The organism is Streptomyces adelaidensis, from assembly GCF_016598475.1.
Classification (GTDB): Bacteria; Actinomycetota; Actinomycetes; order Streptomycetales; family Streptomycetaceae; genus Streptomyces; species Streptomyces adelaidensis.
In genome coordinates this window covers 171,287-215,184 of the sequence record NZ_JAEMUX010000001.1, presented here as the reverse complement: position 1 = coordinate 215,184, position 43,898 = coordinate 171,287, and the positions used below count along the sequence as shown (strand labels likewise).

The 43,898-nt window shown below is 71.9% G+C and carries 30 protein-coding genes and 3 pseudogenes (1 of these 33 cut by a window edge); 17 read left to right on the top strand and 16 right to left on the bottom strand.

All coding sequences use genetic code 11. The annotated features are described in order from the left end of the window. Positions 1 to 300 precede the first annotated feature (300 nt). Positions 301 to 750 (top strand): PTS sugar transporter subunit IIA, encoded by a 450-nt coding sequence (locus tag I8N67_RS00960; RefSeq protein WP_200300605.1) that lies wholly within the window; start codon positions 301 to 303, stop codon positions 748 to 750. A 77-nt stretch (positions 751 to 827) separates the two neighbouring features. Continuing rightward, a complete protein-coding gene (gene ptsP / locus I8N67_RS00955; protein ID WP_200300619.1) occupies positions 828 to 2,498 on the top strand; it encodes a phosphoenolpyruvate--protein phosphotransferase in 1,671 nt (556 codons plus the stop codon). A gap of 64 nt (positions 2,499 to 2,562) precedes the next feature. Here the strand turns inward: ptsP and I8N67_RS00950 are convergent, their stop codons facing one another. Further along, complete coding sequence (locus tag I8N67_RS00950) at positions 2,563 to 3,471, bottom strand: DUF8829 domain-containing protein (protein WP_200300604.1); 909 nt, start codon at positions 3,469 to 3,471, stop codon at positions 2,563 to 2,565. Between the two features lie 80 nt (positions 3,472 to 3,551). Then, positions 3,552 to 5,519: an acetoacetate--CoA ligase gene (locus I8N67_RS00945; protein ID WP_200300603.1), complete on the bottom strand. Its 1,968-nt coding sequence runs from the start codon at positions 5,517 to 5,519 to the stop codon at positions 3,552 to 3,554. Positions 5,520 to 5,731: 212 nt separating this feature from the next. Here I8N67_RS00945 and I8N67_RS00940 point away from each other — a divergent pair, with 212 nt between their 5' ends. Further along, a complete protein-coding gene (locus I8N67_RS00940) occupies positions 5,732 to 8,098 on the top strand; it encodes a glycoside hydrolase family 31 protein (RefSeq protein WP_200300602.1) in 2,367 nt (788 codons plus the stop codon). 13 nt (positions 8,099 to 8,111) lie between these two features. On the opposite strand, the gene I8N67_RS00935 is transcribed toward I8N67_RS00940, so the two are convergent. Continuing rightward, positions 8,112 to 8,648 (bottom strand): NUDIX domain-containing protein, encoded by a 537-nt coding sequence (locus I8N67_RS00935; RefSeq protein WP_200300601.1) that lies wholly within the window; start codon positions 8,646 to 8,648, stop codon positions 8,112 to 8,114. A 258-nt stretch (positions 8,649 to 8,906) separates the two neighbouring features. Between I8N67_RS00935 and I8N67_RS00930 the strand changes: the two genes are divergently transcribed. The 5 genes and pseudogenes from I8N67_RS00930 (at position 8,907) to glpK (ending at position 15,036) form a co-directional block, all read left to right on the top strand. Beyond that, entirely contained in the window at positions 8,907 to 9,332 is a 426-nt protein-coding gene (locus I8N67_RS00930; protein ID WP_200300618.1) for a Zn-ribbon domain-containing OB-fold protein, read from the top strand. Then, on the top strand, positions 9,329 to 10,519 hold the full coding sequence (locus I8N67_RS00925; protein WP_200300600.1) for a lipid-transfer protein: 1,191 nt from the start codon (positions 9,329 to 9,331) through the stop codon (positions 10,517 to 10,519). Before I8N67_RS00930 ends, I8N67_RS00925 begins: the two co-directional genes overlap by 4 nt. A gap of 46 nt (positions 10,520 to 10,565) precedes the next feature. Further along, positions 10,566 to 12,083 (top strand): annotated as a pseudogene (locus I8N67_RS00920) (EAL domain-containing protein); the annotation flags it as partial. A gap of 616 nt (positions 12,084 to 12,699) precedes the next feature. Next, a complete protein-coding gene (locus I8N67_RS00915) occupies positions 12,700 to 13,485 on the top strand; it encodes an MIP/aquaporin family protein (RefSeq protein ID WP_200300599.1) in 786 nt (261 codons plus the stop codon). Between the two features lie 30 nt (positions 13,486 to 13,515). Next, positions 13,516 to 15,036 carry a glycerol kinase GlpK gene (gene glpK, locus I8N67_RS00910; RefSeq protein WP_200300598.1) on the top strand — a complete coding sequence of 507 codons (1,521 nt, stop codon included), beginning with the start codon at positions 13,516 to 13,518 and terminating at the stop codon, positions 15,034 to 15,036. A gap of 123 nt (positions 15,037 to 15,159) precedes the next feature. Here the strand turns inward: glpK and I8N67_RS00905 are convergent, their stop codons facing one another. The 5 genes and pseudogenes from I8N67_RS00905 to I8N67_RS00885 form a co-directional block, all read right to left on the bottom strand. Further along, positions 15,160 to 15,765, bottom strand: coding sequence for a GTP-binding protein (locus tag I8N67_RS00905; RefSeq protein ID WP_200300597.1), 606 nt, complete (start codon positions 15,763 to 15,765; stop codon positions 15,160 to 15,162). Beyond that, positions 15,746 to 16,180 (bottom strand): annotated as a pseudogene (locus I8N67_RS00900) (hydantoinase B/oxoprolinase family protein); the annotation flags it as partial. The gene I8N67_RS00905 and the pseudogene I8N67_RS00900, both read right to left, overlap by 20 nt. A 173-nt stretch (positions 16,181 to 16,353) precedes the next feature. Beyond that, positions 16,354 to 16,749 carry a DUF742 domain-containing protein gene (locus tag I8N67_RS00895; RefSeq protein WP_200300596.1) on the bottom strand — a complete coding sequence of 132 codons (396 nt, stop codon included), beginning with the start codon at positions 16,747 to 16,749 and terminating at the stop codon, positions 16,354 to 16,356. A gap of 9 nt (positions 16,750 to 16,758) precedes the next feature. Further along, complete coding sequence (locus I8N67_RS00890; protein WP_200300595.1) at positions 16,759 to 17,196, bottom strand: roadblock/LC7 domain-containing protein; 438 nt, start codon at positions 17,194 to 17,196, stop codon at positions 16,759 to 16,761. Beyond that, complete coding sequence (locus tag I8N67_RS00885; protein ID WP_200300594.1) at positions 17,193 to 20,066, bottom strand: nitrate- and nitrite sensing domain-containing protein; 2,874 nt, start codon at positions 20,064 to 20,066, stop codon at positions 17,193 to 17,195. Before I8N67_RS00885 ends, I8N67_RS00890 begins: the two co-directional genes overlap by 4 nt. Positions 20,067 to 20,486: 420 nt before the next feature. Between I8N67_RS00885 and I8N67_RS00880 the strand changes: the two genes are divergently transcribed. The 4 genes from I8N67_RS00880 to I8N67_RS00865 all read left to right on the top strand — a co-directional run bounded on the left by I8N67_RS00880 (position 20,487) and on the right by I8N67_RS00865 (position 26,960). Continuing rightward, positions 20,487 to 21,038, top strand: coding sequence for a hypothetical protein (locus tag I8N67_RS00880; protein WP_200300593.1), 552 nt, complete (start codon positions 20,487 to 20,489; stop codon positions 21,036 to 21,038). 1,060 nt (positions 21,039 to 22,098) lie between these two features. After that, a complete protein-coding gene (locus I8N67_RS00875) occupies positions 22,099 to 23,583 on the top strand; it encodes an aldehyde dehydrogenase family protein (RefSeq protein ID WP_200300592.1) in 1,485 nt (494 codons plus the stop codon). A gap of 116 nt (positions 23,584 to 23,699) precedes the next feature. Further along, complete coding sequence (locus I8N67_RS00870) at positions 23,700 to 25,298, top strand: APC family permease (RefSeq protein ID WP_200300617.1); 1,599 nt, start codon at positions 23,700 to 23,702, stop codon at positions 25,296 to 25,298. Positions 25,299 to 25,409: 111 nt separating this feature from the next. Next, positions 25,410 to 26,960, top strand: a complete 1,551-nt coding sequence (locus I8N67_RS00865) for a GMC family oxidoreductase (protein ID WP_200300591.1) — start codon at positions 25,410 to 25,412, stop codon at positions 26,958 to 26,960. An 87-nt stretch (positions 26,961 to 27,047) separates the two neighbouring features. On the opposite strand, the gene I8N67_RS00860 is transcribed toward I8N67_RS00865, so the two are convergent. The 4 genes from I8N67_RS00860 to I8N67_RS00845 all read right to left on the bottom strand — a co-directional run bounded on the left by I8N67_RS00860 (position 27,048) and on the right by I8N67_RS00845 (position 35,176). Then, the gene (locus I8N67_RS00860; RefSeq protein ID WP_200300590.1) at positions 27,048 to 31,721 is read right to left on the bottom strand and encodes a hypothetical protein; all 4,674 of its coding nucleotides are present in this window, start codon (positions 31,719 to 31,721) and stop codon (positions 27,048 to 27,050) included. Between the two features lie 134 nt (positions 31,722 to 31,855). Beyond that, positions 31,856 to 32,734 (bottom strand): hypothetical protein, encoded by an 879-nt coding sequence (locus tag I8N67_RS00855; RefSeq protein WP_200300589.1) that lies wholly within the window; start codon positions 32,732 to 32,734, stop codon positions 31,856 to 31,858. A gap of 121 nt (positions 32,735 to 32,855) precedes the next feature. Beyond that, a complete protein-coding gene (locus I8N67_RS00850; RefSeq protein WP_200300588.1) occupies positions 32,856 to 34,379 on the bottom strand; it encodes a hypothetical protein in 1,524 nt (507 codons plus the stop codon). Positions 34,380 to 34,477: 98 nt separating this feature from the next. Next, positions 34,478 to 35,176: a GntR family transcriptional regulator gene (locus I8N67_RS00845; protein WP_200300587.1), complete on the bottom strand. Its 699-nt coding sequence runs from the start codon at positions 35,174 to 35,176 to the stop codon at positions 34,478 to 34,480. A 216-nt stretch (positions 35,177 to 35,392) separates the two neighbouring features. On the opposite strand from I8N67_RS00845, the gene I8N67_RS00840 reads away from it, so the two are divergent. From I8N67_RS00840 to I8N67_RS00820, 5 genes are all read left to right on the top strand, one after another. After that, on the top strand, positions 35,393 to 36,712 hold the full coding sequence (locus I8N67_RS00840) for an MFS transporter (protein WP_200300586.1): 1,320 nt from the start codon (positions 35,393 to 35,395) through the stop codon (positions 36,710 to 36,712). Beyond that, positions 36,709 to 37,536, top strand: a complete 828-nt coding sequence (locus I8N67_RS00835; protein ID WP_200300585.1) for a putative hydro-lyase — start codon at positions 36,709 to 36,711, stop codon at positions 37,534 to 37,536. Before I8N67_RS00840 ends, I8N67_RS00835 begins: the two co-directional genes overlap by 4 nt. Positions 37,537 to 37,623: 87 nt before the next feature. After that, positions 37,624 to 38,382, top strand: a complete 759-nt coding sequence (locus I8N67_RS00830; protein WP_200300584.1) for a LamB/YcsF family protein — start codon at positions 37,624 to 37,626, stop codon at positions 38,380 to 38,382. After that, positions 38,379 to 38,990 (top strand): 5-oxoprolinase subunit B family protein, encoded by a 612-nt coding sequence (locus tag I8N67_RS00825; RefSeq protein ID WP_200300583.1) that lies wholly within the window; start codon positions 38,379 to 38,381, stop codon positions 38,988 to 38,990. Before I8N67_RS00830 ends, I8N67_RS00825 begins: the two co-directional genes overlap by 4 nt. Next, on the top strand, positions 38,987 to 39,859 hold the full coding sequence (locus I8N67_RS00820) for a 5-oxoprolinase subunit C family protein (protein ID WP_200300582.1): 873 nt from the start codon (positions 38,987 to 38,989) through the stop codon (positions 39,857 to 39,859). Before I8N67_RS00825 ends, I8N67_RS00820 begins: the two co-directional genes overlap by 4 nt. Before the next feature lie 344 nt (positions 39,860 to 40,203). On the opposite strand, the gene I8N67_RS44470 is transcribed toward I8N67_RS00820, so the two are convergent. The 4 genes and pseudogenes from I8N67_RS44470 to I8N67_RS00800 all read right to left on the bottom strand — a co-directional run. Then, complete coding sequence (locus tag I8N67_RS44470; RefSeq protein ID WP_372443600.1) at positions 40,204 to 40,599, bottom strand: SGNH/GDSL hydrolase family protein; 396 nt, start codon at positions 40,597 to 40,599, stop codon at positions 40,204 to 40,206. Positions 40,600 to 40,727: 128 nt separating this feature from the next. Next, positions 40,728 to 41,887 (bottom strand): annotated as a pseudogene (locus I8N67_RS00810) (glycosyltransferase). Continuing rightward, on the bottom strand, positions 41,884 to 43,014 hold the full coding sequence (locus tag I8N67_RS00805; protein WP_200300580.1) for a glycosyltransferase family 4 protein: 1,131 nt from the start codon (positions 43,012 to 43,014) through the stop codon (positions 41,884 to 41,886). Before I8N67_RS00805 ends, I8N67_RS00810 begins: the two are co-directional and overlap by 4 nt. 139 nt (positions 43,015 to 43,153) lie before the next feature. Next, positions 43,154 to 43,898, bottom strand: the 3' portion of a protein-coding gene (locus I8N67_RS00800; protein WP_200300579.1) for a HEAT repeat domain-containing protein. Its footprint extends 674 nt past the window's final position; only the last 745 of its 1,419 coding nucleotides appear in the window; its start codon lies off the right edge, out of view; the stop codon is at positions 43,154 to 43,156.

Genomic DNA, 43,898 nt, shown 5'->3' with positions numbered 1-43,898 from the left:
TGTTTCTCCGACTCTCTGACCACGCTTTCGTAGACATACGGAAGCGGACCCCGAGATAGGATCTGACAAGTTGGGTGCTGCTGGGGCAGGACGCTCAGTTGCGCCGCTCGGCCTCGAGCAGGGTTACGACTCTACAGCGGGCTCCGGAGCGCGTGCAAATCCATTACGTGCTGCTCGACGGCAGCCAACCCGTACGTCTCATGCGGAACCGGCAGTTCATATGACATACGCTGCTGCACAGTGCGCCGCCAGGTACAGACAGTGGCGGCCATATGAATCTCCACCCCCTGGAGGGTTCCCATGACCACCGTGACGTCCCCTCTTGCAGGACGCGCCATCGGACTGGCCTCCGTGCCGGACCCCGTCTTCTCGGGAGCGATGGTCGGCCCCGGCACGGCGATCGACCCCGTGCGCGAGGCAGGGGAGGCGGTGGCCCCGCTGGACGGAGTCATCGTCTCGCTGCACCCGCACGCATTCGTCGTTGTCGATAGTGAGGGACACGGTGTGCTGACCCACCTCGGCATCGACACCGTGCAGCTGAACGGTGAGGGCTTCGAGTTGCTCGTCAACAAGGGCGACACCGTGCAGCGCGGCCAGGCCGTGGTTCGTTGGAACCCCGCCGGCGTCGAGGCGGCGGGCAAGTCCCCGGTCTGCCCCGTCGTGGCTCTTGAGGCCACGGCCGACTCCCTCTCCGATCTCCGAGAGGACGGCGAAGTGAAGGCCGGTGACACGCTCTTCGACTGGAAGTGACACCAGAGCCGTACCGGACCGCAAGTTCCACAACCACCGCGGCGGCGGGGCCCGCCGCACTATCGGAGACAGGTGAGATGGAGACAACGCTGCGAGGCGTCGGTGTGAGCCACGGTGTGGCGATCGGCGAGGTTCGGCACATGGGAACGGCGGTGCTTGAGCCGCCTGCCAAGCAGATTGCGGCAGAGGACGCGGAGCGTGAACAGGGGCGCGCCCGCAAGGCCGTTGACGCTGTGGCCGCCGATCTGATGGCGCGCGGCAATCTGGCCGGGGGCGAGGCCCAGGCAGTGCTGGAGGCCCAGGCCCTGATGGCCCAGGACCCCGAGCTGATGGCGGACGTGGAGCGACGGATCGCCGTGGGGAGCACGGCGGAGCGTGCGGTCTATGACGCGTTCGCCGCGTACCGCGCTCTGCTGGCGGGAGCCGGCGAGTACCTCGCGGGTCGCGTGGCCGACCTCGACGACGTGCGGAATCGTATCGTCGCCCGGCTGCTCGGGGTTCCGATGCCGGGTGTGCCGGACAGCGACGAACCTTACGTCCTCATCGCTCGCGATCTGGCGCCTGCGGACACGGCGCTGCTCGACCCGACGCTCGTCCTCGGTTTCGTCACCGAGGAAGGCGGGCCGACCAGTCACAGCGCGATTCTTGCGCGGGCGCTCGGGGTGCCGGCAGTGGTCGCGCTGCCGGGGGCGGGGGAGCTTGCAGAGGGCACGATGATCGCCGTGGACGGCAGCACCGGTGAGATCTTCGTGAACCCGAGTGCCGAGAAGAAGGCCGAGCTGGAGGCCGCCGCCGCGGCGCGGAAGGCCACGCTGGCCGCATCGAGCGGGCCGGGGGCGACCTCGGACGGCCACAAGGTTCCGCTGCTGGCCAATGTGGGCGGACCCGCTGACGTGCCGGCGGCGGTGGAGGCCGGGGCCGAGGGTGTCGGTCTGTTCCGTACCGAGTTCCTCTTCCTCGACGACAGTAAGACGGCGCCCTCCGAGGACAAGCAGGTCGAGGCGTACCGGCAGGTGCTGGAGGCGTTCCCCGAGGGGCGTGTGGTCGTGCGGGTGCTCGACGCCGGCGCCGACAAGCCGCTGGACTTTCTGACGCCGGCCGACGAGCCGAACCCCGCGCTCGGTGTGCGAGGGCTGCGGACGCTGCTCGACCACCCCGACGTGCTGCGGACGCAACTGACGGCGCTCGCGAAGGCTGCTGAGGGCCTGCCCGTCTACCTTGAGGTCATGGCGCCGATGGTCGCGGACCGCACGGACGCGAAGGCGTTCGCCGACGCGTGTCGTGAGGCGGGGCTGCGAGCCAAGTTCGGAGCCATGGTGGAGATCCCGTCGGCGGCGCTGCGGGCGCGGTCGATCCTGCAGGAGGTCGAGTTCCTGTCGCTGGGGACGAACGACCTCGCGCAGTACACCTTCGCGGCCGACCGGCAGGTGGGCGCGGTGTCCCGGCTGCAGGATCCGTGGCAGCCCGCGCTGCTCGACCTGGTCGCGCTGTCCGCCGAGGCGGCGAAGGCCGAGGGCAAGAGCTGTGGTGTGTGTGGTGAGGCGGCTTCGGATCCGCTGCTCGCGTGTGTGTTGACGGGTCTCGGGGTCACCTCCCTCTCCATGGGTGCGGCATCGATTCCGTATGTGCGCGGCACGCTGGCGAAGTACACGCTGGCGCAGTGCGAGCGTGCCGCGGCTGCCGCGCGTGCGGCTGACACGGCCGAGGATGCGCGCAGCGCGGCGCAGGCGGTGCTGTCGGGCGAGTAGCGTCGCGACGGTCGGTCGGGATTCGAGGGGCGCACCACCTGCGGGTGGGGCGCCCCTCGCCCGTTCAGTGGGTGTGTCCGTCCGTGGCGGTGCTCCCCTGGCCCAGGTCGTCTCCGAGGTCGGGCGGGGTGCGGTAGTCGACGTCTGATTCCGGTGAGACTAGGTCTCCGGACTCGATGTCGGTGCAGTAGGCGTCGAAGACCTCTCCCGCGGTGAGGGGTTCGAGGCCTTCGCCGCGTAGGTGCCAGCCGTAGACCTGGTCTGTGGTGTCCGGGGCGGTGGTGCGCATGACGAGTCCGCCGGGGCTTCGGGTGGCGATCCCGAGGGCCAGGACGGTGGCGAATTCCAGGGCTTCGGACTCGTCCAGCTGTGTGGCTCCTTCGGCGTCCTGGTCGGCGTGGAGGACGGCGACGAGTGCTTGGGGTTTCGCGGTGACGCTGCAGACGAGGTGGCGCTCGCCGGGGCCCGCGGTGTCGAGGATGCGGGTGAGCAGTTGCATGGCGCGGGCGAAGGCCGCGCGACCGATGTCCTCGCCGCAGGAGGCGCAGTCTCCGATCTGGGCGAGGAGTGTGGTGGCGTATTCCCAGGTGGCCAGGCGGACGGCTTCGTCGATCAGTTCGGGGACGAGTTCGGCGAGTGGCTGTCCGTCGTACGGGAGGCTGGCGCCCGTGGCCGCGAGTTCGGCCGTGAAGCGGGTTCGACTGGACGGGGTGTCCGGTTCCAGGCCGGTGTCGGCGCAGAACTCCGCGTACTCCTCCGGGTCGAAGAGGGCGACGGTCGTGTGGTTGCCCTGCGCGGCGAGGGTCCTGAGCAGGGATTCCACTTGTTGGAGGTAGGTCGGGTGGTCGTCGAAGGCGAAGCTGCGGTAGCGCCGCATCGCGGCGAAGTCGTGTGCGTCGGCCAACAGGCCGATGGTGCCCGCGATTTCGCGGCGCAGGACGCGTCGCATGCTCTGGTGGCTGGTGTGTGCCATGTTTCCCCCTGTGCGAGCAGTCGATCAATGCTCACTCACAGTAACGGCCGGCACTGACAGTGCCGGCCGGCCAGGGGTGATCAGCCTCGTTTGCGGGCCAGGTCCTCGTAGAAGCGCAGGAGATCGAGGTTGTCGATGGAGCCGGGGTTGACCGCCTTTTCCAGGGGGGTGCCCTGGAAAAGGCGCTTGACGGGGACCTCGATGCGTTTGCCGGTGAGGGTGTGCGGGACTCCGGGGACTTCGATGATCTCGTCGGGGATGTGGCGTGGGGAGAGCTGTTCTCGGATGGTCCGCTTGATGCGGTCGACGAGGGCCTCGTCGAGGGCCGCTCCGGGGGCGACTTGGACGAAGAGGGGCATCCAGTAGCCGCCGTCGGGCTGTTCGATGCCGACGACGAGGGACTCCTTGATCTCGGGGAGGCGTTCGACGGCTTCGTAGATATCGGCCGAACCCATGCGGACGCCCTGGCGGTTGAGCGTGGAGTCGGAGCGGCCGTGGATCACGACGGAGCCTCGGGAGGTGAGGGTGATCCAGTCGCCGTGGCGCCAGACGCCGGGGTAGGTGTCGAAGTAGCTGTCGTGGTAGCGGGTGCCGTCGGGGTCGTTCCAGAAGTGGATCGGCATGGACGGCATGGGGTTGGTGACGACGAGCTCCCCGACCTCGTCGATGAGGGGTTTGCCGCTGGGGTCCCAGGACTGGAGGTCGGTGCCGAGGCTTGGGGCCTGCAGTTCGCCGATGTGGACCGGGAGCGTGGGTACTGCTCCCGCGAAGCAGGAGCACACGTCGGTGCCTCCGCTGACGGAGGCGATCCAGAGGTCCTCACGGACCTCGTCGTGGAGCCAGCGGAAGCCGTCGGGCGGGAGTGGGGAGCCGGTGGTGCCGACGCACTGGACACGGGAGAGGTCGTAGTCGCGGCCCGGGTGGATGCCGGCCTTGCGGCAGGCCATGACGTACGCGGCGGAGGTGCCGAAGAGGGTCGCGCCGGTGCGGTCGGCGACGTGCCACTGGGCGCCGATGTCGGGGTGTCCGGGGCTGCCGTCGTACAGGACGATCGTGGTGCCGGTCAGGAGGCCGGAGACGAGGAAGTTCCACATCATCCAGCCGGTGGACGTGTACCAGAAGAAACGGTCCTCTGGGCCGAGGTCGCAGTGCAGGCCGAGTTGTTTGAGGTGCTCGACCAGGATGCCGCCCTGGGACTGGACGATCGCCTTGGGGAGGCCGGTCGTGCCGGAGGAGTAGAGCACCCAGAGGGGGTGGTCGAACGGGACCTGGTCGAAGGTCGGTGCCACCTCCGCGGAGGTCAGGGCTGACCATTCCAGGGCGCCCTGTGGAGCCTCGGTGCCGAGGAGGGGGATGTGGACGACGGCCCGCAGGGTGGGCAGTTCGCGGCGGAGTTCGGCGACGGTGTCGCGGCGGTCGTGTTCCTTGCCGCCGTAGCGGTAGCCGTCGACGGTGAACAGGACCACCGGTTCGACCTGTTGGAAGCGGTCGAGGACGCTGCGGGCGCCGAAGTCCGGGGCGCAGGAGGTCCAGACGCCGCCCACGGCAGCCGTGGCGAGGAGGGCGACGACGGCCTCGGGGACGTTCGGAAGGTAGCCGCTGACGCGGTCTCCGGGGCGTACGCCGAGGGCGCGCAGTTCGGCGGCGAGGGAGCCGACCTGGCGGCGTAGCTCGGACCAGGTCACCGGGCGCGGTTCGTGGGTCTCGTCGACGTGGAGCAGGGCCGGTTCGTCGGCGCGGGTGTCGGCCGCGCGGAGGGCGTGTTCGGCGTAGTTGAGGGTCGCTCCGGGGAACCACTCGGCGCCGGGCATGGTGCGATCGCCGAGCACGCGCGCGTAGGGGGTGGAGAACCGTACGTGGAACCAGTCGGTGACCGCCCTCCAGAACGTCTCCAGTTCGTCGACGGACCAGCGGTGCAGGGCCGGGTATCCGCCCTCGGCGGGCGCTCCGTGGTGCTCGGCGGCCCAGGACTGGAACTCGGTGATCCTGGCTCGGGCGATGCGGGCTGTGTCGGGCTGCCAGAGTGGGGAGGGGTTCGCTGAGGTCATGGGGCGGCTCCCGGACGGTCGCGTCGTCTGCGGCTGGCGTGCACGGGCAGGGGTGTGCGCGTGACGCGGCTGACACGGACGATGCCATGTGATCGACTTCTGCACCAGGGTTCGCCGCAGATGGTCGGCGACGTGAAGATGTGGCGCTACCGCGGGTGAACGGAAGTTGAACGGCTCACACGAATCGGCCGGTCAATGGCAGGGTGAGCTGCATGGACGGTCGTGACCTGGTGCGTTCGGTGAAGGCGATCGGTTCGGCGGGGGCGGCTCAGGGGCTGCGCACCGTGCGGGCCGCATGGCGGAGGAGGCGTGCCGACGCCGTCGGGTTGCCTGCGCGGGGTGCCGAGCGGGCCCGGGTGCCCGGGCCGGTGCTGGAGGTGGAGCCGGGGCCCGGCGGCGGGATCGTCCGGTTCAGCCGGTCCGAGCTGAGGGTCACCGTCGATGCGAACGGGGCCGTCTTCTGGGGCTGGGACGGGGCGGGGCCTGAGCCGTCGTACGCGCTCGCGGGCCGGTGCCCGGAGCCGGATCCGCGGGCGGTGCTGGAGCCGGACAAGGACGGCGGCTGGCGGGTGGTGGCCGAGCGGGTGACGGTCATGGTGTCACGGCACGGTGGCGTCGAGGTGCGTACGCCCGGCGGAGTGACGCTGCGGCGTGATCTGCCGCCCCGCTGGTGGGAGCCGGTCGGTGGCGGTGAGGCGCGGTGGACGCAGCGCTCGGAGGTGGCCGCCGACGCGCGGTTCTTCGGTCTGGGAGGGCGTGCGGGCGGGCCCCGGCTGCGCGGCGGAACGTATCGGCTCTGGAACACGGATCCCGGTCATGCGTTCGCGCCGGGCGACGATCCGTTGTACATCACCATGCCGGTGCAGATGGTGGTGGCCGACGCGGCCACGCACCTGGTGTTCCACGACACGACGTGGGACGGCACGGTGACGCTGCGGGAGGGCGAGGAGGGCGCGGGGTCGGGGCACGACCGGGCCGGGACGTCCGAGCTGCGGATGGACGGCGGCCCGCTGCGCTGTTGGGTGATGGTGGGCACCCCCGCGCGCGTGCTGCACGCCTGGGCGGCGCTCACCGGGGCTCCTGCCCTGCCGCCGGCGTGGGCGCTCGGGCATCATCACGCGCGGTGGGGCTTCGGGAGCGAGCAGGAGGTGCGGCGGATCGTCGCCGGCTACGGGGAGCACGGTCTGCCGCTCGACGCGGTCCACCTGGACATCGACCACTATGACGCCCATCAGGTGTTCACGGTCGATCCGGAGAACTTCCCGAAGTTGCCGGACCTCGCCGACGAGCTGCGCCGCGACGGGATCCGGCTGGTGTCGATCGTCGACGCGGCGGTCAAGGCGCTGCCGGGCAACGCGGTGTACGACAGTGGGACGGCCGAGGACGCGTTCGTACGAGACTCCGCCGGGCGGTTCGTGGAGGGTCTGGTGTGGCCCGGGGAGTCGGTCTTTCCGGACTTCACGCGTGCGCGTACACGCGCGTGGTGGGGCGGTCTCTACGAGGAGCGGCTGGCGCAGGGCTTCGCCGGGTTCTGGCACGACATGAACGAGCCGACTTCGTTCACGGCGTTCGGGGAGAACACGCTGCCCCGGTCGGTCCGGCACGATCTGGAGGGCCGGGGCGGTGATCATCGCGAGGCGCACAACGTGTTCGCGCTGTGTATGGCCCGGGCCGGGTACGAGGGCCTGCGCGAACTGGCGCCTCAGGAGCGGCCCTTCGTCTTCTCGCGCTCCGGGTGGGCCGGGATGCAGCGCTACGGCGGAACGTGGTCCGGGGACGTGGCGACGGGCTGGCCCGGGCTGCGGGCGTCGCTGTCGCTGGTGCTGGGGCTCGGGTTGTGCGGGGTGCCGTACTCGGGTCCGGACGTGGGCGGTTTCGACGGGAGTCCGTCGGCTGAACTGTATGTGCGGTGGTTCCAGCTCGGTGCCTATATGCCGTTGTTCCGTACCCATGCGAGTCTGCGGGCGGGGCGCAGGGAGCCGTGGGAGTTCGGGGACGAGGTCGTCGGGCACGCGCGCGTGGCGCTCGTCGAGCGGCGGCGGTTGCTGCCGTACTTCGTGACGCTGGCGCATCTGGCGGGTCGTACGGGAGCGCCATATGTGCGTCCGCTGTGGTGGGGTGCGCCCGAGGACCGGACGCTGCGCGACTGTGAGGACGCCTTTTTGCTGGGTGACTGTCTGTTGGTGGCGCCGGTGCTCGATCCGGGCGTGGACCGGCGTGCGGTGCAGCTGCCTCGGGGGCGCTGGTACGACACGGTGACGGGACAGGCGTACGAGGGGCCGGGGCAGGTGTTGCTGGAGGCTCCCTTGTCGCGCGTCCCGGTGCTCGCGCGCGCGGGTGCCGTGTTGCCGGTCCGGGGCACCGACGGCGGCCTGGAGCTGGAGGTGTGGGCGCCCGCGCGCGGGCGGACGGGGGGCGGGCTAGTGGTGCCGGACGCGGGGGACGGCTGGGACGAGCCGGAGGTCGAGCGGTACACGACGCGCTGGGAGGGGCGGCGTGTGGTCGTGGAGCTGGAGGGGGACGAGGGTCCGGTCGAGCCTCCGTATCCCGTGCGGGTACGGGGACTCGACCAGGAGTGAGGCCGGGTTCGGCTCAGATGTAGCGGCCGTCGAAGAAGCCCTGTACGGCCAGGGTGTGCAGGGGGAAGGCGAGTTCGGTGGGTCTGCGCAGCAGGTGCCAGCCCTCCGTCTCGTCCGTGGCGGCGGGCGGCGGCAGATGGGCGGCCGGGCGCTCCGGGAGCAGCCCGAACAGGAGCAGGTGACCCGCGGGTGAGCTCATGGCGTCGGCGAGGCGTACGTCGCGGTCGGCCGCGCAGATGCCCGTCTCCTCCTTGAGCTCACGGACGACGGCGTGCCGCCAGTCCTCCCGGTGGTCGATGAACCCGCCCGGAAGGGCGGTACCCCCGCGCGCGGGAGCGATGGTCCGTGTGATGACGACGAGGGCGGTGCCCTTGGCGTCGTACACGGGCTGGAGGGCCACCGCCACGGGGAGCGGATTGCGATAGGCCACGATGTGGCAGGCCTCGCAGGTGCGGGGCCAGCCGGAAACGCCCTCTCCGTAGGGCGCTCCGCAACTCGAACAATGCGAATCGGGTGCGAAGTTGGCGGCTGGGTGTTGATTTGCGGACACGCGGCGGACTGTATCCGATCATCTGCTGGTCGTCCTGTCGGGGCGGCTCTGTGCGCCGATCCACCGCTCGCCCGGCATGGGTGAGGACCGGCCGGAACCACCCCCGTGGGCCCCGGCCGGTCCTCCCGATACTCCGACGCCGGGCGGGGCCTGTTGGTTCTCCCGGGATCTGCCCAATTCCAGTCGCGCGTGCCAGAATTCTGACGGTTCATCAGATCATTACACCGGGGAGGGGCTTTGACGCGAAGTCGTACACCTGTGGTCGCCGGCTGGTTCACCGGGGAGGGCGACGGGTTCCGGCTCCTCGGCACGCGCTGTTCGGCGTGTGCCTCGGTGTTCTTCCCGCGTGAGGACGCCTTCTGCCGCAACCCGGGCTGTCCGGGCGGTGAGCTGTGTGAGGTACCGCTGTCGCGGCGGGGCCGGGTGTGGTCGTACACCGACGGCCGGTACCGGCCTCCGTCACCCTATGTGACCGATCCGGAACTTCCGTGGGTGCCGTACGCGTTGATCGCTGTAGAACTGGCCGCGGAGCGCCTTGTGGTGCTGGGTCAGGCGGTTCCCGGGGTCAGCGTCGCCGATCTGGCGGTGGGGATGGAGGTGGAGGTCGTCCCCGGTGTGCTGAACGAGGACGCGGAGACGACCTGGACGACGTGGCACTGGCGGCCGACGGGGGTGGGGGCATGACGGGCGAGGTGGCGGTGCTGGGTGCGGGCATGCACCCGTGGGGCAAGTGGGGAAGGAGTTTCGTCGAGTACGGGGCGGTGGCCGCGCGCGCGGCGCTGGCCGACGCGGGGGTCGACTGGCGGGACATCGACTCGATCGTCGGCGCGGACACGGTGCGTGGCGGCTATCCGGGGTACGTGGCGGGGGCGACCTTCGCGAAGGCGCTGGGCTGGCAGGGGGCCCGGGTCACGAGTGTGTACGCGGCCTGCGCGTCCGGTGCACAGGCGGTGGGCGCCGCGCGGGCCCAGATCCTCGCCGGCCTCGCGGACGTCGTGCTCGTCGTGGGCGCGGACTCGGCCCCGAAGGGCTTCTTCCGCCCCGCGGGTGGTGATCGGGCTGACGATCCGGACTGGCTGCGGTTCCGGATCCTCGGGGCGACCAATCCGACGTACTTCGGGTTGTACGCGCGGCGGCGGATGGCGGTGCACGGGGACACGCCGGAGGATTTCGCGCGGGTCAAGGTGAAGAACTCCGCGCTGGGCGCGCTCAACCCGTACGCGCGCTACCGCAAGCGGGTCTCCGCCGAGGAGGTCGCGGCCTCGGCCGTGGTCGCCGATCCGCTGCGGCTGCTGGACATCTGTGCGACCTCGGACGGGGGTGCGGCGCTCGTGCTGGCCAGCATCGAGTTCGCGCGGCGGCACGGCGTGGCCGAGCCCGTGCGGATCCGGGCGGTGTCCACGGTGACGCCCCGCTATCCCGCCACGGTGCTGGATCTGCCGGACATCGCGACGGACTCGGCGGTCGCGGTGGCGCCGCCGGACGAGACGTTCCGGGCGTCGATCGCGCGGGCGGCGTACGAGGAGGCGGGCGTCGGACCCGAGGATCTCTCGCTGGCCGAGGTCTACGACCTGTCCACGGCCCTGGAGTTGCAGTGGTACGAGGATCTGGGGCTCTGCGGCGAGGGCGAGGCCGCGAAGCTGCTGCGGGACGGCGTGACGGCGCTGGGCGGGCGAATACCGGTGAATGTCAGCGGAGGGCTGGCCTCCTTCGGGGAGGCGGTCCCGGCGCAGGCGATCGCCCAGGTGTGCGAGTTGGTGCGGCAGTTGCGGGGTGAGGCGACCGACCGGCAGGTCGAGGGGGCGCGAGTGGGGATCAGCGCGAATCAGGGGCTCTTCGGTCACGGGTCCGCGGTGATCGCGGTCCGGTGATCTTCGGAGGCCTGTGCGCAGGCCGTGCGACGGCCCGGGAATGCTGGTCTCGGCGTTGGAGACACTCGCGCGTCCGGAGGCCGGTGACGCCCTGGCGGAGGCCCGCCGGGGCCCGCAACTCGACGGTCGGCCGGCCGCGTCGGCGATCCGGGGGCCGCTCGCAGGGAGACCTTGCTGCCGCTGCATGTGAACGTCTTCGCGGGGACGCCGGCCGACCTGGCGGGCTGGCCGCGCTGCGGGACGCCGTACGGGAGGTGGGGCGGCTGCCGTGGGAGATGACCGTCGACATCGTGCCGCCGTACACGCATGTGCCGCAGTGGCGCTCCTGGGTGCGGTCGCCGCGTTGCGGGGTGAGGGTTTTCGGATCTGCGCGGACGGGGTCGGTGACGGCGATGTGCCTTTGTGGTTGCTGGTGGACCTCGGGCCCGACCTGGTGAAGTTGGACGCTTCGCTGCTGAGGCGGCCGGCGGCGGTGCGGTCGATGCGGACGCTGTGCGATCAGGTGGGCTCGCTGTTGTCCGTCGAGGGTGTGAGGGTGTGGAGACGGAGGCGCAGTGTGCGGCCGCGGTGGTGGCGGCGCGCAGTTGGTGCAGGGCGAGCTGTTCGCGCCGCCCGCTCGGCTGCCCGCAGCGGAGGTGCACGTTCCGCCTCTCTCCCCCGCGGTCTCGGCGCCCGTCTCGGGGCCGTCCGTGCGGCAGTTCGTGCGGCCGGCCGCGCTGCTGCCCGTGACGGCTTCCGCGGGCGAGCCGCGGGCGCTGCTCACCGGGGCGCCCTCGATCTCCGGCGTGCTGCTCGTGGACGGCACCGGGAGGCCGGTGCGGTCGGTGCACCGGTCACGGTTCCTGCTGTCGTTGTCGGGGCGATACGGGCATGCGCTGTACGCCGACCGGCCGGCCGCCAGGCTCGGGGATCCGCCGCGTACGGTCGGGGTCGACGCCATGGCGTGGGAGGTGCTCGACGTGGTGTCGGCCGGGGACCCGGGACTGCGCCTCCGACGACGTCGCGGTGGTCGACCGGTTCGGGCGGTGCGTGGGCGTCGTACGGCTGACGGACCTTCTGCGGACCCTCGCGGAGAGCCGGGTCGAGGACCGCGGGGCTCAAGCCACTGACGCGGCTGCCCGGTTCGGAGGCGATCACCGGTGAGGTGGACCGGTGGATCACGGACGGCCGGGCGTTCGCGCTGAGTTGGCTGGATGTCGACCACTTCAAGCAGTCAACGACGGGGCGGGGTTCGCCGCCGGGGACGAGCTGATCCGGGCGGTGGGGCGGGCGTTGCGGCGCGCCGCGTCCGGTGCGACCCGGGTGGGACACATCGGCGGTGCCGACTTCCTGTTCCTCGCCGAACCGGACGGCCTCGATCCGCCGGCCGCGGCGATGCTCGACGCGCCGTGGGCCGTGCTCCTGTCGCCGGCCACGGTCGCGCGCCCGGCAGCGTCACGGATCATCGGCAGGCCGCCGCGTTCCTGTCGCCACTGAAGCAGGCGGCCAAGCGCTGGGCGGGGCCGGTTGGGTGCTCGGGCGGGCAGGGGCGCCGGGGAATGAGGTCCGACGGGGGCCGAGGCGTGGTGGCGGGGTACGGGCAGGGAGGCGCGAGCCGGGCCGGATGTGGACGCCGTCAGCGGGCCCTCCGACGCCGCTGTCGGCAGCGGGCTCTCCGGACGGCGGACCCGCCGCGCGCCGGGCGGCGCCCGACGACCCAGCCGGCAGCAAGCCCTCCCGCGCGCGGCGGCACCGGGTTCTGCCTCGCTCAAGGTCACCGGCCTATCCCCTCACCCGGCCGAAACCGGCTTGTCGGACCGTCGGCGCCCGGCGCGCACCGACCGCTCCACCCCGCCGCGGCGGCCCCACCGGCCCCTGTCCGGCGTCGCGCGGTCGGGTGCGCCCCGTAGCCACCCCCAACCGTTGCCGTCCTTGTTCTTGACGCCCCCAGGGTGCCGGTGAACACTTCCCGTGTCAGTCGGCATCGCCGCATTCGGGTGTCTTTGTACATTGCGCCGCTCGGGCTCCCCGCCTGCGTACCGGGCCATCCCCCACGGGCGATTCGGCTGCGACGGCACGCTCGTCACGGACGCCGGGCGGGGCGCGGGACCTTGCCTGCCTTCGGCTGAAGTAGCCATGGGAACGCACCCTGCACGGAAGGTCCGGGGTCGATCGCCCCGGGCCGGGGCCTAGGAGCCGCCATGAGCAACGGAGACATATTCGTCGGTGAAGTCATCGGTACGGCGATCCTGATTCTCTTCGGCGCCGGTGTGTGCGCCGCCGTCACCCTCAGATTCTCGAAAGCGAGGGCATCGGGCTGGATCGTCATCGCGTTCGGCTGGGGCTTCGCCGTACTGGCGGGTGCCTACACGGCCGCTCCCCTGTCGGGCGGGCACCTCAACCCGGCGGTGACCCTCGGGATCGCGGTCGACACGGAGACGTGGGACAAGGTCTGGGTGTATCTGCTGGGCCAGATGGTGGGCGCGATGCTCGGCGCGCTCCTCGCCTACCTCGTCTATCTCGCGCAGTTCCAGGCGAACGTCCGCGAGGAGGGCACCACGGAGGGTACGGCGGCCGAGCCGACGCCGACCCTCGGGATCTTCTCCACGATCCCCGAGATCCGGAACCCGGTCGCCAACCTGATCACGGAGATCGTCGCGACCATCGCCCTGGTACTGCCGATCCTCGCCTTCGGGCGGAACACGGGCATCGGCATCGGTCAGATCCCCGGTGAGGAGGCCGGGATCTACGGCTCCGGCATCTCGGTCCTGTTGGTGGCGTTCCTGGTCGTCGGCATCGGTCTCTCCCTCGGCGGGCCCACCGGCTACGCGATCAACCCGGCCCGGGACCTCGGCCCGCGCATCGTCCACACCTTCCTGCCCATCCCGAACAAGGGGACCTCCGACTGGGGTTACGCCTGGATCCCGGTCGTCGGCCCGCTCATCGGCGGAGTCCTCGCGGGCCTCATCTACCACGCAGCCTTCTGACGCAATCGACGTAAGACGTAAGGGGATGTCATGCCGGACAACGCCCAGAAGTACGTCGCCGCCATCGACCAGGGCACCACTTCGAGCCGCTGCATCATCTTCGACCGGAACGGCGCGATCGTCGCCGTGGACCAGCGTGAGCACCGCCAGATCTTCCCCAAGCCCGGCTGGGTCGAGCACGACGCGACCGAGATCTGGTCGAAGGTGCAGGCCGTGGTCGCCGGGGCGATCGCCAAGGCGGGCCTGCGCGCGGACCAGATCAGCGCGCTCGGCATCACCAACCAGCGCGAGACGACGGTCCTGTGGGACCGCGCCACGGGCAAGCCCGTACACAACGCGATCGTCTGGCAGGACACACGTACTTCGGCGCTCTGCAACGAGCTCGGCGGCACGGACGGGCAGGATCGTTTCCGTGAGCAGACCGGGCTACCGCTGGCCAGCTATTTCTCCGGTCCGAAGGCCGCCTGGCTGCTGGACAACGTGCCGGGGCTCAGGGCCCGTGCCGAGCGCGGCGAGATCGCCTTCGGCACGATCGACTCCTGGCTGATCTGGAACCTCACCGGCGGCACGGGCGGCGGACGGCACGTCACCGATGTCACCAACGCCGGGCGCACCATGCTGATGAACCTGGAGACTCTCCAGTGGGATGCCTCGATCCTCGCCGCGATGAACGTCCCGGAAGCGGTCCTTCCGGAGATCCGGTCCTCCGCCGAGGTGTACGGCACCGCCGTGGGCCAACTCGCGGGCGTCCCCGTCGCGTCGGCGCTCGGCGACCAGCAGGCGGCGGTGTTCGGGCAGGCCTGCTACGACGTGGGCACCGCGAAGAACACGTACGGCACCGGCAGTTTCCTGCTGCTCAACACCGGGAACCGGCCCGTCCCGTCGAAGAACGGACTGCTCACGACCATGGGGTACAAGATCGGCGGTGAGGCGCCGGTGTACTGCCTGGAGGGGTCGATCGCGATCACCGGCGCTCTCGTGCAGTGGTTCCGCGACCAGCTCGGCATCATCCGTACCGCCGACGAGATCGAGTCGCTGGCGGGGAGCGTCGACGACAACGGCGGAGCGTACATCGTGCCCGCGTTCTCGGGTCTGTTCGCCCCGTACTGGCGCTCCGACGCACGTGGCGTCATCACCGGGCTGACGCGGTACGTCACGAAGGCACATCTCGCGCGCGCGGTGCTGGAGGCGACGAGCTGGCAGACACGCGAGGTCGTGGACGCCATGTTCCAGGACTCGGGGGTGCACATCACGACCCTGAAGGTCGACGGCGGCATGACCAAGAACAATCTGCTGATGCAGCACCAGGCGGACGTCCTGGACGTGCCGGTGATCCGGCCGAAGGTCTCGGAGACGACCTGCCTGGGCGCCGCGTACGCGGCAGGGCTCGCGACCGGGGTGTGGGACGACCTCGACGAGCTGAAGTCGCACTGGCGGAAGGATGTCGAGTGGACGCCGGCCATGGAGGCCTCCGTCCGTGACCGCGAGTACCACAACTGGCGCAAGGCGGTGGAGAAGAGCTTCGGCTGGCACGACGACGACATGAACTGACCGACGCGGGACGAGACACAGGCCCACGCGCGCGTGCGGGTCGTTTCCCGTGGAACGGGTCCACGCGCGCGTGCCCATGAAGCCACGGCCCGTACCCCTGTCGGCGGGGGTACGGGCCGTGCCTCAGGTGGTGACGCTCCGGCGGTGCTCCGTCGCGTGGGTCATGGCGTGCCGGACGACGGAGACCAGGACGTCCTTGACCGAATCCCGCCGGCGCGCGTCGCACAGCACTACCGGCACGTCGGGGTCGAGGTCGAGGGCCTGGCGGACGGTCTCGGCCGGGTACTGTGCGGCCTCGTCGAAGCAGTTGACGCCGATCACGAACGGTATGGAGCGCCGCTCGAAGTAGTCGATGGCGGCGAAGCAGTCCTCCAGCCGACGCGTGTCGGCGAGGACCACGGCACCCAGGGCTCCGGAGGCGAGCTCGTCCCAGAGGAACCAGAAGCGGTCCTGCCCGGGGGTGCCGAACAGGTACAGCACAAGATCCTCGCGCAGGGTGATGCGCCCGAAGTCCATGGCGACAGTGGTGGTCGTCTTGTGCTCCACACCGCTGGTGTCGTCGACCGGGCGGCCCGCCTCGGTGAGCACCTCCTCGGTGCGCAGCGGCTTGATCTCGCTGACCGCGCCGACACAGGTCGTCTTGCCCACGCCGAAGCCACCGGCCACGAGGATCTTGAGTGTGACGGGCTCGACCGGGGGTTTGCCGCGCTCAGAGCGCCCGAGGATCATCGGTCTCTTCTCCTGCTGGATGGTTGTCGTGCGGTGGTGGGCCGTAGCCCCCGCCGCCCGGGGTTTCGATGACAAGTACGTCGCCGGGACCGGCATCCGCCGAATCACTTCCGCCGAGTTCCACGACTCCGCCGTCCGCGCGCTCCAGCCGGTTGGAGCCCAGGGCACCGGGGGCGACGGCGGCCATCCCGTAGGGCGGGATCCTACGGTGTCGCGAGGGGGTGGACACGGTCATCGGCTCGTGGAGGCTGATCGGGCGTACGGCCCCGGCACCACCGCCCCACCGTCCCGCGCCGCCGCCCGGCCGAACGGCGGACTCGTCGAGGTGAACGGGCAGCCGCCGCTCCGGGGCGCTGTGCACGCCGACGACGGCCACGGCGCGGATCCCGTCGCCGTACGCCTCGTGATCGGAGACGTCGAGGAGTTCCCGGACGTCAGCGACGTCCGCGTACCGCGCGGGGTTGTCGGAGAGGAGCTTGTGGATGAGCGGGCGGCCGCCCGGGGGCCGCGCGACGATGTCGGTGATGGGGCCGCCTCGGTCGACCCGGAACTGTCGGCCTGTCACTATCCACTCCGCTTCCGCGCTGCTCAGAGCGCCCGGAGGCCGTTGATCACATCGCGCAGAATGCTCTCGTCCACCAGCTCGGCAGGCGGTACGGGACGTGTGACGTGGACCAGTTCCTCGTCCACGAGGTCTCCCACGAGGACGCGGACCACTCCGACCGGCAGGTCCAGGTCGGCGGCCAGTTCGGCCACCGACTGGGGGTCTTCACGGCAGAGTTCGACGATGCGGACGTGTTCAGGGGAGAGGGAGTGGTCCTCCTCCGGGTCGTCGACGTGCGGTTCCGTGACGACCACGGCGATCAGGTCGAGGCGGTGCTGGATCGCGTGGTTCGTCCGGCCGCGTGTCATCGCGTACGGACGAACCACCGGTCCGGCCTCGTCGTCGAACCAGTGGCTTCTTCCCTGACCGTCTCGGCTCATGCCATCCCACTACCCGCCCTGGGGCACGTCGGTGCGCGGGGCGGAGCCCAGATGTACGCCGACCCGCTTCACCAGGAGGGTCATCTCGTACGCGACCTGGCCGATGTCGGCGTCGGCGTCGGCGAGGACGGCGAGGCAGCTGCCGTCACCGGCGGCCGTGACGAAGAGGAACGCCTCGTCGAGTTCGACGACGGTCTGCCGGACGCTGCCCGCCTCGAAGTGCCGGCCGACGCCCTTGGCGAGGCTGTGGAATCCGGAGGAGACGGCGGCCAGGTGCTCGCTGTCCTCTCTGGTGAGCTCCGCGGAGACACCCGTGGGCAGTCCGTCGCTGGAGAGCACGAGCGCCTTGCGGATGCTGGCGAGACGCTCCACCAGGTCGTCCAGGAGCCAGTTCAGCTCCCCGGACACGCCCGTAGCGTTGGGTCCTTGGGCCTTCGGTGCGGTCATCGACCGTCCCCCTCATTCGTTCCTCGTGGTGCTGAGACGTCCTGGGCGTCCTCGCCCTCGACGTTCTCCTCGCGGCCACGCTGCCAACCCCGTTGGAGCGAGGCCATACGGCTGCGTACCTCGTCGGCGTCGCGGTCGGCGGGGTCCTGGTGCCGCTCGGGGCGGGACCGCTCGCGTTCGGCACGCCGGTCGGGGCCGTCCTTCAACTGCGGTGCCAGGCTGGCCTGTCGGACGCGGCGGGGCAGCGGGCTCGGAGCCGATTCTGCCTGGTCGGTCGACGTGTCCGTGCGCGGGGTGGGTTCACCCACCGGGTACTGCGAGGTGGTCGGGGCCGTACCGCCGGACGGGCTCGTGCGTCGGCGCTGGGGCAGCACGGGAGCGTCGTTCCCGCCGGGGGGAAGGGCTCCGGCGCGGTGCGCGCCGGGGAGGAGAGCGGGTCCGGTGCGGTCGGCACCGGGGTGGGCCGACGGTTCGGCGCGTTCGCCGCGCAGGGCGGTGAACGGCCGTGTGTCCGCGGGCCCGTCCGCCCCCGTTTCGCGGCCCTGCGGACGCTCGTCGTCAGGGTGCCACGGCCCGGACCCCTTCACGGGGCGGCCGTGCGAGCTGACGAGATGCGGGGTCCGGCGCGGCGGCAGCGGTACGGGGCCGACCGTCGGATCGGGGTCGGTGAGAGGGACTTGCTGCCCTTCGCCGTCGTGCACCGGCTGTTGCTCGTCGGAGACTCCGGTGAGGGAGCGGCGCGGCCGGAACAGCTCGCCCCGTTCGCCGTCCTCGTCGTCGAGGGCGCCCGGAAAACCGGCGAGGGGGTCCCGGTCGACCGGCGCCTCCAGCTCCACCGGGCCGTCCAGGACGGCGGCGGAGAACCCCGGAAGCCGTACGGGGACCTGGGAGAGCGCCGCGTTGCGTTCCTCCTCCAACTCGGCCTCCCGGGTGGGGTGGGCGCGGTCGAGGCGGAAGCCGATGCCGTTGGTGTCGGGGATGTCGTCGGTGAGCAGGGCGTCGGGGATGAAGACCACGGCCGTGGTCCCGCCGTACGGCGACGGCTGGAGGGAGACCCGGACCTTCTGGCGCTGAGCGAGCCGGCTGACCACGAAGAGGCCGAGCCGGTCGGTGTCGGAGAGTTCGAAGTCGGGGGTCTCGGCGAGCTTGAGGTTGGCGTCGAGAAGCGCCTCGGCCGACATACCGAGGCCCCGGTCGTGGATCTCCAGGGTGAAGCCGTTGGCGACGCGCTCGCCCAGCACCTGCACGGCGGTGTGCGGGGGCGAGAACACCGTGGCGTTCTCCAGGAGTTCGGCCACGAGGTGGGTGAGGTCGGCGACCGCGGGGCCCGTCACGGCGACCCGGGGCAGCCGGCGGACCTCGATGCGCTCGTAGTCCTCGACCTCGGCGACGGCCGCGCGGACGACGTCCATGAGCTGGATGGGCTTGCGCCACTGCCGGGACGGGGCGGCGCCGGAGAGGATGACAAGGCCCTCGGCGTGCCGGCGCATGCGGGTGGTCAGGTGGTCCAGGCGGAACAGGTCGGCGAGTTCGTCGGTGTCCTCGGTCCGGCGTTCCATCGTGTCGAGGAGGGTGAGCTGCTTGTGGAGCAGCACCTGGCTGCGGCGGGCGAGGTTGACGAAGACCTCGGAGATGCCGCTGCGGAGTTCGGACTGCTTGACGGCGGCCTCGACGGCGGCCCGCTGGAGGGTGTTGAGAGCTTGGCTCACCTCCCCGATCTCGTTCTTGTCGTACTCCAGCCGGGGCACTTCGGTCTCCACGTCGACCTGTTCGCCCGCGGCGAGCCGGCGCATCACGCTGGGCAGCCGCACCCCGGCGGTCTCGTGGGCCTCCTGGCGGAGCCGGCGCAGGTCACGGATGAGGACCCGGCCGACGCGGACGGACATGAAGAGGGAGACGAGCAGGGCGAAGAGGCCGAGGACGCTGGCGACGGCGGCCTTGACGATGACGTTGGTGACCAGGGGGCGGACGCGGTCCTGATAGCGGTCGCCCGCCTCGACGCTGAGGTCGCGGAGGTCGGCGAGCACGGGCTCGACGGCGGCGTCCCAGCTCTTGGCGGTGACACCGCTGGGCTTGCCTGGGTCGGCGCCGATGACGGCCTGTTCGACCGAGCGCAGGGGCGCGGTGCTCGCGTTCTTCCAGTAGCGGTTGAAGCGGTCGCGCTCTGAGGCGGGCAGCAGCGGCAGGCTGATCTCGTACATCAGGGTGCGCTGGGCCACGAGATCGGAGAAGTCGCGGATCTCGTCCTGGGTGATGCGGTCCGCGACGAGCACGGAGCTGAGCAGGGCGTCCTCGCGGGAGAGGAGTTCACGAGAGCGGGCGACATTGAGCAGGGCGCGGCCCTGCTTGTCCATCTCCACGTTGTCGAGCGCGGGGAGGTTGGACAGGAGCGTGAAGCAGGGGTCGACGAGGCTGTTGTAGAGCTTGAGCGTCTCCGGCACGGTGACGGTACCGCTCTCCACGGTCGTGCGCAGGGCCGGCAGGGTGTCGAGGGCGTCCAGGATCGCCGTGAGCCGCAGGGAGGTGGCCTCGCCCATCTCGGCGCGCAGATCGGAGTCCCGGGCGTGCTCACGGAACTCGTCGACGGCCTCGTCGGTGGCGGACCGGCTGCGGTCGAGGGCGGTGAGCGCCTCGGAAGCCCGTGGGTCGGCCAGGTAGACGAGGGTCTGGCGGCGTTCCTGCTGGAGCACACGGATGGTGTCCTCGGTGGGGAAGCCGACCTCTTCGACGATGTCCGCCACCCTGAAGAGATCGCGCGCCTCACGGCCCGTCAGGACCGTGGCGAACGTCCACACACCGGTCAGAGCCACGAGGGGCACGAGCAGCAGCGCCACGATCTTCCGGCGGATCGATTTCCCGCGAAAGCGCATGGCCTCCCCCAGCTCGACCCCCGCCCGGCTCGGGGGTACGCATGTACGTCAACAAACGGCGTGAGCCTACTACCGACACACACGTATCTCGAAGGCCCGTCCGGACGCACACGCCACCCACAGCGAACCAGACATGGGGAGTTGTCCGTTCATTACGGGAGATTGCCTCCCGCTGTCGGGTACTTGAACCCATCGCATCCCGTCGGGGAAGTTGGCCGGTTGGCCGGATTTCTTCGTTCTGTGGGAATCTTCGGCGCACGTCGATCGTCTTTCTGTACGGGAAATGGCGGGCGGAATGGGCCACAGGCCCCGCATGCCGCTGCCAGGCGGCGTAAATCGGAGGAAGTCGGGCACCCGTGGGGGGCCGGGTCTGCGGATCCGGATGCCATTGGTCCACCGGCGGTGGGGAGTGACAAGTTGATGGGCACGGCGGAGCGGCGCAAAGCACCCGGGAGCGGTGCGGCGAGGGCCGAGGCGGCGCCGCGGGGCGCTCAGGCACCGGATCACGGCCTCCTGGCGGGTGGGGCTGTCGCGGTGGAAGAACGGAAGTTGTCCGCCGGTGGCGACGAAGAGCGGCTGCGTTACCGGCCGTTGTGGATCGAGGAGCCGGCGCGCAAGCGACGACTGCCCGATCCGGTGCGGACGGCGGCGGTGCGCGCGGTCATCATCACCGCGGTGACGCTGATCCAGGCGATGGTGGCGTTCCTGTGCACGCTCGCCGGTTCCTGGCTGGCGTTCCCCATGGTGCTGAGCAGCGTGGCGAGCACGGTCGCGGCCACCTGGGGCGTGCTGGACGTCTGGGTGACCCGCCAGGTGTGGAACCAGCGCAACGGCGTGGTGTCGGCCCCCAGCAGCTCGGCGCGGTCCCTGCGGCGCGAGCGGCGCCGGGTCCGCCGCGAGGCACGGACGGCGGAGCGTGCGCAGGAGCGGATACGTCGGCAGGGCGGGGCCGGGCAGCTGTCGCACCCGTAGGACGGCCGGGGCGGGCCATTACGGCGCCTGGCCTGCCCCCTTCCGGACGGCTCGTCAGCTCGTTGCCGGTCCATCCTGCTTGCCGCGCGGGGTGGTTCGCGTCCGGTCCGTGTGAAGGGGTGGCGAGGACGGCGCTCGTGCAGCCCCTCCGTTCGTGGACGGCGAGGGTGCCGCCCTCTGCTGGGGCGGCCTCGGTAATCGCAGCCTCGGCGACAGGGGCGGTGTCTCCGTCGTCGCGGTGCGTCCCGGCGAAGCGAATGTGGGCGCCGTACCGGTCGGACCGGGCGGAGGGCGCCGATCACGGGGTTTCGGCCATGCGTCCGGCGAGCGGGTTCCGTACGGCGACGCGTGGTTGCTCGGCGGCGAAGGCCAGCTGAGTGAGCGTGGGTGGCGCCGGGGTGGGCGACCTCTCCGAGACCGCCCACCTGCGGCAGGCAGGCGGTCCCCCAGCCGTCGTCCCAGGGCACGTCGTCATGTCGGGCGAGATGAGGCGCATGAGCCAGACGGCAGTCGGCGGGGGGAAGGACACGGCCGTCATGCCATTCGAGGCCGCTGTTGACATGGGCGTCGCCCGGGTCGGTGGCCGGCTCATCTCAGTCTGGCGACATCGGTGCCGGTGACGAGGCCGAGACCGACGCCGACGCCGCCCCGACGGCGCGACTCGGCGACCGCAGGAGTCACTTCGGCGACCGCAGGAGTCACTGCCTGGGGCCCCGAGATCGTCGCCGATCCGCTCCGACGGCCACCACCGCGCACCCGGTCAGCCTGTTCGCCAAGGGCCGTGCCGCCCCGGCATCACATGGGCCAGTGCACGTGGTCCGGCAAGGGTCGCGCGCGCGTGAAGGATGGTGTGCTGGTGCCCACCGGGCAGCACATCGGGATTCTCCAGGAGTGGCTGCTCCAGAGGCGAAAGGGCGGCACTCTCGGAGGTGCAGGCTTCTGACCAGGCGTGTTGACCGTCACATTTGGCCTCCTGTTTGGCATAGAACGCGGTCGTCCGGTTAGGTGCCCAGCCGCGAGGGCGCCTTCCGTACGGCGCTGACCAGGAGGAACGAGAGACATGCCTGAACTCTTCATCGGCGGAGCGTGGCGATCCGCGCTCGACGGGCGGACGCGTGAGATCCGCTGTCCCGCCGACGGCAGCCTGGTAGCGGTCGTCGACGAGGGCGGCGGCAAGGACACCGCGGAGGCGATCTCGGCCGCGCGGCGCGCCTTCGACGAGGGCCCCTGGCCCACCACCCCGCCCGCCGACCGCGGTGACCTGCTGCTCCGGGTCGCGGACCTCCTCCTACGCGACAAGGACGCGCTGGCCCGCGCCGAGTCCCTCGACACCGGCAAGCGGCTGGTGGAGAGCGAGTACGACATCGACGACATCGCGAACTGCTTCCGCTACTTCGGTCGGGCGGCCACCGCCGAGACAGGCCGGGTCGTCGACACCGGACAGGCGGGCGTGGACAGCCGGGTCGTGTACGAGCCGGTCGGCGTGTGCGCGCTGATCACCCCCTGGAACTACCCGCTCCTCCAGACGGCCTGGAAGGTCGCCCCGGCGCTCGCGGCCGGCAACACCTTCGTACTGAAGCCGAGCGAGCTGACCCCGCACACCGCGATCCATCTGATGCGCCTGCTGGAAGAGGCCGGGCTGCCGTCGGGCGTGGCCAACCTGGTCCTGGGCGCCGGCCCCGAGGCCGGTGCCCCGCTCGCCGACCACCCGGACGTGGATCTGGTCTCCTTCACCGGCGGTCTGCAGACCGGGCGCCGGCTGATGGCCACGGCCGCCGGGACGGTGAAGAAGGTCGCTCTGGAGCTGGGTGGCAAGAACCCGAACATCGTCTTCGCCGACGCCGACTTCGACACGGCCGTCGACATGGCGCTCACCGCGGTGTTCCTGCACTCGGGGCAGGTGTGTTCGGCGGGTGCCCGCCTGCTGGTGGAGGACTCGCTGCACGACCGGTTCGTCGACGAGGTCGTCCGCCGGGCGAAGGAGATCCGGCTCGGCGGCCCGTTCGACGAGCGGGCGCAGACCGGACCGCTGATCTCGGCGGCGCACCGGTCGAAGGTCGAGGAGTACGTCGCCCGGGGCATCGCGGAGGGCGCGGTGCTGCGCTGCGGGGGCGAGCGGCCGAGCGGCGACGCCGGCAACGCCGACAGCACCTATGACAAGGGCTTCTACTATCTGCCGACCGTCCTGGACGAGTGCACGAGCACGATGTCCGTGGTCCAGGACGAGTCGTTCGGGCCGGTGCTGACGGTGGAACGCTTCAGCAGCGAGGACGAGGCCGTGCGGCTGGCCAACGACACCGTCTACGGTCTGGCCGGCGCCGTATGGACGACGGACGAGGCCAGGGCCCGGCGGGTCGCGGCCCGGCTGCGGATCGGCACAGTGTGGATCAACGACTACCACCCGTATGTGCCGCAGGCCGAGTGGGGTGGCTTCAAGCAGTCCGGCTTCGGCCGCGAACTCGGGCCCTCGGGGCTCGCCGAGTACCGCGAGGCGAAGCACATCTGGCGCAACACCGACCCCTCACCCCAGGGCTGGTTCGCCTGACGCTCCCGGCCGCTTCGCCCCCTCCCTCTTGGCTCCCTTGGCTCCCTTGTGACAAAGGGCACATGAGGCGTAGTCATAACTCCTCCCTCCTCCCCATGGCCCACCAGGAGCCGCTCATGACGACGATCGAGCAACCGACCGGACCAAATAGCGCGAAGAACACATCCGACGACGCCGACCTCGCCGAGTTCGGCTACAAGCCCGAACTCAAGCGCACTCTCGGCAACTTCCACACCTTCGCCGCCGGGATCAGCTATATCTCGATCCTGACCGGCACCTTCCAACTGTTCTACTTCGGCTTCGCCAGCGGCGGTCCCGCCTACTGGTGGTCGTGGCCGATGGTGTTCGTCGGCCAGTTCATGGTCGCGCTCTGTTTCGCGGAGCTGGCGGCGCGCTACCCGGTCGCCGGCTCCGTCTACAACTGGTCGAAGAAGATAGGCAACCCGCACCTGGGCTGGCTCGCCGGCTGGATGATGCTGATCGCCTCGGTCGTGTCGATCGCGGCGGTCGCACTCGCCTACCAGCTGACGCTGCCCCAGATCTCCGACGTGTTCCAGATCGTCGGGGACGGCACCGGTACCTACGACGTGGCAACCAACGCGGTCATCCTGGCCGCGGTGTTGATCCTGTTCACCACCGTGGTGAACGCCTTTGGCGTCAAGCTGATGGCACAGGTCAACACGGCGGGCGTGTTCATCGAGCTGATCGCCACCGTCGTACTGATCGTGCTGTTCGCGGTGCACATCACACGCGGCCCGCAGGTGGTCATGGAGACGAACGGCACCGGGGCGGCCTACGGCAACGGGTACCTGGGCGCGTTTCTCGTGGCCTCGCTGGCGTCCGCGTACGTCATGTACGGCTTCGACACGGCCGCCTCGCTCGGCGAGGAGTCGCTGGACCCGACCCGGAACGCGCCGCGCGCGATCATCCGGGCGATCGTCGCCTCCTTCCTCCTCGGCGGCCTGATCCTGCTGCTGGCCCTCATGAGCGTCTCCAGCCTTAAGGGCGAGCAGCTGTCCACGGACGGGCTGCAGTACGTCGTGCTCAATGTGCTCGGCCCGACGGCCGGCAAGGCGATGCTGTGGTGCGTCCTGATCGCGGTCACCGTCTGTGCGCTGGCGGTTCACACCGCCGCGGTCCGGCTGGCGTTCGCGATGGCCCGCGACAACAACCTGCCCGCGTCCTCGAAGCTGGCCAAGATCCACCCGCGCTTCCAGACGCCGGTCCTGCCGACCGTGATCATCGGGGTCCTGGCCCTGTCGATCCTCGTGGTCAACATCCGCCAGCCGCAGATCTTCACCGTGGTGACCAGCATCGGCATCATCATGATCTACCTGGCCTACCTGGGGGTCACCGTGCCGATGCTGGTGGCGCGGCTGCGCGGCAAGTGGCAGCCCGCCGGTGACGGCAGGTTCTCGCTGGGCCGCTGGGGCATACCCGTCAACATCCTCGCCGTGGTGTGGGGCACGGGCATGACCCTCAACCTGATCTGGCCGCGGGCCTCGGTCTACAACGCGACCGCCCCGTTCCACTGGTACCTGCAGTGGGGCGCGGTGCTCTTCGTCGGGGTCATCGCCGGCGGCGGCTTCGCCTACTACTGGTTCATCCAGCGGCACCGGACGGGCGTGCTCGCCGAGCACGCGGTGGCCGTCGAGGCCGGCACCACCCCGCCGGCGCCTGCCGCGTCGCCCGTCGCCTCCCCGGCGGCCGACTGAGCACCGGCTCCCGAGAACCCGACGCGGCACAGCGGCACTGCGTCACAGCAGCGAAGCGGCGAAGCACCCCCGCAAGGCAGCAAGGCAGCAACACAAGGAGGTCAACTCCCCATGAAACCAGAAGAGTTCGACTATGTCGTGGTCGGCGGCGGCACCGCGGGAAACGTGGTCGCGGCCCGGCTCTCCGAAGATCCGTCGGTCACGGTGTGCGTACTGGAGGCGGGACCCAGTGACGTCGGTGACGACGACGTCCTGAAGCTGGAACGCTGGATGGGCCTGCTGGACTCCGGCTACGACTGGGACTACCCGGTCGAGCCGCAGGCCAGCGGCAACAGCTTCATGCGGCACGCCCGGGCGAAGGTCCTCGGCGGCTGCTCGTCCCACAACTCCTGTATCGCCTTCTGGGCACCGGCGGAGGACCTCGACGACTGGGCGGCCGCGGGCTGTACGGGCTGGTCCGCGGCCGACCTCTTCCCGCTCTACCAGCGCCTGGAGACCAACGACGCGCCCGGCGACCACCACGGCCGCACGGGCCCGGTGAAGCTGCGCACGCTGAAGAGCGAGGACCCGTGCGGCAACGCCCTGCTGGAGGCGTGCGCACAGGCCGGCATCCCCACGACGCCCTTCAACACGGGCACGACGGTCGTCCGGGGCGCCAACTGGTTCCAGATCAACTCCGACGAGAACAACATCCGGCAGTCCTCCTCGGTGGCGTATCTGCACCCGATCCTGGGCAAGCGGCCGAACCTGGAGGTGCGGACCGGGGTCCGCGCCAAGAGACTGGTGCTCGACGGGCGGCGCTGCGTCGGCGCCGAGTACCTGGATCCCGACCTGATCCGCACCCGGACGGTTCGCGCCCGGCGTGAGGTCATCGTCTCCTGCGGCGCGATCGACACCCCGAAGCTCCTGATGCTCTCGGGCATCGGCCCCGCCGAACAACTGCGCGAAGTGGGCGTGGACGTGGTCGTGGACTCGGCGGGCGTCGGCGAGAACCTCCAGGATCATCCCGAGGGCGTCATCATGTGGGAGGCCGCCCAGCCGATGACCACCACGTCCAGCCAGTGGTGGGAGGCGGGCGTCTTCTACGACACCGAACCGGGCCTCGACCGGCCCGACCTGATGTTCCATTACGGGTCAGTCCCGTTCGACATGAACACGACCCGGCATGGATATCCCACGTCCGAGAACGCGTTCTGTCTGACGCCGAACGTGACGCGGGCCAGGTCCCGGGGCACCGTGCGGTTGCGCACCCGGGACTACCGGGACAAGCCGAAGGTCGACCCGCGCTACTTCACCCACGAGCACGACGTGCGGGTGATGACGTACGGTCTCCGGCTCGCCCGGCGGATCGCTTCGCAGCCCGCGCTGAGCGGTTGGGCGGGCGCCGAACTGGCTCCGGGCCCGGACGTCCGCTCCGACGAGGAGCTGCTCGACTACATCCACAAGACCCACAACACCGTCTACCACCCGGCCTGCACCGTGAAGATGGGCGCCGACGACGATCCCTCGGCCCCGCTGGACGCGCGGCTGCGGGTCAAGGGGATCGAGGGGCTGCGGGTGGCGGACGGGTCGGTGATGCCGGATCTGGTGACCGTGAATCCGTGCATCACGACGATGATGATCGGCGAGAAGTGTGCGGATCTTTTGAAGGCGGACGCCTAAAGAGCGGGGCGGCGGATGCGGCGGGTGCTTTAGGACATAGGGCGGCTGCGGGTCGGTTGTGCTTGAGCGCGCAGTTCCCCGCGCCCCTCAAGGGGCGGTTGTCGGCGGCCTCTTGTACATCCTTGTCGCGGTGATCTCGCTGTGTCCCACTTCCCCCGCCTGGGGCTGCTGCGGCAGTCCCGGGCGGAGGTGTTCCTCCACGCGGATGTACTTGAGGCCCGCTCGCAGGTCGGCGTCGTTGCGCAGGCGGATGACCAGCGGGAACTCCGCCAAGGCCGTCGTGTCGAACAGGCCGGTGGTGTAGAGGAGCTGGACGCCGAGCGCGTCCGACACGGCCCGCTGCAGCTCCAGCAGGTATGTCGCGTTGGCGCGGCCGATGGGGTTGTCGAGGAACAGGGTGCCCGCGTGGCGGTGCTTGTCCCGGCCCCGGTCGTTGGAGCGCAGCGCGGCCATCGTGCAGTAGAGCGCGATGGCGGCGGTGAGCAGCTGGCCGCCGGAGAAGACGTCGCCCATCTGGCCGACCGGTACGCGCTCGGCTCGCAGCACCGCGTCCGGCTTGAGGATCTCCACGGCGATGCCCTTCGGCTGGAGCGCCGCGCTGACCCCCCTCAGCAGCAGGGACATGCCGTCACGGCGCATGTCGGAGTTCTTCTTCACCGCCGCGCGGGTCGCCTCGTCGACGACCTCGCCGAGCCGCTCGGCGAGGGTCGCCTGGTCGGGTTCCTCGAAGCGGATGCGCAGGAACTCCTGGCCGGACCACTCCCCCAGTCCCTCGGGGAGCCTGGACAGCCGCTGGGCGGAGCGCAGGGTCGCGAGGGCCGACTCCACGAGCCCTCTGAGCCGGTCGACGATCGAGTCCCGGTTGCGTTCCAGCTGAGCCAACTCGTCGGTGAGGACCCGGAGTCGGGGGGCGAAGGCGTCCGCCCACTTCTGGGCGTGCTCGGGGAGCGTGGAGGCGGGCAGCTCGCGGATCTGCTGGCGGGCCGGCGTACGGACCTGCTCGTAGCGGGTGGAGTTGGCGTGGCGTACGAGGATGTCACTGGCCTCGCGTACGGCACCCTCGGCGGCGGAGAGGTCGGCGGCGCAGCCGCGCAGGGAGCGGCGGGCCTCGGCGGCGGCCTGGCGAGCCTCTTCGGGACCGCCGGGGTAGGGCTCGGGCTCCTCCTGGTCGTCGTCCGTGGAGTGGTCGCGCAGGAGGTCCCGGAGCAGGGCGGCGGTCTCGTCGAAGCCGCCGGCCGCGTCCTCGGCGGCGCGGTGGGACTCCAGCAGCTCGGCGTGGGCCTCGCGGGCCTGGGTCAACGCCTCGGTGCGGGCGGCGAGTTCGGAGGTGGCGGTGCGCAGCAGCGCCTGGGCGTGTTCGGCGTCGCGCGGCAGCAGTTCCTCGGGCAGCTCGGTGTGCGCCTCGCCGTCCTCGGGGGCGTGTCGCTCGGCCTCGCCGCGCAGCCGCCCGAGCTGCTCGCTGGCGGTGGACACCCGGGTTTCGAGGAGCTGGACGAGTTCCTCGGCGCGGGCGGCCGCCGCCTGCCGGGACGGGCCGTCGGACCCGTCGGGCGATTGCAGAAGCTGCTCGGCGCGGTTGCGCACCTTGTTGGTCAACCGGTCGAGTTCGGCGATCGCGGAGCTCTCGTCGCTCTCGGCCCGCGCCTGTTCGGCGCGCAGATCGGCGCCGACGCCGACCTTCTCGTACAGCTGGGAGGCGGCACGGTAGGCCTCGCGGAGGGCGGCGAGGGGCTGCTTCGGCGCGTCGGCGTCCGGCTCGGGTACGTCGTCGGGGGCGCCCGCGATCTCCGCGCGCTCGGCGCGCAGGGCGCGGGCCGTGCGGCGGGCGTCGTCGGCGGCGCGCTGGGTGGCGCGGCGGTCCTCGTCGGCGGCACGGGCCCGCTCCAGACAGGACTGGGCACGGGCCTCGGACTCCATGGCCTCGTCGGCGAGTTCGCGGAGTCTGACCTGCCAGCCGGCGCGCTCGCGCAACCGGTAGGCGAGGCCGGCGAGGGCGTCGGCGGCACGGCGGGCCTTCTGCGCGGCCTCCTGCCGCACGTCCCGTACCTGGGTCGCCTCGGCGGCCGTCTCCTCGGTCTCCGCCCGCACGGTCCGGGCCTCGGCGAGCTCCGCCTCGGACTCCTCGGCGAACGCCCGGGTCTCCTGCGCGGCCGTGGCGAGCTCCGTGAGCCGCCCGGCCGGACAGCCCGTCCGCCAGGAGGCCAGCCGTGCCGCGAGCTCCCGGTCCTTGCCGAGCCGGGCCGCCAAGTCCCGGATCTCCTCGTCCCGCTCGGTCGCCCGCGCGCGCAGCGCCTGCCGCTCCTCGTCGGCGGCGTGCTCGTCGTGCATGGCCGGGTTCGGCGGTACGAGGAATACGCCGCTGTCTTGCGAGTCGACCGGCGGGGTCGGTGCGAGGAGGGCCGCGGCCGTACCGACGGCGACGGCGGACCTCGGCAGGAGTGCCGCGTCGTTCAGCGCCTCGCGGGCCCGGGCGTGCGAGGCCGGGTCGGTGATGATGACACCGTCGACCAGCTCCGGACGTGCGGCCAGCACGCGCGCGTGGTCGGCGGGGTCCACGGCCTGGGCGAGGTAGCGCCAGCCGGGGAGGGCCGGGATGCCGTGCTCGCCGAGGAACTCGACGGTCGCCAGGACGTCCGGCCCCGGCGGCAGCAGCCCGCCGTCGCCGAGGGCGCCGAGAATGCGGGAGTCGTCGGCCGCGGCGGTGCGCAGCTCGAAGAGGTGCCGCTCGGCGGACGAGACGTTCTCTTCGAGCAGTTCGCGCAGTTCGTCGGCGAAGCGGTCCAGCTCCTCAGGGGTGAGGGAATCTTCGGCCGAGGCGCGGGCGACGTCGGCGCCACCGGACGCCGGACGGGAGCCCTCGGCCTCGCCGCCGCCCCGGCGGGGCACGGGCACCGCGGACCGCGCCCCGCCGGCGGTACCCGGCAGGCTCAGCAGCTCCGCCAGCCGCTCGTCCCCCGCCAGGCCCTCCGCCGTGCGCCGCTCACCGTCGTACGCGTGTTCGGCGGCGACGGCTGCGTCCGCCGCGCGGGCGGCCGTCAGTTCGGCGCGGGACTCGGCGGAGGCCGCCTCCCGGGCGTGCTCGGAGGCGCGGCGTGAGGCGTCGCGCGCGGTGTCCCAGGCGGCGACGGCGGACTTCTCGGCGTCGCTGGCGGCGAGGGCCGCCCGGGCCGGATCGGCATCGGGCGCGCTGTCGTCGAGCCAGCCCGCTCGGACGGCCTCGGCGGTCTCCTGTTCGACCTCGCTGAGCCGCTGCTTCAGGTGCCCGATCTCACTGCGGGCACGCTGTGCCTCGGTGGCGGCGGCCGTCGAGTCCCGGTGGGCGGCCTCGCCGACCTCCTGCAGGGCGGCCGACCGCTCCTCACCCTCGTTCGCCAGGTTCTCGGCGCTCTCGGCTGCGCCGTGCAGGGCGCGTACGAGGTCGACGGCGGCCTTGGCGCGGGCTGCGAGCGCCGGGGCGGCGTCCCGTTCGGCCTCCTGGATCGCGGCGGCCACGCGGGCGACCCGGTCGGCGGCGGCCCGGTTCCTGAGCACGGCCTCGGCGGCCTGCCAGGCGGAGTGCAGGGTGCGCGCGTCGGCCAGCTCCCGCTTCTGCGCGGCGGCCGACTTCTCGGCGGCGGCCAGCGCCAGCGAGGCGTGCCGGTAGGCGAGTTCGGCCGCGATGAGCGCGCTGCGGTCGCGAGAGGCCTCGGCGTGGGTGACCGCGTACGCGGCGGCGGTCACCCGCTGGGCGAGATCGGTGCCCCGCAGCCGCTCCCGGGTGGCCCGCGCCGACAGCCGCCGGGCGAGGCCTCGGGTCCGCCGCTCGGCACCGGTGTGGATGTCGCGCGCCCGTGCCCGTCCCTCGGCGGCGTCGACGATCCGTCCGAGCAGGTCCACCGACCCGGCTGTGAAGTCCCGCTCGGCGATCAGCTCCGCCCGCCGGCCGAGCTTGTTGCCGAATCCGCCGACGAGGTCGGCGAGTCCGTCGGTGTCGCGTGTGTCGGTGACGGCCCGCAGCAGCAGATCGGTGAAGTCGGAGTCCTTCTTCACCGCGAACAGGCCGGCGGCCTCGCCCTCGTCCGCGTTCATCTCCCGCTGGTATCGGAAGAGTTCGGGGTCGAGGCCGAGCTCCGTCAGATGCTCGTTCCAGCGGTCGTGGATCTCTTCCCAGTGCACTTCGAGGTGCGGATACGCCTTGCCCGCCTCGGTGAGGGCGTCCCGGAAGCCCTTCATGGTCCGCCGCCGCCCGTGGGCTCCCGACGCGCCCTCGACGGGCGGCCGTACGGCGGTGGACTCGGCGACGGGCAGATTGTCCAGGCTCAGCCCAGGTCCGGGCCGGAACGAGTACCAGGCTTCGGCGAACTTCCGTGGATCGTTGGAGACCTGCCGCCCGCGCCACTCGCTCGCCTTGCCGACGACCACGCACTCACCGGTCAGCGTGTGCTGCCACTCCAGCGCGACATGCCCGCAGTCGTCCGCCAGCAGGAACTTCCGCAGCACACCCGAACTGGCACCGCCCAGCGTGTTCCGGTGGCCCGGCAGCATCACCGAGAAGATCAGCTTGAGCAGGACCGACTTGCCGCCGCCGTTCTCCAGGAAGAGCACGCCCGCCGGCGCGGGCCGACGCGGCGGCCCGGTCGGCTCCTCCTCGAAGAACTCCGCCTGCTGCGGCGCGGGGTCGGGCACGGGCGCGCCCACACCTCTGAGGTCCAGCACGGTGTCGGCGTAGCGCGCACCGGCCGGCCCGATGGAGTAGAGGCGGACCCGGGACAGCTCGTACATGGCGGGGGACTTTCGCGGTCGTAACGGTGTTCGTGCGGTGCGGTTGTTGTGCGGACGTGCGGTCCATTGGTCTATCGGCCTTGCGGCCTGCGGTCCTGCGGTCCTGCGGTGCGTTCGTACGGTGGTCTGTGGGGTCAGGAGTGGAACGGCAGCCCGGCGTCGGCCACCAGCTCCAGATCGTCGGTGTCATCGGCGGGCAGCAGTGTGGCCGTGCCGTCGGTGACGGGGACGACGCCCAGTTCCAGCAGCTCGGCCATGGCGGCACTGCCCGCCATGTCCCGGACCTGGAGCTGGTAACGAGCCGTCGTCCGGTATGTGCCGCCGTTGTCGTCGCCCGTGCGCTGGAGGAATCCCGAGTCGGTCAGGAAGCCGACCGCCTTGCCGATGATGCCGGTGGTCGACCCCGCGAGGCGGCGGGCGTCCTTGGTGGCTCCGGTGGAACTGCGTCTCGCCCAGATCCGCCAGGCCGCCTCCAGGCCCGGCGCGTCGCTCGCCGGGTCGGTGTTCTCCCCCTGCGCCTCGGCCCGCTCCTCCAGCCGCCGGCAGGCCTGCCGTACGAAGGCGTCGACCCCGTTGACCGAGACGCGCCCGATGTACCCGTCGTCCGCGAGATCCTCCGGGCGCGGAAACGCCATCGCGGCGACCGCCAGGTGCGCCAGTCCGTGCAGGAACCGGTCCATCGAGTCGGCGGAGGTCCGTCGCGCGTAGTCGCCCATCCGCACGGCGAACACGGAGTCCTCGGCCGCCGCCACCGCCATCCCGGCCCGCGGCGACACTTCCAGCACCACCAGCCCGAGCCCGGCGGCCACGGCATCGGCCAGCCGCGCGAACGCCGGGTCCTCCCGGTACCGCCGCAGCAACTCCCCGTACTCCTGGTCACGGGCGGGCTGAAGCTTGGGCTGTAGGCCGAAGGCGACAAGCCGAGCCGCGTCAGCGGCGTCGGCAGGAGTGAGGGCGGCGGCCGCAGGCGGGGCAGCGGTTTCCGGCTCACTCCACTCGACGTGCTCACTCACGGCGAAAACTCCTTGGTCTGATGGACGGAGGGTCGGGCAGCTCCGTCAGGGGCGCGGGGAACTGCGCGACCAGCCACACACAAGGTGCGGACGAACAAATACCGGCAGCTCGACGGCGCTCTCATGCCGCCTCCCTGTCCGCCGCCATCCCGACCGCGTCCAGCAGTGCCGTCCCCACGATCAGATCGGCCCCACCGAACTCCGGATCGTCCAGCTCCGTCCCGTCGTCCACGGCGAACAGCAGCTTCTCCTCCCCCTGCCGATAAGCCGTACCGACCGGCGGACTCGCCGCGTGCACAGCCAACAGGGCGACCAGGTAAGGCAGTTCGGGATCCAGCCGCCGCGCGTCCGCCAACAGCCCCGACAACCGCCGAGGCGCGTCCGCGGGCAGCTCCAACAGCTCCATCGCCGCGCCCAACTGCTCCTCACTGAACCGGCTGTCGTCGGGCGTGGCGATCAGATCCGGCTCCGGCATCTCCGCACCGAGGTGCTCCCGCTCCACCGGCGGTGTGAAGAGCAGATCGACGAGATCCCCCACCCGTACGGACCCGGGCGTCCGCAGCCCGGTCCCGCGGGCGAAGAACGCGTCGGTCACCCGCCGCGCCTGCTCCGCGGGCAGCGGCAGCAGGGGGGCGATCAGATGCCCGTAGAGGTCTGTGCCGGACGTCGTCATGGGTGTGGCGAAGGCCTGCCGGTCCTGTTCCGCGCGGAACAGCGGTCCGGCCTCCAGCAGCCGGGACTGAAGCAGTGTGTGGCGCCGGATGCAGTCCTTGACGATGTCGACGAGCTCGGCGGCGCGCCGCTTCTGCTCGGGGTCCTCGGACTCGTCGCGGGCCTTGCGGATGTTCGTGAGGATCGCGTTCTCGTGGCGGTAGCGGTCGGCGACGTGGTCGAGTGCCTCGGCGATCATGTCGGGCACGGTCTGGAGCCAGTCGACCGCGCGGACGTTGCGCCGCGTGGCGTCCAGGGCTCTGCGGAGCGTCTCCGAGTACTGCACGGTCCGGTACCGCGCCTGCTCCGCGGCGAGCTGCGCGTCGGCGAGCCGGCCCCGGCTGATCAGCACCTCCAGCTTGACCTCGGCGGCGATCTGGGCACTGGTGACGTCGGTGTCGAGGGCACCGACAAGGACGTTGACGGCCTCGTCGGTCGTGCGGAGGTACACGCCGCCGCCGTAGCCGGGGACCTCCTCGATGAGCTTGAAGTCGTAGTCGCGGCGCACATACGTGCCGTCGGACGCGAACGTGCCGTATACGGCACGGAAGCCGCGGTCGACGCTGCCGACGTTGATCAGGTTCTCCAGGACCCAGCGGGCCACCCGCTCGTGCTCCTCGACGGGCCGCCGAGGGGCCTGGGCGGCGATGCGCGGGATGAGCCGGGCGACGATCTGGTCGTGGTCCGCGCCCGTGTCGAAGTCCATGTTCAGTGTGACCAGGTCGATGGCGGCGAGGGCGACCTCGGCCATGCCGTACACCGAGTACTCGCCCGCGAGGTTCGCCTTGCGCGCGTCCAGGTCGTGCAGCGGCGCGGTGCAGGCGAGCGCGCGCAGCCGCCGCGCCAGTCCCTCGTCGGCGGCCGGCCCCGGCGCGGGGCGCGACCCCGCGCTGAACTGGGGCGGAACACTGTCCGTCGGTGCGGGTGAAGTCACGGTGCACAGACTAGGTGCTGGGTCTGACAACCGGCGAAACGTGCGCGCTCCGCTCGGAAGAGCCGGAGGTCCAAGGCACTTCTGCAGCCCCGCGCCCCTTACGGGGCGCCGCCCTCCACCCTTCGTCCATAGACCGCGATCAGACCCTGAAGCGAGTCGTCCAGGTACGCGGCCAGCATCTGTTCCGCCTTGTCGCGCTCGCCCGTCTGAAGCGTCTGGAGGATCAGTAGGTTTCGCGCCAGATAGGGCTCGTACAACTTGCGTGGATTGTCCACCACATGGAACGCGAGCCGGAGTTCGGCGAAGACGCTGCGCATGAACTCGTCTGTGCGGGCGCTGCCGGCGAGGGCGACGAGTTCGCGGTGGAAGTGGATGTTGGCGGTGGACACGCCTTTCCAGTCACCTTCGCGGGCCTTCCGCTGCCCCTCCGCGACGGCTTCGGCGAGACCGTCGAGGCCGTACGGCGGCGCTCCGAGCCCGCGTACGACGGCGCACTCGACGAGGCGGCGGGTCCGGTAGATGTCCTCGACGTCCTCGACGGTGAGCACGCGCACGAAGACGCCGCGGTTGAGCTCGTGCACGAGGAGCCGTTCGTGGGTGAGCAGGCGGAACGACTCGCGGAGGGTGTTGCGGGACACCCCGAGGGCGCCGCCGATGCTGTCCTCGGACAGCCGTGTGCCTGGCGGGAAGAAGCCCTCGGCGATGCGGCTCCGGAGGATGTCCGAGACCCGTTCGGCGGTGCTGGTGCGCCCGAGGAGGGCCCGGTCGTCGGCGAGTCCGGTCAGTTCGGCGGCCATGCCCGGAATTCAACCGCAGATACGAGAACGAAACAACACAGGTATTGAAGGATCGTTCAACGATCCTCTACCTTGCTGGACAGGAGCCTCCGCTCACCTCCCGGCGCCGGCCGCTCCCGCACGGCACCACCGCACCACCGCACCACCGCATGGCACGGCACGGCACGGCACGGCTCAGTCCTCACCCACTCCCCCGTCCCTCATTGCGAGGTGCCCATGAGCACGCCCCCTCCCTCCCCCGCCCCGACCTCCACCACCGAACCCGGCCCGGGCGAACCGGCCCCCGACGACGGCGCGTTCGCCTGGCTGCGCGCCCTCGGCCCGCGTGGCCGCCGCGCCTTCGGCGGCGCGTTCGGCGGCTATGCGCTCGACTCGTACGACTACTTCACGCTGCCGCTGAGCATGGTCGCGCTCACGGCCTATTTCGGCCTGGACAACGGCCAGACCGGGCTGTTCACCACGGTCACCCTGGTCGTCTCGGCGATCGGCGGCGCCGGCGCGGGGGTGCTCGCGGACCGGATCGGGCGCGTGAAGGCACTGATGATCACCGTGATCACCTACGCGGTCTTCACCGTGGCCTGCGGCTTCGCGCCCAACTACGAGACCCTGCTGGTCTTCCGCGCCCTTCAGGGGCTGGGCTTCGGCGGCGAGTGGGCGGTCGGCGCGATCCTGGTCGCCGAGTACGCGAGTGCCAAGCACCGGGGGCGTACGCTCGGCGCGGTCCAGAGCTCCTGGGCCGTCGGCTGGGGACTGGCCGTGATCGTCTACACGACGGTCTTCTCCTTCCTCGACGACGACCTCGCCTGGCGCGTGATGTTCTGGACCGGTGCGCTGCCCGCACTGCTCGTCATCTGGGTGCGCCGCTCGGTCGAGGACGCTCCGGAGGCGGCGGCCGCGCGTGAGAAGAGCGCCGAGAAGGGCTCGTTCGCCGCGATCTTCCGCCGGGGTACGGCCACGGCTCCCGGTCTGCTGCGCACCACGGTCTTCGCAGTGCTGCTCTCCACCGGTGTCCAGGGCGGCTACTACACGCTGGCGACCTGGGTACCCACGTATCTGAAGACGGAGCGCGGTCTGTCGGTCGTCGGAACCGGCGGCTACCTCACGTTCCTGATCTCCGGGGCCTTCATCGGCTACCTCACCGGCGGCTATCTCACCGACCGGCTGGGCCGTCGGCGGAACATCTGGCTCTTCGCGGTCCTCTCGGCGCTGTGCATCCTGGCGTACGCGAACATTCCCAGTGGCGCCGACACCCTCCTCCTGGTGCTCGGTTTCCCGCTCGGGTTCTGCATGTCGGCGATCTTCAGCGGCTTCGGCTCGTTCCTCAGCGAGCTGTACCCGGCCGCCGTCCGGGGCACCGGGCAGGGCTTCACGTACAACACCGGGCGCGCGGTGGGCGCCATCTTCCCCACCACGGTCGGTTTCCTGGCCGACAGCTGGGGCGTGGGCGGCGCGCTGGTCTTCGGCGCGATCGGCTACGGCCTGGCGGCGGTGGCGCTGCTCGGACTTCCGGAGACTCGTGGAAAGGAACTCGTGTGAATCACGCGACCGCTCACGACCGCCCCCTGACCCTCGTCGACCCGCACGCGCACGCGTGGACCCCCGACGAGGCGCGCGCCCGGTTCCGTTCCGGCGTCTCGGGTCCCACCGCCGGGGTCGCGGCCGGGCACACCCAGGCGAACCTGATCTCGGTGCCCGCCGACTGGGCGTACGACATGCTGCTGTTCTGCCAGCGCAACCCCAAGCCGTGTCCTGTGCTCGACGTCACGGACGCCGGTGCGTGGACGACTCCGCTCGCTCAGGGCGCGGACCTGCGGACCGATCTGCCGCGCTACCGGGTCTGGGAGCACGGCGAGTTGGTGGCCGAGCCGACGGACGTGGTCGACGTCTGGCGGGAGGACCTGGTGTCGTTCCTGATCGGGTGCAGCTTCACCTTCGAGTGGGCGCTCACCGAGGCGGGCGTCCCGATGCGCCACATCGAGCAGGGCCGCAACGTCTCCATGTACGTCACCGGCCGCCAGTGCCGCCCCGCCGGGCGGGTGCGCGGTCCGATGGTGGTGTCGATGCGCCCGGTGCCGCCCGAGCACCTGGCCGCCGCGATCCGGGAGAGCAGCCTGCTCCCGGCCGTGCACGGCGGCCCGGTGCACTGCGGTGAGGCGGCGGGCCTCGGCATCGCGGACCTGTCCCGCCCGGACTTCGGCGATCCGGTGGACGCCGAGCCGGACGACATCCCGGTGTTCTGGGCCTGCGGGGTGACACCCCAGGCCGCGGTGATGGCCTCACGGCCGCCGTTCGCGATCACCCACGCACCGGGCCAGATGTTCCTGACCGACGCCCGCGACGAGCGGTACCGCGTGCTCTGACGGGCACGTCGACGGCAGCCGGCCGGCGGCACGTCAGCGGACACAACGGGTGGAAACACCCATGGGACATCCAGGAGAATAGGAACCATGATCTCCATCGATCTCAACGCCGATCTCGGCGAGGGCTTCGGCCGCTGGCGGCTGACCGACGACGAGCAGCTGCTGTCCGTCGTCACCAGCGCCAACGTGGCCTGCGGCTTCCACGCGGGGGACGCGGCCACCATGCGCCGGGTCTGCGAATCGGCGGCCGAGCGCGGTGTACGGGTCGGCGCCCAGGTCTCCTACCGCGACCTGGCGGGCTTCGGGCGGCGCGCGATGGACGTGCCGTCCACCGAACTGGCGGCCGAGGTGGCGTACCAGATCGGCGCCCTGGAGGTCTTCGCACGCGCGGCCGGCACGCGCGTGTCGTACGTGAAGCCGCACGGCGCGCTCTACAACCGTGTCGTGCACGACGAGGAACAGGCGGCGGCGGTGGTCGACGGGGTGCTCCTCGCCGACGCCTCGCTGCCCGTCCTCGGCCTGCCCGGCTCGCGCTTCCTCAAGGTGGCCGAGGGGGCCGGGCTGCCCGCCGTCACCGAGGCGTTCGCGGACCGCGCGTACACCGACCAGGGCACCCTGGTGCCGCGCGGGCAGGACGGTGCCGTGATCACGGACGCGGACAGCGTGGTCGAGCGGTCCGTCGGTCTGGCCCTGGCCGGCTCGGTCGTCTCCCGCTCCGGGGAGCGCGTCGCCGTCCGGGCCCGCTCCCTCTGCCTGCACGGCGACACGCCGGGCGCGGTGGAGCTGGCCCGGCGGGTACGGGCGGAGCTGGCGGCGTCGGGGGTCCGTGTGGAGGCGTTCGTATGAGGGTGCTGCCGGTCGGGGACCGCGCGCTGCTGATCGAGGTGGGCACCGGCGAGGAGGCCGAGGCCCTGCACGCCGAGCTGCTGCGCCGTCGAGCGACGGGCGACCTGGCGGTGGCCGAGATCGTCCCGGCCGCCGGTACGGTCCTCCTGGACGGCCTCGACGACCCGTCCCTCCTCACCGGGCGCCTCGCCTCCTGGGAGGTGCCGCCCGTTCCTCCGCGCGCTCAGGACGTGGTCGAGATCCCCGTCCGGTATGACGGCCCCGACCTGGCGGACGTCGCCGCCCACTGGGGGGTCGACGAGACCGAGGTGGCCCGCATCCACGCGGCGGCCGAGTTCCGGGTGGCCTTCTGCGGCTTCGCGCCCGGCTTCGGTTACCTCACCGGGCTGCCCCGCGAGGTCCCGCGCCGGGCGACCCCGCGTACGGCCGTCCCGGCGGGGTCGGTCGCCCTGGCCGGCCCGTACACCGGCGTGTACCCGCGCTCCTCCCCCGGCGGCTGGCAGCTGATCGGTACCACGGACATCGTGCTGTGGGACCACACGCGCGTGCCGGCCGCTCTGCTGGCGCCGGGTACCCGGGTCCGCTTCTTTCCCGTGGCGGCGCCGTGAGCGACCGCGCCCTCGCCGTCGTCCGGGCCGGTGCCCTGACCACCGTCCAGGACCGGGGCCGCCCCGGCCACGCCCACCTCGGCGTGCCCCGCTCGGGTGCCCTGGACGCGCCCGCCGCCGCCCTGGTGAACCGCCTGGTGGGCAACCCCCCGGACGCGGCCGTCCTGGAGACCACCCTCAACGGCTGCTCCGTACGGCCCCGCTCGACGGTCACCATGGCCGTCGGCGGCGCCCCCTGTCCCGTCACCGTGGACGGCCGCCCGGTGGCCTGGGGAGCGGCCGTACGGGTCCCCGGCGGGGCGTTGCTGGACATCGGGGCGGCCCGTGCCGGCGTACGCGGGTATCTCGCCGTCGCCGGCGGTGTGGCCGTGGAGCCGGTGCTCGGCAGCCGCTCCACCGATCTGCTGTCGGGCCTCGGCCCTCCACCGCTGACGGACGGCACCGTGCTCCCGCTCGGACGCCCGCCGGGGTTCCACGCACGCGTGGACGTGGTCCCGCACCCGGCGCCGCCCTTGGAACTCGTCCTGCGCATCACGCTGGGCCCGCGCCACGACTGGTTCACGGACGCGGCGCTGCGCACTTTCACCACGCGCCCCTACGCCGTCTCCTCGGCGAGCAACCGCATCGGGCTGCGCACCGAGGGGCCCGCCCTGGAGCGTTCCCGGGCGGGTGAGCTCCCCAGTGAGGGAATGGTGCTGGGCGCCGTCCAGGTGCCGCCGGACGGCCGCCCGGTCGTCTTCCTCGCCGACCATCCGACCACCGGGGGCTATCCGGTGGTCGCGGTGGTCCACCCGGCGGACCTGCCCGGCGCGGCCCAGGCCGCGCCGGGCACCCCGGTGCGGTTCGTCGCCGTACGACACCGGCGCTGACCTGTGGCACCGACTGTCCGGGGCCGCCTCACGCCACCGGCCGCCGGTCCGGCACGGACAGCGCCGCCAGGGCCGACGCCACCGCGTGGGAGGCGGACAGGTCCAGCCGGGAGCTGGTGCCACGGGCCCGGTGGCGGGCCTCGGCGGCGAGCGTGAGGAGCTGGGGCAGCAGGTCGGTGCACCGCCGGGCCACCCAGCCCGTCCCTGCGGTGGCCAGCCACCACACTGCGGCGCCGCGGGTGGGCGCCGCGCCGTCGGGCTCGGGGGAAGGGCCGGGGCCCGTCGCGAGGCCCGCCTCCGTGAGCAGGGCGTGGAGGCGGACCGCGAGCTGCCGGTGCCCCCGCTCACCGGGGTGCAGCCGGTCCGCGCTCCACATCGCGCGGTCCGTCAGCCAGGCCCCTTCCGAGGCGTGCAGATGGACGGCCCCGTGACGCTCGGACAGGGCGTGCACGACGGTGTTGACGGCGCGCTGCCGCCGGGCGAGCGGCCTGGCGAACGCCCCGGGCAGGCCGAGCATCGTCCCGGGGTCGGACAGGCACACGGTGAGCAGCACCGCGCCCTGCTCCCGGAACGCCCCCGTAGACCTGGTCGAGGCGGGCGGCGACGGCGTGGATGTCGAAGGTGCGGCGCAGGGTGTCGTTGACGCCGATGACGACGGAGGCGATGTCCGGGCGGAGCGCGAGCGCGGCGGACAGCTGCCGGTCCAGCAGGTCACGGGTCCGCGATCCGCTGACGGCCAGGTTGGTGAAGTCGACGGCGGGCCCGAACCCGTCGGCGAGCAGCGCGGCTCAGCCCCGCCGGCCGCCGGGGACGGGGTCGCCCACGCCCTCGGTGAGGGAGTCACCGAGGGCCACGAACCGCAGGGGTCTCATCCGACGCCCTCCCTCACCGGGCACCCGACGGTCGCGTCGTGCGCGGCGAGGAACGCGTCCACCGCCGTCTGCCAGCCGAAGCACTCGGCACGCGCGCGTGCCGCGTCCCGGCGCTCCCGCTCGGGGCGGCCAGGAGGTGTTCGACGGCGTCCGCGAAGGACTCCCCGTTGTCCGCCGCCGTGGCCCCGGCCGACCCGATCACCTCCGGCAGGGCGGACGAGGAACTGGCCACCACGGGCGTACCGCAGGCCATCGCCTCCAGCGCGGCGAGTCCGAACGTTTCAGCAGGTCCGGGGGCCAAGGCCACATCTGCGGAAGCCTGGAGAGCGCCCAGCGCGTCCCGGTCGCCGACATGGCCCAGAAAGGTCACCGGCAGCCCCTTCGCCCGCTGTTCGAGCCTGCCGCGCAGCGGCCCGTCCCCGGCGACCACCAGCACGGCGCGCCGTCCGCGCCGCACCAGGGCCTCCAGGGCGTCGAGGGCGGTTCCGGGCCGCTTCTCGACCGACAGCCGGGAGCACATCACCAGCAGAACGTCGTCCACGCGCGCGTGGCGCTCGCGCAGCCCCGGATCACGCAGCGCGGGGTGCCGTCCCACCAGGTCGACGCCCAGCGGGGCCCGGACGACGTTCCGGGCGCCGATCCGCACGAACTCCCGTTCGGCGAACTCGGTCGTGCACACCACCCGCGAGTAGGTGTGGGCCGTACGGACGTTGAGGGCGTCGGACGTCCGGCGAGCCATCCGCTCGGAGAGTCCCCAGGTCCGCAGCACACCGTCGGCGGTCTCGTGCGAGACCATCACCGCGCGCACCCTGGCCCGCCGGGCCCACGCGCCGGTCCAGCGCAGGGTGGTCCGGTCGGAGACCTCCAGTCGGTCGGGCTCCAGCGACTCCAGGAGGGCCGCCACGCGCCGCTTGTCCGTGAGGACGCGATAGCCGCCGGTCCCCGGCAGCAGCGGTCCGGGCAGCGTGATGACCCGCCCCTGTTCGGTGTCGCGCTCGGTGCGGCGCTCACCGGGCACGACGAGCACGGCCTCGTGCCCGGCCGCCTCGAACCCCTTGCCCAGCTCCCGCAACGCGGTCCGCAGCCCGCCGGAGGAGGGTGCGACGAAGTTGGCGAGCCGTACGATCCGCAGCCTCTGAGCAGCGGTCCCGCTCATGCCGCCACCACCGTCCGCGCCGCCAGCACATCGGCGTAGTGCCCGATGAGCTGATCGCCGACGGCCGCCCAGGTGCGCCCCTCGACCATGGCCCGTCCGGCGGCCCCGTACGCGGTCCGCAGCCCCGGATCGGCGGCCAGCGACCACACGGCGTCGCGTACGGCGGCCGCGTCGCGCGGCGGGACGAGCAGCCCCGTGCGTCCGTGGGCCACGAGGTCCAGCGGGCCCCCGGCGGCGGGCGCCACGACGGGCACGCCGCTCGCCATGGCCTCCTGCACGGTCTGGCAGAACGTCTCGAACGGGCCGGTGTGGGCGAAGACGTCCAGCGAGGCGAAGATCCGGGCGAGGTCGACGCCGGTGCGGCGGCCCAGGAAGACGGCGTCCGGCAGGGCCTCGCGCAGCCCCGGTTCGCTGGGCCCGTCGCCCACGACGACGACGCGTACGCCGGGCAGGCCGCAGACCCCGGCGAGCAGTTCGACCTGCTTCTCGGGGGCGAGGCGGCCGACGTAGCCGACGATCAGCTCACCGTTCGGTGCCAGTTCCCGGCGCAGCGCCTCGTCGCGCAGGTCGGGGCGGAACCGGAGGGTGTCGACGCCTCGGGGCCACAGGCTCACCCGGGGCACCCCGTGTGCCTCCAGGTCGCGCAGGGCGGCGCTGGACGGGGCGAGGGTGCGGTCGGCGGCGGCGTGCACGGAGCGGATGCGCCGCCAGGCGGCGCTCTCCCCGGCGTGCACATAGGTGCGGGCGTAGCCGGCGAGGTCGGTCTGGTAGATGGCGACGGCGGGGACGCCGAGGCGGGCGGCCGCCGCCATGCCGCGCACGCCGAGGATGAAGGGGCTGGCCAGATGGACGATGTCGGCCCGGTGTTCGACGATCGCCGCGGCGACCCGGCGGCTGGGCAGGGCGACTCGGACCTGGGGATAGCCCGGGAGCGGAAGGGACGGGACGCGGACGACGGGGCACGGCGCCTGGAGGTCGGCGCCGGCGCCGGATCCCGTGGCGGTGGCCGGGGCCACGACGAGCGGCGAGTGACCGCGTGCGACAAGGTGTCGCGCGGTCTGCAGCGCGCAGTGGGCCACGCCGTTCACATCGGGGGGAAAGGACTCGGTCACTATGACGACACGCATACCCGTGTTGTCGTCGTGCTGGACGTGGCCGCGTCAACGTGGATCTTTCCGGACGTGGAACGTCCCATGAGCGTTGCGCTGCGCACCTGTCCAGGTCAGGCCGCGTCCACGCCCTCCTGGCTTCCGAGTCGCCCGCCGTTCACACCGCGGGCATGTCAGGACCGATTCGGCTGCGTACGGCTGTCTGGACCTCGGCCTCCTCGGCCGGGTCGGCGGCCAGCCTGCGGAGCTGATCGACGACTCGCGCATCACCGGTCTCGGCGTGCCGGGCGGCGATCTCCCGGGTGGTCTCCTCGCAGTCCCAGAGGCACTCGACGGCGAAGCCGGCCGGGAAGGAGGGGTCGGTGGCGGCGAGCGCGCGGGCGGCGCGGCCGCGGAGGTGGGAGGAGGCGGTCTCGCGGTAGATGTGGCGCAGGACGGGGGCGGCGCAGGCGATGCCCAGCCGGCCGGTGCCGTCGACGAGGGTCCACAGGGTCGGCGCGTCGGGCCCTTCGCCCCGTACGGCCTCGCGCAGGGCGCCCAGCACCAGGTCGCTGTCCTTGGCTCCGCCCCGGCAGGCGAGCATCCGGCCGGCGGCGGCGCCCAGTGCGTCGGGCCGGTGCACCCAGCCGCGCGCCCGGTCGACGGCCGCGACGCTGCACATCCGTTCGAATGCCGCCACGGCGGCGTCCACGACCATCGTCGTCCCGTCGGTCACCGCGCCCTCGATCAGGTCGAGGGCGTCGGGATCGTTGCCGTCGGCGACGTAGTGCAGGGCGGTACAGCGAGCACCGTCGTCACCGGATCGGGCCGCTCGAAGAATCTCCGGCCGGTCCTCGGGGCCCGCGACGGCCGTGAGACACCGGGCGGCCGGCACATGGAGGACGGCGCCGCGTTCGATGCCC

Excerpts from the sequence above, each read along its gene's own strand:
- I8N67_RS00960 (WP_200300605.1), top strand. The coding sequence starts at position 301 with ATGACCACCGTGACGTCCCCTCTTGCAGGACGCGCCATCGGACTGGCC.
- ptsP (WP_200300619.1), top strand. The coding sequence starts at position 828 with ATGGAGACAACGCTGCGAGGCGTCGGTGTGAGCCACGGTGTGGCGATC.
- I8N67_RS00950 (WP_200300604.1), bottom strand. The coding sequence starts at position 3,471 with ATGGCACACACCAGCCACCAGAGCATGCGACGCGTCCTGCGCCGCGAA.
- I8N67_RS00945 (WP_200300603.1), bottom strand. The coding sequence starts at position 5,519 with ATGACCTCAGCGAACCCCTCCCCACTCTGGCAGCCCGACACAGCCCGC.
- I8N67_RS00940 (WP_200300602.1), top strand. The coding sequence starts at position 5,732 with ATGGACGGTCGTGACCTGGTGCGTTCGGTGAAGGCGATCGGTTCGGCG.
- I8N67_RS00925 (WP_200300600.1), top strand. The coding sequence starts at position 9,329 with ATGACGGGCGAGGTGGCGGTGCTGGGTGCGGGCATGCACCCGTGGGGC.
- I8N67_RS00915 (WP_200300599.1), top strand. The coding sequence starts at position 12,700 with ATGAGCAACGGAGACATATTCGTCGGTGAAGTCATCGGTACGGCGATC.
- glpK (WP_200300598.1), top strand. The coding sequence starts at position 13,516 with ATGCCGGACAACGCCCAGAAGTACGTCGCCGCCATCGACCAGGGCACC.
- I8N67_RS00905 (WP_200300597.1), bottom strand. The coding sequence starts at position 15,765 with ATGATCCTCGGGCGCTCTGAGCGCGGCAAACCCCCGGTCGAGCCCGTC.
- I8N67_RS00895 (WP_200300596.1), bottom strand. The coding sequence starts at position 16,749 with ATGAGCCGAGACGGTCAGGGAAGAAGCCACTGGTTCGACGACGAGGCC.
- I8N67_RS00890 (WP_200300595.1), bottom strand. The coding sequence starts at position 17,196 with ATGACCGCACCGAAGGCCCAAGGACCCAACGCTACGGGCGTGTCCGGG.
- I8N67_RS00885 (WP_200300594.1), bottom strand. The coding sequence starts at position 20,066 with ATGCGCTTTCGCGGGAAATCGATCCGCCGGAAGATCGTGGCGCTGCTG.
- I8N67_RS00880 (WP_200300593.1), top strand. The coding sequence starts at position 20,487 with ATGGGCACGGCGGAGCGGCGCAAAGCACCCGGGAGCGGTGCGGCGAGG.
- I8N67_RS00875 (WP_200300592.1), top strand. The coding sequence starts at position 22,099 with ATGCCTGAACTCTTCATCGGCGGAGCGTGGCGATCCGCGCTCGACGGG.
- I8N67_RS00870 (WP_200300617.1), top strand. The coding sequence starts at position 23,700 with ATGACGACGATCGAGCAACCGACCGGACCAAATAGCGCGAAGAACACA.
- I8N67_RS00865 (WP_200300591.1), top strand. The coding sequence starts at position 25,410 with ATGAAACCAGAAGAGTTCGACTATGTCGTGGTCGGCGGCGGCACCGCG.
- I8N67_RS00860 (WP_200300590.1), bottom strand. The coding sequence starts at position 31,721 with ATGTACGAGCTGTCCCGGGTCCGCCTCTACTCCATCGGGCCGGCCGGT.
- I8N67_RS00845 (WP_200300587.1), bottom strand. The coding sequence starts at position 35,176 with ATGGCCGCCGAACTGACCGGACTCGCCGACGACCGGGCCCTCCTCGGG.
- I8N67_RS00840 (WP_200300586.1), top strand. The coding sequence starts at position 35,393 with ATGAGCACGCCCCCTCCCTCCCCCGCCCCGACCTCCACCACCGAACCC.
- I8N67_RS00830 (WP_200300584.1), top strand. The coding sequence starts at position 37,624 with ATGATCTCCATCGATCTCAACGCCGATCTCGGCGAGGGCTTCGGCCGC.
- I8N67_RS00825 (WP_200300583.1), top strand. The coding sequence starts at position 38,379 with ATGAGGGTGCTGCCGGTCGGGGACCGCGCGCTGCTGATCGAGGTGGGC.
- I8N67_RS00805 (WP_200300580.1), bottom strand. The coding sequence starts at position 43,014 with ATGCGTGTCGTCATAGTGACCGAGTCCTTTCCCCCCGATGTGAACGGC.